This is a genomic window from Streptomyces sp. NPDC054863, from assembly GCF_053610825.1.
The window spans coordinates 1-48508 of record NZ_JBSGZD010000028.1; the positions used below are offsets into that span (position 1 = coordinate 1).

The 48508-nt window shown below is 71.3% G+C and carries 45 protein-coding genes and 1 tRNA gene; 28 read left to right on the plus strand and 18 right to left on the minus strand.

What is annotated here, in order from left to right:
• Positions 1–61 precede the first annotated feature (61 nt).
• The 7 genes from rho to ACWGIG_RS08335 all read right to left on the minus strand — a co-directional run bounded on the left by rho (position 62) and on the right by ACWGIG_RS08335 (position 9241).
• The gene (rho, locus tag ACWGIG_RS08305) at positions 62–2203 is read right to left on the minus strand and encodes a transcription termination factor Rho (RefSeq protein WP_453320738.1); all 2142 of its coding nucleotides are present in this window, start codon (positions 2201–2203) and stop codon (positions 62–64) included.
• 402 nt (positions 2204–2605) lie between these two features.
• On the minus strand, positions 2606–3538 hold the full coding sequence (thrB, locus tag ACWGIG_RS08310) for a homoserine kinase (protein WP_453320739.1): 933 nt from the start codon (positions 3536–3538) through the stop codon (positions 2606–2608).
• A gap of 272 nt (positions 3539–3810) precedes the next feature.
• Positions 3811–4881 (minus strand): threonine synthase, encoded by a 1071-nt coding sequence (gene thrC, locus ACWGIG_RS08315; protein ID WP_453320740.1) that lies wholly within the window; start codon positions 4879–4881, stop codon positions 3811–3813.
• 6 nt (positions 4882–4887) lie between these two features.
• Positions 4888–6177: a homoserine dehydrogenase gene (locus ACWGIG_RS08320; RefSeq protein WP_453320782.1), complete on the minus strand. Its 1290-nt coding sequence runs from the start codon at positions 6175–6177 to the stop codon at positions 4888–4890.
• Between the two features lie 99 nt (positions 6178–6276).
• On the minus strand, positions 6277–7668 hold the full coding sequence (gene lysA, locus ACWGIG_RS08325) for a diaminopimelate decarboxylase (RefSeq protein ID WP_453320741.1): 1392 nt from the start codon (positions 7666–7668) through the stop codon (positions 6277–6279).
• Between the two features lie 27 nt (positions 7669–7695).
• The gene (gene nrtL / locus ACWGIG_RS08330; protein WP_453320742.1) at positions 7696–8556 is read right to left on the minus strand and encodes an ArgS-related anticodon-binding protein NrtL; all 861 of its coding nucleotides are present in this window, start codon (positions 8554–8556) and stop codon (positions 7696–7698) included.
• Positions 8557–8743: 187 nt separating this feature from the next.
• Entirely contained in the window at positions 8744–9241 is a 498-nt protein-coding gene (locus ACWGIG_RS08335) for a response regulator (RefSeq protein ID WP_453320743.1), read from the minus strand.
• A gap of 122 nt (positions 9242–9363) precedes the next feature.
• Here ACWGIG_RS08335 and ACWGIG_RS08340 point away from each other — a divergent pair.
• The 3 genes from ACWGIG_RS08340 to ACWGIG_RS08350 all read left to right on the plus strand — a co-directional run bounded on the left by ACWGIG_RS08340 (position 9364) and on the right by ACWGIG_RS08350 (position 13242).
• A tRNA-Arg gene (locus ACWGIG_RS08340) sits at positions 9364–9435 on the plus strand.
• Between the two features lie 148 nt (positions 9436–9583).
• Positions 9584–11446, plus strand: coding sequence for an ABC transporter ATP-binding protein (locus ACWGIG_RS08345; RefSeq protein WP_453320744.1), 1863 nt, complete (start codon positions 9584–9586; stop codon positions 11444–11446).
• Complete coding sequence (locus ACWGIG_RS08350; protein WP_453320745.1) at positions 11443–13242, plus strand: ABC transporter ATP-binding protein; 1800 nt, start codon at positions 11443–11445, stop codon at positions 13240–13242. The genes ACWGIG_RS08345 and ACWGIG_RS08350 overlap by 4 nt, the downstream gene beginning before the upstream one ends.
• Here ACWGIG_RS08350 and ACWGIG_RS08355 read toward each other — a convergent pair.
• On the minus strand, positions 13239–14063 hold the full coding sequence (locus ACWGIG_RS08355; RefSeq protein ID WP_453320746.1) for a metallophosphoesterase family protein: 825 nt from the start codon (positions 14061–14063) through the stop codon (positions 13239–13241). The two genes, ACWGIG_RS08350 and ACWGIG_RS08355, sit on opposite strands and share 4 nt — an antisense overlap.
• Before the next feature lie 179 nt (positions 14064–14242).
• Positions 14243–15253, minus strand: a complete 1011-nt coding sequence (ku, locus tag ACWGIG_RS08360; protein WP_453320747.1) for a non-homologous end joining protein Ku — start codon at positions 15251–15253, stop codon at positions 14243–14245.
• A gap of 33 nt (positions 15254–15286) precedes the next feature.
• Here ku and ligD point away from each other — a divergent pair, with 33 nt between their 5' ends.
• A complete protein-coding gene (gene ligD, locus ACWGIG_RS08365) occupies positions 15287–16189 on the plus strand; it encodes a non-homologous end-joining DNA ligase (protein WP_453320748.1) in 903 nt (300 codons plus the stop codon).
• Positions 16190–16394: 205 nt separating this feature from the next.
• On the opposite strand, the gene ACWGIG_RS08370 is transcribed toward ligD, so the two are convergent.
• On the minus strand, positions 16395–17177 hold the full coding sequence (locus ACWGIG_RS08370) for a nuclease-related domain-containing protein (RefSeq protein ID WP_453320749.1): 783 nt from the start codon (positions 17175–17177) through the stop codon (positions 16395–16397).
• 309 nt (positions 17178–17486) lie between these two features.
• Between ACWGIG_RS08370 and ACWGIG_RS08375 the strand changes: the two genes are divergently transcribed.
• The 8 genes from ACWGIG_RS08375 (at position 17487) to ACWGIG_RS08410 (ending at position 25769) form a co-directional block, all read left to right on the plus strand.
• A complete protein-coding gene (locus tag ACWGIG_RS08375; RefSeq protein WP_453320750.1) occupies positions 17487–17831 on the plus strand; it encodes a zinc-ribbon domain-containing protein in 345 nt (114 codons plus the stop codon).
• A gap of 79 nt (positions 17832–17910) precedes the next feature.
• Entirely contained in the window at positions 17911–18597 is a 687-nt protein-coding gene (locus ACWGIG_RS08380) for a class F sortase (protein WP_453320751.1), read from the plus strand.
• Between the two features lie 205 nt (positions 18598–18802).
• Positions 18803–19738 (plus strand): hypothetical protein, encoded by a 936-nt coding sequence (locus tag ACWGIG_RS08385; protein ID WP_453320752.1) that lies wholly within the window; start codon positions 18803–18805, stop codon positions 19736–19738.
• Positions 19735–21027, plus strand: coding sequence for an ATP-binding protein (locus ACWGIG_RS08390; protein WP_453320753.1), 1293 nt, complete (start codon positions 19735–19737; stop codon positions 21025–21027). The genes ACWGIG_RS08385 and ACWGIG_RS08390 overlap by 4 nt, the downstream gene beginning before the upstream one ends.
• 97 nt (positions 21028–21124) lie before the next feature.
• On the plus strand, positions 21125–21538 hold the full coding sequence (locus tag ACWGIG_RS08395; protein WP_453320754.1) for an SH3 domain-containing protein: 414 nt from the start codon (positions 21125–21127) through the stop codon (positions 21536–21538).
• Between the two features lie 85 nt (positions 21539–21623).
• On the plus strand, positions 21624–23159 hold the full coding sequence (locus ACWGIG_RS08400; RefSeq protein WP_453320755.1) for an FtsW/RodA/SpoVE family cell cycle protein: 1536 nt from the start codon (positions 21624–21626) through the stop codon (positions 23157–23159).
• Positions 23156–24613 (plus strand): penicillin-binding transpeptidase domain-containing protein, encoded by a 1458-nt coding sequence (locus ACWGIG_RS08405; protein ID WP_453320756.1) that lies wholly within the window; start codon positions 23156–23158, stop codon positions 24611–24613. The genes ACWGIG_RS08400 and ACWGIG_RS08405 overlap by 4 nt, the downstream gene beginning before the upstream one ends.
• A gap of 85 nt (positions 24614–24698) precedes the next feature.
• Positions 24699–25769 carry an amidase family protein gene (locus ACWGIG_RS08410; RefSeq protein ID WP_453320757.1) on the plus strand — a complete coding sequence of 357 codons (1071 nt, stop codon included), beginning with the start codon at positions 24699–24701 and terminating at the stop codon, positions 25767–25769.
• A 134-nt stretch (positions 25770–25903) separates the two neighbouring features.
• On the opposite strand, the gene ACWGIG_RS08415 is transcribed toward ACWGIG_RS08410, so the two are convergent.
• Entirely contained in the window at positions 25904–26857 is a 954-nt protein-coding gene (locus ACWGIG_RS08415; protein WP_453320758.1) for an ADP-ribosylglycohydrolase family protein, read from the minus strand.
• A 120-nt stretch (positions 26858–26977) separates the two neighbouring features.
• Here ACWGIG_RS08415 and ACWGIG_RS08420 point away from each other — a divergent pair, with 120 nt between their 5' ends.
• On the plus strand, positions 26978–27859 hold the full coding sequence (locus ACWGIG_RS08420) for an alpha/beta fold hydrolase (RefSeq protein ID WP_453320759.1): 882 nt from the start codon (positions 26978–26980) through the stop codon (positions 27857–27859).
• Positions 27860–27879: 20 nt separating this feature from the next.
• On the opposite strand, the gene ACWGIG_RS08425 is transcribed toward ACWGIG_RS08420, so the two are convergent.
• Positions 27880–29013, minus strand: coding sequence for a ferritin-like domain-containing protein (locus ACWGIG_RS08425; RefSeq protein WP_453320760.1), 1134 nt, complete (start codon positions 29011–29013; stop codon positions 27880–27882).
• Positions 29014–29182: 169 nt separating this feature from the next.
• On the opposite strand from ACWGIG_RS08425, the gene ACWGIG_RS08430 reads away from it, so the two are divergent.
• Positions 29183–30145: an AurF N-oxygenase family protein gene (locus ACWGIG_RS08430; RefSeq protein WP_453320761.1), complete on the plus strand. Its 963-nt coding sequence runs from the start codon at positions 29183–29185 to the stop codon at positions 30143–30145.
• 112 nt (positions 30146–30257) lie between these two features.
• Here ACWGIG_RS08430 and ACWGIG_RS08435 read toward each other — a convergent pair whose 3' ends face one another.
• Positions 30258–31478: a L,D-transpeptidase gene (locus ACWGIG_RS08435; RefSeq protein ID WP_453320762.1), complete on the minus strand. Its 1221-nt coding sequence runs from the start codon at positions 31476–31478 to the stop codon at positions 30258–30260.
• Between the two features lie 245 nt (positions 31479–31723).
• Between ACWGIG_RS08435 and ACWGIG_RS08440 the strand changes: the two genes are divergently transcribed.
• The 5 genes from ACWGIG_RS08440 to ACWGIG_RS08460 are packed head-to-tail and all read left to right on the plus strand — an operon-like array spanning position 31724 to position 37415.
• Positions 31724–32947, plus strand: coding sequence for a lipid II:glycine glycyltransferase FemX (locus tag ACWGIG_RS08440; protein ID WP_453320763.1), 1224 nt, complete (start codon positions 31724–31726; stop codon positions 32945–32947).
• On the plus strand, positions 32872–34620 hold the full coding sequence (gene murJ, locus ACWGIG_RS08445; RefSeq protein ID WP_453320764.1) for a murein biosynthesis integral membrane protein MurJ: 1749 nt from the start codon (positions 32872–32874) through the stop codon (positions 34618–34620). Before ACWGIG_RS08440 ends, murJ begins: the two co-directional genes overlap by 76 nt.
• 22 nt (positions 34621–34642) lie before the next feature.
• Positions 34643–35326 (plus strand): response regulator, encoded by a 684-nt coding sequence (locus ACWGIG_RS08450; RefSeq protein WP_453320765.1) that lies wholly within the window; start codon positions 34643–34645, stop codon positions 35324–35326.
• The gene (locus ACWGIG_RS08455) at positions 35323–36822 is read left to right on the plus strand and encodes an ATP-binding protein (protein WP_453320766.1); all 1500 of its coding nucleotides are present in this window, start codon (positions 35323–35325) and stop codon (positions 36820–36822) included. Before ACWGIG_RS08450 ends, ACWGIG_RS08455 begins: the two co-directional genes overlap by 4 nt.
• Positions 36819–37415 carry a hypothetical protein gene (locus ACWGIG_RS08460; protein WP_453320767.1) on the plus strand — a complete coding sequence of 199 codons (597 nt, stop codon included), beginning with the start codon at positions 36819–36821 and terminating at the stop codon, positions 37413–37415. Before ACWGIG_RS08455 ends, ACWGIG_RS08460 begins: the two co-directional genes overlap by 4 nt.
• Before the next feature lie 127 nt (positions 37416–37542).
• Here ACWGIG_RS08460 and ACWGIG_RS08465 read toward each other — a convergent pair whose 3' ends face one another.
• Complete coding sequence (locus ACWGIG_RS08465; RefSeq protein ID WP_453320768.1) at positions 37543–38220, minus strand: DUF4232 domain-containing protein; 678 nt, start codon at positions 38218–38220, stop codon at positions 37543–37545.
• A 284-nt stretch (positions 38221–38504) separates the two neighbouring features.
• Between ACWGIG_RS08465 and ACWGIG_RS08470 the strand changes: the two genes are divergently transcribed.
• The 9 genes from ACWGIG_RS08470 (at position 38505) to ACWGIG_RS08510 (ending at position 45174) form a co-directional block, all read left to right on the plus strand.
• Complete coding sequence (locus ACWGIG_RS08470) at positions 38505–39233, plus strand: TetR/AcrR family transcriptional regulator (RefSeq protein WP_453320769.1); 729 nt, start codon at positions 38505–38507, stop codon at positions 39231–39233.
• A gap of 167 nt (positions 39234–39400) precedes the next feature.
• Entirely contained in the window at positions 39401–39799 is a 399-nt protein-coding gene (locus ACWGIG_RS08475; protein WP_453320770.1) for a WXG100 family type VII secretion target, read from the plus strand.
• A gap of 14 nt (positions 39800–39813) precedes the next feature.
• The gene (locus tag ACWGIG_RS08480) at positions 39814–40119 is read left to right on the plus strand and encodes a WXG100 family type VII secretion target (protein WP_453320771.1); all 306 of its coding nucleotides are present in this window, start codon (positions 39814–39816) and stop codon (positions 40117–40119) included.
• On the plus strand, positions 40119–41858 hold the full coding sequence (locus ACWGIG_RS08485; RefSeq protein ID WP_453320772.1) for an RNase A-like domain-containing protein: 1740 nt from the start codon (positions 40119–40121) through the stop codon (positions 41856–41858). Before ACWGIG_RS08480 ends, ACWGIG_RS08485 begins: the two co-directional genes overlap by 1 nt.
• A gap of 20 nt (positions 41859–41878) precedes the next feature.
• Positions 41879–42448, plus strand: coding sequence for a hypothetical protein (locus ACWGIG_RS08490; RefSeq protein WP_453320773.1), 570 nt, complete (start codon positions 41879–41881; stop codon positions 42446–42448).
• Positions 42449–42504: 56 nt separating this feature from the next.
• A complete protein-coding gene (locus ACWGIG_RS08495) occupies positions 42505–42804 on the plus strand; it encodes an RNase A-like domain-containing protein (RefSeq protein ID WP_453320774.1) in 300 nt (99 codons plus the stop codon).
• Between the two features lie 13 nt (positions 42805–42817).
• Positions 42818–43510, plus strand: a complete 693-nt coding sequence (locus tag ACWGIG_RS08500; protein WP_453320775.1) for a contact-dependent growth inhibition system immunity protein — start codon at positions 42818–42820, stop codon at positions 43508–43510.
• Positions 43511–43541: 31 nt separating this feature from the next.
• A complete protein-coding gene (locus tag ACWGIG_RS08505) occupies positions 43542–43850 on the plus strand; it encodes a hypothetical protein (RefSeq protein WP_453320776.1) in 309 nt (102 codons plus the stop codon).
• A gap of 100 nt (positions 43851–43950) precedes the next feature.
• A complete protein-coding gene (locus ACWGIG_RS08510) occupies positions 43951–45174 on the plus strand; it encodes an NlpC/P60 family protein (protein WP_453320777.1) in 1224 nt (407 codons plus the stop codon).
• 70 nt (positions 45175–45244) lie between these two features.
• Here ACWGIG_RS08510 and ACWGIG_RS08515 read toward each other — a convergent pair whose 3' ends face one another.
• The 4 genes from ACWGIG_RS08515 to ACWGIG_RS08530 all read right to left on the minus strand — a co-directional run bounded on the left by ACWGIG_RS08515 (position 45245) and on the right by ACWGIG_RS08530 (position 48093).
• Entirely contained in the window at positions 45245–46483 is a 1239-nt protein-coding gene (locus ACWGIG_RS08515) for a styrene monooxygenase/indole monooxygenase family protein (RefSeq protein ID WP_453320778.1), read from the minus strand.
• A 62-nt stretch (positions 46484–46545) separates the two neighbouring features.
• Positions 46546–47187 (minus strand): GTP-binding protein, encoded by a 642-nt coding sequence (locus ACWGIG_RS08520; protein WP_453320779.1) that lies wholly within the window; start codon positions 47185–47187, stop codon positions 46546–46548.
• Positions 47168–47617, minus strand: coding sequence for a DUF742 domain-containing protein (locus ACWGIG_RS08525; protein ID WP_453320780.1), 450 nt, complete (start codon positions 47615–47617; stop codon positions 47168–47170). The genes ACWGIG_RS08520 and ACWGIG_RS08525 overlap by 20 nt, the downstream gene beginning before the upstream one ends.
• The gene (locus ACWGIG_RS08530) at positions 47614–48093 is read right to left on the minus strand and encodes a roadblock/LC7 domain-containing protein (protein WP_453320781.1); all 480 of its coding nucleotides are present in this window, start codon (positions 48091–48093) and stop codon (positions 47614–47616) included. The genes ACWGIG_RS08525 and ACWGIG_RS08530 overlap by 4 nt, the downstream gene beginning before the upstream one ends.
• Positions 48094–48508 lie beyond the last annotated feature (415 nt).

Here is a 48508-nt window from a genome sequence, read left to right on the forward strand (position 1 = left end):
GACACGTCATCGCGTCGGCCCCCGGGCCCGTACAAAAAACCGCTCAAACCCAGCGGAGCGCCTAGTCGCCGCCGTTGCCGGACGGCGTCGTCTTGGCGATCTGCATCAGGAACTCGGCGTTCGACTTCGTCTGCTTCATCTTGTCGAGCAGCAGCTCGATGGCCTGCTGCGAGTCGAGTGCGTGCAGCACCCGGCGCAGCTTCCAGACGATCGCCAGCTCTTCGGCGTTGAGCAGGATCTCTTCCTTGCGGGTGGAGGACGCGTCGACGTCCACCGCCGGGAAGATGCGCTTGTCGGAGAGCTTCCGGTCGAGCTTGAGCTCCATGTTGCCGGTGCCCTTGAACTCCTCGAAGATCACCTCGTCCATGCGCGAGCCGGTGTCGACCAGCGCGGTGGCCAGGATGGTCAGCGAGCCGCCGTCCTCGATGTTGCGCGCCGCACCGAAGAAGCGCTTCGGCGGGTAGAGCGCGGTCGAGTCGACACCGCCGGAGAGGATGCGACCGGAGGCCGGGGCCGCCAGGTTGTACGCACGGCCCAGACGGGTGATCGAGTCGAGCAGGACGACCACGTCGTGACCCAGCTCGACGAGACGCTTGGCGCGCTCGATGGCCAGCTCGGCGACGGTGGTGTGGTCCTCGGCGGGGCGGTCGAAGGTCGAGGAGATGACCTCGCCCTTCACCGACCGCTGCATGTCGGTGACCTCTTCCGGACGCTCGTCGACCAGGACGACCATCAGGTGGCACTCGGGGTTGTTGATGGTGATCGCGTTGGCGATGGCCTGCATGATCATGGTCTTGCCGGTCTTCGGCGGGGCCACGATCAGACCGCGCTGGCCCTTGCCGATCGGCGCGACGAGGTCGATGATCCGGGTCGTCAGGACGCCCGGGTCGGTCTCCAGACGCATCCGGTCCTGCGGGTACAGCGGGGTGAGCTTCTGGAACTCGGGACGGCCCCGGCCGCTCTCCGGCGCCATGCCGTTGACGGAGTCCATGCGCACCAGCGCGTTGAACTTCTCGCGGCGCTCGCCGTCCTTGGGCTGGCGGACCGCACCGGTGGTGTGGTCGCCCTTGCGCAGGCCGTTCTTGCGGACCTGGGCCAGCGAGACGTACACGTCGTTCGGGCCCGGCAGGTAGCCGGAGGTCCGGATGAACGCGTAGTTGTCGAGGATGTCCAGGATGCCCGCGACGGGGATCAGGACGTCGTCGTCGTTGACCTGCGGCGGGGCGTCGCTGCCGAACTCGTCGCGGCCACGGCGGCCACGGCGGTCCCGGTAGCGGCCACGACGGCCGCGGCGGCCACCCTCGAAGTCGTCGTCGTCCTGGGGACCGTTGTCACGGTCGCGGTCGCGGTCGCGTCCCTGGCTGCCCTGGCTGTTGCCGCCCTGGCTGCCCTGGCTGCTCTGACCACCCTGGCCGCCGCTCTGGCCGCCCTGGTTGCCGCCGCCCTGGCGCTGCTGGCGGCCCTGGTCGTCGCCGCCCTTGCCACCGCGGTCCCGGTCGCGACGGCTCTGCCGGTCGCCGCGGTCCTGACGGTCACCACGGCCCTGACGGTCACCGCGCTGACCGCGCTCGCGGCGGCCCTCGGCGTTGTCCGCGCTCTCTGCGGAGCGGTCGGTCTTGGTGTCCGTCTTGGTGTCGGCCTGCGCCTCGGCCTTGACCTCGGTCTTGACGTCACCCTTGGGCTCGGACTTCTGGCGGTCCGTCACCTCGCCTGCGGCGGTGGCCTGTTCGGGGCTGCCGGCCGCGGCGGTGGCGCGGCGACGGCGGCGCTCGCCGGTGGGCTGGTCGTCGCTGGCAGGCTGACCGGGAATGTCGATCTGCTGCTGAGCGACGGCCTTCTCGGCCTTCTTCTCGACCGGAGCCGCAGCTTCCGGAGCAGCTGCCTCAGTGGCCGTACGCGCCTTGGAAGTGGCGCGGCGCTTCGGCTTGGTCTCGGCGTCGCCCGAGTCGGCGCTCTTGGCCGGGGCTGAGCCGCCGGCCTGCGTCTCCTTGATGACCTCGATCAGCTGGCCCTTGCGCATCCGCGCAGTGCCCTTGATCCCGAGGCCGGACGCGACCTGCTGCAGCTCGGCCAGGACCATGCCGTCCAGGCCGGTGCCGGAGCGGCGGCGCCGTGGGGCGCTGCCGGTGGCAGCACCTGCGTCGGACGCATTGTCGACAGTCTTGTCGGCAGTCACGCCCATCAGATCGGTGGTGTCGCTCACGAAGGGTCCTTCCCTGGAGCGGACGTCGGCCTGTCTGGCTCGGCGACCGGTTGTGCTGTGCCGGCGGTCCCATATGGAGAACCGTGCCGGGGCGGTGGCCCGCCGGATGTGGCGGAGAGATAAACGTGCGTGGGGTTCCGACCCGAAGTCCCCAGTTGCCCCCTCTGGGAAGAACGCGGGGTGTCGTGCCGGTTCCGGAGCGTGCTCAAAACTGCTCAGGCAGGCTGCTCAGGCAGTTTGGGGAGGCTCCCGGAAGAAGATGGTCCCGAAGGGGACACGGTGCACCGCGCCGCAAGGGCGTCGGATGCAGACTTGAGATTAACACTACCGGCTCCAACAAACATTCCCCCTCTCGTCCACCGGCAATCACTACCGGCAATCACTCGCGGTCGGGCGGTGGCCCTATCCGACCGCGTCCTGCGGTGCGAGCGGAAGGACGCTCGCACCTGCGGCGTCCATGGGGAGCCGCTCCGCGGCCCACCCTTCGCCCGCCATCCGTACGACCTTGTCGGCCGCGGTCTCCTCGGTCAGTGCGAGGACCGTGGGGCCCGCACCGGAGATGACCGCAGGGACGCCGTGCGCACGCAGCCGGTTGACGAGTGCGACGCTCTCGGGCATCGCGGGAGTGCGGTAGTCCTGGTGCAGACGGTCCTCGGTGGCGGCCAGCAGGTACTCGGGGCGCCTGGTCAGGGCCTCGACGAGCAGTGCGGCACGACCCGCGTTCACGGCTGCGTCCACATGGGGGACCGTACGGGGAAGCAGGCCGCGGGCGGCCTCGGTGAGAACCGGAACAGAGGGGACGAAGACCACCGGAACGACCCCGTCCGCGGGGTCCATCCGCAGGGCCCGGGCGGCGCCGGAGTCCATCCAGGCGAGCGTGAAGCCGCCGAAGAGGCAGGCGGCGACGTTGTCGGGGTGGCCCTCGATCTCGGTGGCGAGTTCGAGCAGGGCCTCGTCGTCCAGCTTGGCGTCGCCGCCTATGGTCACCGCGCGGGCGGCCATGATGCCGGCGCAGATCGCGGCGGACGAGGAGCCGAGGCCGCGGCCGTGCGGGATGCGGTTGGCGCAGACGATCTCCAGGCCGCGCGGCTGTCCGCCGAGGACGTCGAAGGCGGTGCGCAGGGACCGTACGAGCAGGTGGCGCTCGTCGCGGGGCAGCGTGTCGGCACCCTCGCCCGCGATGTCGATCTGCAGGCCGGAGTCGGCGACGCGGACCACCACGTCGTCGTACAGCCCCAGCGACAGACCGAAGGCATCGAAGCCGGGGCCCAGGTTGGCGCTGGTGGCGGGGGTGCGCACGCGCACGGCGGCGGCTCGGAACGCGGGACCGGCCATCGCTCGACGATCTCCTTGTGTGGCAGGGGGCTGAGGGACCCGGACGGCAACAACAACGCGGCATATGCGGCGGGTCGGGTTCGGTACAGCCTATCGAAGGAAGGTTCCCTGAGGACATAGGGCGCACAGCAGGCGCACGATGCGTGTCGCTTCGGCGCCGTGCATCGGCGGATGCGGCTGCCCCGCCGGGGGCGCGTTGAATCTGCGGGTCCGTTGTGGCTGGTCGCGCAGTTCCCCGCGCCCCTGACGGGGCGTCCCGAAGGTGCGTTCTGCTACGCGAGGCCGAGCTTTTCGGCGGCGGTGGCGGCGTCGACCGGGACCGTGACGGGCTGGGGCGCGCCGGCCACCGCCCAGTCGGGGTCCTTGAGGCCGTTGCCGGTGACCGTGCAGACGATCCGCTGGCCCTTGTCGACCTTGCCCTCTTCGGCGGCCTTCAGCAGACCTGCGACCGATGCGGCCGAGGCGGGCTCCACGAAGACGCCCTCCTGGGAGGCCAACAGGCGGTAGGCGGACAGGATTTGACGGTCCGTCACCTCGTCGATGCGGCCGCCCGACTCGTCGCGCGCGGCGAGCGCGAAGTCCCAGGACGCCGGGTTGCCGATGCGGATCGCGGTGGCGACCGTGGAGGGGTCCTTGACGATCTCGCCGCGGACGATCGGCGCGGATCCCGAGGCCTGGTAGCCCCACATGCGCGGCGTACGGGTGGCCAGCTTGTCGGCCGCGTACTCCTTGTAGCCCTTCCAGTACGCGGTGATGTTGCCCGCGTTGCCGACCGGGAGGACATGGAGGTCGGGGGCGTCGCCGAGCGCGTCGACGATCTCGAAGGCGGCGGTCTTCTGGCCCTCGATGCGTACCGGGTTGACCGAATTGACCAGCGCCACCGGGTAGTTGTCCGAGAGCGAGCGGGCCAGGGTCAGGCAGTCGTCGAAGTTTCCGTCGACCTGGAGGATCTTGGCGCCGTGCACGAGCGCCTGGCCCATCTTGCCGAGCGCGATCTTGCCCTGCGGGACGAGGACGGCGCAGACCATCTGGGCCCGTACGGCATAGGCGGCGGCGGACGCGGACGTATTGCCGGTGGAGGCGCAGATGACGGCCTTCGCACCCTCCTCCTTGGCCCGCGTGATCGCCATGGTCATGCCACGGTCCTTGAAGGACCCCGTCGGGTTGGCGCCCTCGACCTTGAGGTACACCTCGCAGCCCGTGCGCTCGGAGAGGACCTGCGCGCGGACGAGCGGCGTGCCGCCCTCGCCGAGCGAGACGACCGGCGTCGTGGCCGTCACAGGGAGCCGGTCCCGGTACTCCTCGATGATGCCCCGCCACTGGTGGGTGCCCTTGATGGTCATGGGTCCTTACTCCCCTTCAACACGCATGATGCTGGCGACACCTCTGACGGTGTCGAGCTTGCGCAGCGCTTCGACGGTCCCGGAGAGGGCGGCGTCGGGCGCGCGGTGGGTGACGACGACGAGGGAGGCCTCGCCGTCCTTCCCCGACTGGCGGACGGTGTCGATCGACACGTCGTGTTCGGCGAAGACCGTCGCGACCTGGGCGAGTACGCCCGGCTTGTCGGCCACGTCGAGGCTGATGTGGTACCGGGTGACGACCTCGCCCATCGGGCTGACGGGCAGGCGCGTGTACGCGGACTCGCCCGGCCCCGTGGACCCGCCCAGCTTGTTGCGGCAGACGGCCACGAGGTCGCCGAGCACGGCGGACGCGGTGGGCGCGCCGCCCGCGCCGGGCCCGTAGAACATGAGCTGACCGGCGGCTTCCGCTTCCACGAAGACCGCGTTGTACGCCTCGCGGACGGAGGCCAGCGGGTGGGTCAGCGGGATCATGGCCGGGTGCACGCGCGCGGTGACCGACCGACCGTCGGCGGCGCGCTCGCAGATGGCGAGGAGCTTGACGGTGCAGCCCATCCGCTTTGCGGAAGCGATGTCCGAGGCGGTGACCTCGGTGAGGCCCTCGCGGTGCACGTCGCCGATCTTGACCCGCGTGTGGAAGGCGATTCCGGCGAGGATGGCGGCCTTGGCCGCGGCGTCGAAGCCCTCGACGTCGGCGGTCGGGTCGGCCTCGGCGTACCCGAGGGCGGTGGCCTCGTCGAGTGCCTCGGAGTAGCCGGCTCCGGACGAGTCCATCTTGTCGAGGATGAAGTTCGTCGTGCCGTTGACGATGCCGAGCACCCGGTTGACCTTGTCGCCCGCGAGGGACTCGCGCAGCGGCCGTACGAGCGGAATCGCGCCCGCGACGGCGGCCTCGTAGTAGAGGTCCCGGCCGTGCTTCTCGGCGGCGGCGTGCAGCGCGGCGCCGTCCTCGGCCAGCAGCGCCTTGTTCGCCGAGACGACGGACGCGCCGTGCTCGAAAGCGGTGGTGATCAGGGCGCGGGCGGGCTCGATGCCGCCGATGACCTCGATGACGACGTCGATGTCGCCCCGTTTCACCAGGGCGGTGGCGTCGGTGGTGATGAGCGCGGGGTCGATGCCCGCGCGCACCTTGGAGGGCTGGCGGACGGCCACACCGACGAGCTCGACCGGAGCGCCGATGCGCGCCGTGAGGTCGTCGGCGTGAGTCGTCATGATGCGCGCCACCTCTGAGCCGACCACACCACAGCCCAGCAGCGCCACCTTCAGCGGACGCGTACGCATCATCCGACCTCACTCCTCATACTTCTTACGGTGTTGACCAGTCTCACCCACCGGACGGGGGTTTTTATCCTCCGTCCAGTGGATGAGACAAGGATTCCACTAGCCGACATCGAGCCGCAGGAGATCTTCCTCGGTCTCGCGCCGGACGATCACCCGCGCCGCGCCGTCCGTGACGGCGACGACGGGCGGGCGCAGTGCGTGGTTGTAGTTGCTCGCCATGGAGCGGCAGTACGCCCCGGTGGCGGGCACGGCGAGCAGGTCGCCGGGCGCGGTGTCCGCGGGCAGGAAGGCGTCCCGCACCACGATGTCACCGCTCTCGCAGTGCTTGCCGACGACTCGCACCAGCATGGGCTCCGCGTCGGAACGGCGCGAGACGAGGGCGACGCTGTACTCGGCGTCGTAGAGCGCGGTGCGGATGTTGTCCGACATGCCGCCGTCGACGCTGACGTACGTACGCAGCCCCTCCAGGGGCTTGACCGTGCCCACCTCGTACAGCGTGAAGGCGGTCGGGCCGACGATGGCGCGCCCCGGCTCGACGGAGATGCGGGGCGTCCTCAGCTTTGCCGATTCGCATTCGCGAGTGACGATCTCGGTGAGCGCCTTGGCGATGTCGTGCGGCTCGCGGGGGTCGTCCTCGGAGGTGTACGCGATGCCGAGCCCGCCGCCGAGGTCGATCTCCGGCAGTTCCACCCCGTGCTCGTCGCGCACTTCCGCCAGCAGCTGCACGACGCGCCGCGCGGACACTTCGAAGCCCGCCATGTCGAAGATCTGCGACCCGATGTGGGAGTGGATCCCGATCAGTTCGAGGCCGTCCAGCTTGAGCGCCCGCCGCACGGCTTCGGCGGCCTGTCCCCCGGCCAGCGCGATGCCGAACTTCTGGTCCTCGTGGGCGGTGGCGATGAACTCGTGCGTGTGTGCCTCGACGCCGACCGTGACGCGGATCTGCACGCGCTGGCGCCTGCCGAGGCCCTGCGCGATGTGCGCGACGCGGACGATCTCCTGGAAGGAGTCGAGCACGATCCGCCCGACCCCGGCCTCGACGGCGCGGGTGATCTCCTCCACGGTCTTGTTGTTGCCGTGGAAGGCGATGCGCTCGGCGGGCATCCCCGCGTCGAGGGCGGTGGTCAGCTCCCCGCCGGAGCAGACGTCCAGATTCAGCCCCTCCTCCTTCAGCCAGCGCACGATCGCGCGCGAGAGGAAGGCCTTGCCCGCGTAGAAGACGTCCGCGTCGCTGCCGAACGCACCGGCCCAGGCCCGGCACCGCGCGCGGAAGTCCGCCTCGTCGAGGAAGTAGGCGGGCGTCCCGAACTCCTCGGCCAGGCGGGTGACTTCGAGGCCGCCGACGGTGACGACACCGTCCGCGTTGCGCGTGACGGTCCGCGCCCAGACCTTCTCGTCGAGGGCGTTGAGGTCGTCGGCCGGGGCGGTGTAGTGCCCCTCGGGGAAGACGTCGCCGTGGCGGGGGCCGGCGGGGTGGGCGGAACGGCTCATGCTTCTTCTCTCATCTCTTCACGCACGTCACAGGTGGTCCGGTGCACTGATGCCGAGCTGGGACAGGCCGCCGGCCAGCACCGCTCCGGTGGCTTCGGCGACTGCCAGCCGGGAGCGGTGGGCGGCCGAGGGTTTCTCGTCGCCGAGCGGCAGGACGTTCGCCGTGTCGTGGAAGCGGAGGAAGGCGTCGGCGACGGCGACGAGGTGCCGGGCGAGACGCTCGGGCGCGCCGAGACGGACGGCGGCGTCCAGCTCGACGGGGTAGCCGCCGAGGAGGGCGAGGAGTTCCGGGGCGCCGGTGACTGTCTCGTGCGCGGCCTCGTAGGCGGCCTCGTGCGCGGCCTCGTAGGCGGAGGAGAAGCCGAGGTCGGCGGCGTTGCGGTGGAGTGCGCGGGTCCGGGAGTGTGCGTACCGCACCCGGAAGAGGGGGTTCCGCTCGTGCTGGGCGAGCAGCTCGGCGTCGGGCGCCGGCAGCAGGAGCGCCCAGACGGCGGCGTCGTGGCCGAGCCGGGCACGGACGTCGGGGGCGGGTACGGGGGCGGCGAGCGCGTCGCTGCGTACGACACCGCGGTCGAGCAGCTCCCGTACGGCCTCCTCCCCCGCACTCGCGTCGAGCGTGAAGTTCAGGAACCCGGGCCCGGTGACCTCGACGGCGGCGAGACCGGGGGTGTCGGCCAGCCGCTCACGGAGAATCTCGGCGACCTCGCGGGGCGGCCGGTGCGCGGCGCGGGCGAGCCGCAGCGCCACGTTGCTGGCGTAGTCCCCGGTACCGCCGGGTCGGGTGCGCTCGACGGCGGCCCGCTCGGGCACCGGAGCGGGCAGCACATCCTCCTCGACGGCACGGCGCACGGCGCGCAGCACGGTACGGGAGAGCTCTGCGGGGGTCACGGGGCAAGCCTAGGCGAGGTGGGGGTACCTCCCGCGAACGGGTTTCAGCATCTGGGCAGGGCGCTGCGGGGTGCCACGGGGCCGTCACGGAGCCGGGGGCGTTCACGGGACCGGGGCCGTCACCGAGCCAGGGCGTTCACGGGACCGGGCCGTCACAAAGCCGGGGGCGTCGCAGGGCCGGGCTCCGTCACGGGGTCGGGGGCATCCCGTGCGCGGGCCGCCCGTATCCGGCGGGATACCTGCCGTCGGAGGACGGCGGTTCCTCCTGACCCGCCAGCCGCCGTACGAGCCGGACCAGTTCGGCGGGTTCGAAGGGCTTGGAGAGGAAGGCGTCCACCCCGGCGGCCAGGCCGCTCTCGACCTCGTACTGCGTACAGGCACTGACGATGGCCACCGGAAGGTGGCAGGTGCGGGGGTCGTCGCGGAGGCGGGCGGCGGCGGTGAGCCCGTCGAGCCGGGGCATCACCACGTCCAGAGTGATCACGTCCGGGCAGACCTGGTGCACGATCTCCAGGCATTCGGCACCGTCGGAGGCGGTCACGACCTCGAAGCCCTCCAGTTCGAGATTGACCTTGATCAGCTGCCGGATGACCTTGTTGTCGTCGACGACAAGGACCCGGCCGAACACGCCCGGCACTCTTCGAGAGTAGGCCGGACTCCCGCACCGCGTACGGGTTTTACCCACTTCCGCCCCGTGCGGGGGAAGCGCTTGCGGGAGGCTGACGTGCGGAACGCGCAGATATCTGTTCACAGGCACCTGCCACTAGCTGGTAAGGTTCACCACGTCGCCGACACACCGTGCGACACGCCCCCGTAGCTCAGGGGATAGAGCATCGGCCTCCGGAGCCGGGTGCGCAGGTTCGAATCCTGCCGGGGGCACTTCAGTCCGGACAGCGTGATCGGCGCAGCGTTCGGGCGAAGTGCCAAGTACAAAGGGTCGGACTCAGTTTCACTGGGTCCGGCCCTTTGTCGTTGTCCGCCGCTGCTCGCGAGTGAGTTTCGCATCGAAGCGACATGGGGGAACGGAATGACCGAAGGATCGGGCCTGGGCACGTACGCGCACCGGGTCCCTCATGCCGATCCGGGGACGCCGGACCACCGCGGCCCGGCGCGGTATCTGTGGTGGCTGGTCAGGATGCAGCGCAGGCGGGTCGCCCTCGGAGCGCTGTGGGGCAGCTCGTGGATGTGTGCGCTCATCCTGCCGCCGTACCTCATGTCCAAGGCCATCGACAGCGGCCTCAGGGCGGGCGACCGGGGGCAGTTGGTCCTCTGGGTCTCGGTCGTCCTCGCGGTCGGCGCGGCCGTCGCCGTCCTCGGCATCCTGCGGCACCGCACCATGACGCTCATACGGGTCGACGCGGCGTACCGCACGGTGCAGGTCGTCGTCCGGCACGTCACGCATCTGGGGGCGGCGCTGCCCGGCAAGGTGTCGGCGGGCGAGCTGGCCCATCTGCAGGCGGGGGACATCGGCCGGATCGCCCAGACGCTGACCGTCACGGGGCCCGGGGTGGGCGCGGTCATCGCCTACGCCGCGACCGCAGTGCTGCTGTTCCGCATGTCCGCTCTGCTGGCGCTCGTGGTCCTGCTGGGCGTCCCGCTGCTGGCCATGGCCATCGGCCCGCTGCTGGGGAAGCTGCACGGCGCGGAGGGGGCCTACCGGGAGAAGCAGGGCGAGCTCACCGCCCAGGCGGTGGACGTGGTGACCGGGCTGAGCGTGCTGAACGGCATCGGCGGGAAGCCGATGTTCGCCCGCCGCTACCGGGAGCGGTCCCAGGCCCTGGTGACCGACGGCTACCGCGTCGCCTCCCTCACCAGCTGGGTGCAGTCCCTCGGGGCCTGCCTGCCGGTGGTCTTCCTCGCCCTGGTCACCTGGATCGCCGCACGGATGGCTGCCGGTGGCACCATCACGGTCGGTGAACTGGTGGCCGTCTACGGGTACGTGGCCGCGCTCCTGGGCCCCGTGACGTTCCTCATCGAAGGTGCCGACGACCTTCCGCGCGGGCTCGTCTCCGCGCGCAGGGTGACCTCCATCCTGGCGATGACGCCCGACGTCGAGGACGGCGGAACGCCGGTGCCCGTACCCGGCGGCCCTGCCGACCTGCACGATCCGGTCTCCGGGCTGGTTCTTCCGGCGGGCCGGACGTCGGCTCTGGTGAGCGCCAGGTTCGACGAGGCGCGTGCGGTGGTCGACCGGCTGGGCCGCTACACGGACTCCGACGTCACCTGGGGCGGCGTCCCGCTGGCCGGTCCGGAGCTCGCCGAGGTGCGCCGCCACCTCCTCGTCGCCGACAACGACGCGTACCTCTTCGGCGGTTCGGTCCGCGCCGCCGTCTCCGTACGGGACCTCCATAGCGACGAGGACGTCGAGCGTGCGCTACGGGCCGCGGTGGCCGAGGACATCGTCGAGTCACTGCCGGACGGGCTCGAATCCCGGCTGGACAACCGGGCCCTCAACCTGTCGGGCGGCCAGCGGCAGCGGCTGAGGCTCGTGCGGGCGCTGCTCGCCGATCCCGAGGTCCTGCTCCTGGTCGAGCCGACGTCGGCCCTGGACGCCCACACCGAGGCCACCGTCGCGTCGCGGGTCAACGCCGCTCGCGAGGGGCGCACCACCCTCGTCGTCAGTACGTCGCCGCTGCTGCTCGGGCACGCGAGCCAGGTGTCGTACCTGGTGGACGGGCGCGTCGTCGCGACGGGCACGCACGGGGAGCTGCTCGCGGGGCAGCCCGGCTACCGGGCCCTGGTGTTCCGCGGCGCGGACGAGGACGAACCGGCGCCGGTCGGCGAAGGCGGAACGGTCGGCGAGAGCGCGTCGGTCGGCGAAAGCGAACCGTCCGGCGAAAGCGCGCCGTCCGTCCAGGCGTCCGGTGTCCAGGAAGGGATCAGCCGATGAGCGGCTCGCAAGAGATACCGCGGCTTCCGGTGGCCGACGGCCCTGCCGTGCGCCGGGCCGGCTGGGGGCTGCTCAGGGACGACGGCCCGGCCATGGTCAGGATCGTCGCCCTGACCTGTCTGGCCTCGCTGGCGGGCCTCGCGAGCCCGTGGCTGCTGGGGAAGATCGTCACCGGGGTCGAGCAGGGCGGCATCACTGCCTCCCGGGTCGACCGGCTGGCCCTGGCCGTACTCGCCTTCGCCGTGGCCCAGTTGGTGCTGACCCGGTACGCCCGCTACCACTCCCACCGGTTCGGCGAGCGCGCCCTGGCCCGGCTGCGCGAGGAGGTCGTCGACCGGACCCTCGCCCTGCCTGCCCGGGTGGTCGAGCAGGTCGGCACCGGTGATCTGGTGACCCGCTCGTCCGTGGACGTCGCCACCGTGGCCTCGACGCTGCGCAACGTGGCACCGGACGTGTTCCTCGCCATGGTGCAGGTGCTGTTCATCTTCGTCGCGGTCTTCGTGCTGCATCCGCTGCTGGGGCTGTGCGCGCTCGTGGGCATGCCGTTGGTCTGGTGGGCCGGCCGCTGGTACCTCGCCAGGTCCAGGGACGCCTATCTCGCCGAGGGCGCCGCCGCTTCCGACGTCGCCGAGGCGCTGAACGCCACGGCGCAGGGTGCCCGCACCGTCGAGGCGTTCGGCCTGCGCAGGAGCCGGGTGCTGCACACGGACCGGACCATCGACACGACGTACCGCGCGAGACGGCGCACCCTGTTCCTGCGCACCGTGCTGTTCCCCGTCACCGGATTCGCGAACTCGCTGCCCATGGCGCTGGTCCTCCTGGTGGGCGGGCTCGCCTACCTCGACGGTGCGGTCGGCCTGGGGGTGGTGGTGGCGGGCAGCCTCTACATGTGGCAGCTGGTCGACCCGCTCGACCGCGCGCTCAGCTGGATGGAGCAACTCCAGCTCAGCGGGGCATCCTTCGCCCGGATCAAGGGCATCGGCCTGGTCGCCGACGAGACCACGCCGGACGTGCGGCAGCCCGCCGACGACCGCATCGAGGTTTCCGGGGTGCGGTACGCGTACTCCGGCACGCACGGCGTGCTGGACGGCACGGTGGACGACACGCCGCACGACGTACTGCACGACGTCGATCTGACGGTGCGGCCCGGTGAGCGGCTGGCGGTGGTCGGTACTTCGGGCGCGGGCAAGTCCACCCTCGGCAAGCTGATGTCGGGTGTGGGGGCTCCGCGCACCGGGTCGATCGAGGTGGGCGGAGTGTCGGTCGCGGCCCTGGCAGCGGCGGGCGCGCTGGGCAACCGCATCATCCTGATCACCCAGGAGCACCACGTGTTCCTGGGGACCCTCCGGGAGAACCTCGCGATGGCGGCGCCGGACGCCGCCGACGGCGCCATGCTCGCCGCGCTCGCCATGGTGGAGGCGGACTGGGCCCAGGAGCTTCCGGACGGGCTCGACACCCGTCTCGGTGCGGGCGGCGTTCAGCTCGACGCCGCCCAGGCTCAGCAACTCACCCTGGCGCGCGTGCAGTTGGCCGACCCCCATACGCTGATCCTCGACGAGGCGACCGCGCTGCTCGACCCCACGACGGCCCGGCACGCCGAGCGCGCGATGGCCGCCGTGCGCGCCGATCGTACGGTGATCGCCATCGCGCACCGTCTGCAGACCGCGCACGACGCCGACCGGGTCGCCGTCATGGCGGACGGCCGCATCGTCGAGCTCGGCACCCATGACGAACTGGTCGCGGCGCAGGGGCCGTACGCGGCTCTCTGGCGGTCCTGGAACGGCCAGGACCGCTAGCCGGACAGGATGCGTACGGGCTGGCCCGGCGCAGCGGCACGGGGTTTCCATTCACGCGGATATCCCAGGGACACCTCGTAATGGGGCACCCCGTCCTGTCGGATCAATCGCGGAATGTGCAGATGCCCGTAGACCACGGCGGCGGCACGGAATCTCCGTGGCCAGTCCTCGGTGGCCTCGGTGCCGCACCACAGGGCGAATTCCGGATAGTGCAATACCCGGGTGGGTTCGCGTATCAGCGGAAAATGATTGATGAGAACAGTGGGCAAATGCTCCGGAACGGCGGCAAGGCGGGCTTCGGTCTCCGCCAGCCTCGCCCGGCACCACGCCTCGCGGCTCGGATAGGGGTCGGGGTGCAGCAGATACTCGTCCGTGCAGATCACACCGGCCTCGACGGCCCGCTCCAGCGCCTCTTCCCGCGTGCCGACCCCCGGCATCCGGAAGGTGTAGTCGTACAGCAGGAAGAGGGGGGCGATCACGACCGGACCGTCCGCGCCGTGCCAGACCGGGTACGGGTCCTCGGGCGTGACGACTCCCAAGTCCCGGCACATGTCCACGAGATGCCGGTAGCGCGCTTCGCCCCGCAGTGAAACGGGGTCGCCGGGACGGGTCCACAATTCGTGGTTCCCGGGAACCCACACGACCTTCGCGAAGCGGTCGCCGAGGCGGCGCAGCGCCCATTCGACGTCCGCGAAGTCGTCGCCGACGTCGCCCGCCAGCAGGAGCCAGTCGCCGTCCGTGACGGGGCGCAGCCGCTCGACCATTTCCTTGTTGTCGGCATAGCGGACATGCAAATCGCTAATGGCCAGAAGGTTTTCCATCCGGGACTATCACGATCCCTTCGAGTGAAAGGATCCTTGCCCGCAGGGTGGGGCGAGTCAATGTTATGTACGTCACGTCGAATTGAGTGGTGGTCAGGTGGGCGCCGGATGCGGTCGGGCGGGGTGCTCGCTCCGGTCAGGGCGGTGTCGGCTCCGGTAAGGCGGGGTGCCCGTTCCGGTCAGGCGGAGGTCCGCTTCCTGGCGGGCGCCTTCTTGGCCGGGGCCTTCTTCGTGGTGGTCGCCGTCTTCTTGGCGGCGGTCGTCTTCTTGGCAGCGGCCGTCTTCTTCGTTTTCGTGGCGGTCGCCGTCTTCTGGGCCGTGGCCGCCTTCTTGGCCGGTGCCGTCTTCTTGCGGGACTTGAGCTCCGTGACCTTCGCGGGCGGCTTCCCGGAGTCCGCGGACTCGCCGCGGGAGCTCTTGGCGGCCCGGACGCTGTTCTCCAGGGCCGCCATCAGGTCGATGACCTGGGCATCGCCGCCGGTCCGCTCCGTATCGGCGGGCGAAAGGGCGCCGCCGTTCTCGGACTTGGCCGCGATGAGTTCCTCCACGGCCTCGCGGTAGTCGTCGTGCAGGGTGTCGAGGTCGACCTCGCCGAGGGTGTCCATCAGGGCGTCGGCCAGGTCGAGTTCGGCGTCGCGGACGGTGACGTTGCCCTCCGGGGCGATGCCTTCCGGCCGGCGGATCTCGTCGGGCCAGAGCAGGCCGTGCATGGCGATGACGTCGTCGACGACGCGGAGCATGCCGAGCCGTTCGCGGCCTCGCAGGGCGAATTTGGCGATGGCCACCTTGCGGCTGCGGGCGAGCGCTTCCCGCAGGAGGGTGTACGGCTTGGCGGCCGGGACTCCGTTGGCGGAGAGGTAGTACGCCTGGTCCATCTGGAGGGGGTCGATGGAGGCGAGCGGGACGAACGCGACGATCTCGATCGTGCGGGCGGTGGGCAGCGGGAGCGCCGCCAGGTCGTCGTCCGTGATGGGGATGATCGAGCCGTCGGCGTCCTCGTACCCCTTGCCGATCTCGGCGGACCGGACCTCCTGCTCGTCCAGCTCGCACACCTTGCGGTAGCGGATCCGGCCGCCGTCGGCGGTGTGGATCTGGCGGAACGAGATGGCGTGGTTCTCGGTCGCGTTGAAGAGCTTGATGGGGATGCTGACCAGCCCGAAGGAGATGGCTCCGTTCCAGATCGACCTCATGCCTGTGATCCCTTTCGGTGGGATTCTTATGCTATGTCGCCCATGACGGAGGTGGAGGGTCGACGGCTGGCCCTCAGCAATCTGGAGAAGGTGCTCTACCCGGCCACCGGGACGACCAAGGGGGAGGTGCTGCATTACGTCGCCACGACGGCCGGGGCACTGCTGCCGCACGTGCACGACCGGCCGATGTCCTTCCTGCGCTTTCCGGACGGGGTGGGGGGCGAGAGGTTCTTCGCGAAGAACCCGCCGCCGGGGAAACCCGCCTGGGTGAAGACGGTGGAGGTGCCCCGGTCGGAGGGGGTGACGGCGCGGCAGGTGGTCGTGGCGGATCTGTCGACGTTGATGTGGGCGGCGAACCTGGTGGTGGAATTCCATGTTCCGCAGTGGCGGGCGGAGAGTCCCGGGGTGGCCGACCGGATGGTCTTCGACCTGGACCCCGGGGAACCGGCGACGGTGGCGGAGTGCTGCGAGGTGGCGCTGTGGCTGCGGGACCGGTTGGGGGCGGACGGCCTCGGGGCGTGGGTGAAGACCTCGGGGTCCAAGGGGCTGCATGTGCTGGTGCCGGTGGAGCCGACGGCTTCGGACCAGGTCAGCGCGTATGCGAAGGCGCTCGCGAAGGAGGCGGAGGCGGAGCTTCCGGGGTTGGTGGTGCATCGGATGGCCCGGGCGTTGCGCAAGGGGCGGGTGTTTGTGGACTTCAGTCAGAACTCGGCCTCGAAGACCACGGCCGCGCCGTACACCCTCCGAGCGAGGAGCGAGCCGACCGTCTCGACGCCAGTGACGTGGGAGGAGGTCGAGGACGGGCGGGCCGATGCCGGTTCGCTGGTCTTCCGGGCGGCGGACATCGGCGCACGGCTGGAGCGGTACGGGGACCTGCTGGGGCCCCTGCTCAACCCGAACCGGGCGCGGGGGCTGCCGCGAGGGGCGGGGGCGTAGGGCGGGGCCGTCGGCGTCGGGGCGTGGGGCGGGGCCGTCGGCGTCGGGCTGGGCCGTCGCGGTCGGGGGCGGAGAGCGGGGCCGTCGCGGTCGGGGGCGGAGAGCGGGGCCGTCCGCGTAGGGCTGGGCCGTCGCGGTCGGGGGCGGAGGACGGGGCCGTCGCGGTCGTGCGCGCGGGGCGGAGACGGGCTTCAGGGCGCGCCCGTCACACCCGTAGCCAGGTGTGGCGGTCGCGGGCGGAGGCGTACAGGGACTCGATGTCGGCCGGTTTGAGTACGCCGCCGATGCGGGCCAGGGCCGCGCCCGTCTCGCCGTCACGCAGGATGTGTACGTCGCCCGGGGGCGGGCCGCCTTCGACGCGGGTCGCCCCGACGACGGCGAGCACCGGGCGCACGGCCGCGGCGAGGGCGAGGGCCGCCCGTTCGGCGTCGTGGGTGGCGCGGCGCAGGTGCGGGGCGGCGGCGGGGGCTCCGGGGTGGAAGCGGCGGTTGCGGGCGGGGACGGTGTGCACGGCGAGGATGCCGGCGGGGCCGATCAGGAGATGGTCGAGGTGGGCCCGGCCGGGCAGCGGCACGCAGTGCAGGACCCGCCAGCCCACACCCTCCAGAGCGTCCAGCTCCTCGCCGATGCGCTGGAGCGCGGCGAGGGTCTCGCGGCGCGGGTCGGAGCGGAAGCGCCGGGCGGGCCGGGCCTCGTCCAGGGCCGTGTGCAGGTGCTCGCCGGGGCGGTTGGGGGCCAGGTCGTCGTCCGGGTGGAGGGCGAGGCGCACCAGGTCGGCGGAGGTGGGAACGGGCGGCGGACCGATGGTGAGGGGGCCGGTGACGTACGGCGCGAGGGCGGTCAGGACCTCCTCGCGGCGCCCTTCCGCCAGCAGGCTGACGCGGCCGGTGTCCCGGTCGTACCAGGCGATGCTCCGGCCGGTGGCGAGACTGACGTACAGTCGCGCGCCGCCGTGGCCGGAGGCCGGTGTGACTCGCAGTGGCTTCATCGTCCATCACCCCCTGCCATGGGAACAGGCGAGGGGCCTCCGGGGCAACAACTGGGCGTATACGGGTGGGAGTTGACCGGTAGTCGGCCGAGGGGCGGGGGCCCGGCGGCGAGGAGTGACCGGGCCGGGGAGACAGGAGTGACCGGGGCGGGAGGGAGGAGCCCCCGGGCGGGGAGGGAGCGGAGACAGCGGGTCGGGAGAAGTGGCGGGAACCCGTCGGGGGCGCCGGACGTTGCATCGGTACGGCCGGGGCTGGACCGGTCGCGGGGGCGGGCGCCGGGCCCGTTGCCCGGGGATCGGGGGCACGCGATGATCATTTTTGGCACCAAGGGGTACGTGTACCAGTTGGCGATGCTGATGCTGCTGTGCGGGCAGTGCGGCAATCCGGCGGCGCACACGCTGCGCAAGCGGGTCACGAAGTTCACGCTGTTCTTCGTCCCGTTGTTCCCCGTCTCGTCGAAGTACGTCACGCAGTGCACGTTCTGCGGGGCCGAGCGGCGGGTGGAGCGGGCGGAGGCGGAGCGGCTCCAGGCGCAGGGCGGGGACCCTGCGTTCGGACAGGGCCCGGGGCAGGGGCCCTGGCAGGGACAGGGCCCGGGGCAGGGGTCCAGTGGGATACCGCAGCAGCAGAATCCGTACCAGCAGGGGCTCTGACCTGCGGTGATGCTGGCCGTCGGGTGGCTGTTACACGAACGATGAACCTCTGCAATAGCGGACATTTAGGATTCATCGCATGAGTGCGACGAGTACGACGACCCAGCCCGGGGCGGCCAAGCCCGGCAAGCAGCAGCCCCGCACGGCCAGGCTCGTGGCCGCGTCCGCTCTCGCCCTCGCCCTCGGCGGCGGGCTCGTCGCCTGCGGAGGCAGCTCCTCCACCGCACCGGCCCCGGACGTGAACGTCAAGAACGTCGCAGCCCAACCCGCGGACCAGGGCCGACCGAAGGGCGGGACCGGGGCGGTGACCCCCCTCAAGGCATCCAGGCCGACCGGGCTGACCATCCCCTCGGCAGACGTGCGGACCACCAGCATGCTCGACCTCGGCCTGGACCAGAACCAGGAGCTGGAGGTCCCGTCGGTCGCCGACGCCGAGAAGCCCGGCTGGTACACCGGCGCGGTCACCCCCGGCGAGAAGGGCGCCTCGATCCTGGTCGCGCACTACGACACCGCCAAAGGGCCGGCCCTGCTGCGCAACGTCGCCAGGATGAAGGTCGGCGACGCGATCGAGGTGAGCCGGGCGGACGGCAGCACCTCCAGGTTCAAGATCCGCGAAGTTCAGCAAGTGGACAAAAAGGACTTCCCTACGAATAAGGTCTATGGAAAGACCGACCGTCCGGAACTGCGCCTCATCACGTGTGGGGGCCCGATCCGCGAGGGCCACCGTTCTGACAACATCATCTTCTTCGCCGACCTCATGAAGTAGGGGTGGGCAGGGAGGGGAGTTCTTGTTCCTCCGCCGACCCGATCGACGCGATCGGCCCGATGGGCGGTCCGCCGGACAGCCTGATGGGCGCTCCGACGGGCGGTCCGACGGACGCGGGGCCCCGGTCCGAGGACCGGCGCCGCCGCCCCCCGTCCCGACCCGCACGCTGCCGGTCCGTGCGGCCCGCGCCGCCGCACTGGTGGCCTTGGCGTCGGGCGCCGTTTCGGGCTGCGTCCAGGCGGGCGAGCTGAAGAGCGAGGGACCCACGCGCGCGGCCGTCGGGCCGGTGCGGCTGTGGCCGACGCTGCCACCGGCGAAGGCTCCGGCCGAGGACCTCGGGATGGCCGAGACGGAGACCGCCCAGGGCATCAAGGTGCCGGGCGGCAATGTGCACAAGGTCGATCCGGTCGCGGTGGTACGGGCCGAGGTGGCCGCGCACCCCGATACGTACAGCGGGCCCAGCGGGCTCTACGCGGAGACGGTGGCCAAGCTCGGCACCTGTGGCAAGAAGCCCGGGAACTGCCCGGTGCTGCCGCCGTACTACCGCGACCTGACGGGCGACGGCCGCGACGAGCTGATCCTCGGCATCACCATGCCGGAGGGCCAACTGGCGATCCGCGCCTATCTCGCCGAGAAGGGCGGGCTGACCCGGATCATGGGCACGTCGGACGCGGTGATCAGCGTGGCGTTCGCGGGCCGGGACCTGGTGCTGCGGGTGCCGTCCGGGATCACGGGCTACGAGTACCGGACCTCCTGGACCTGGGACGCGCGCCAGCACGCGATGCTGCCCACCCAGGACCAGATCGTGCACACGACACGGAGCCCGCACCCCCAGCGCTCGGGCCCGAACCACCACACGGGCCCGGGGACGGGGCCTGGCACGGGCCCGGGCACAGGACCCGGCACGGGCGCAGGTACGGGACCCGGCACGAACACGGGACCGGGCACGGGACCCGGCACAGGCGCAGGTACGGGACCCGGCACAGACACAGGGCCTGGCACGGGCGCCGGCACGGGGCGCGGATCCGGCACGGGCGCAGGACCTGGCACCGGGCCCGGCACCGGCGCGGGGCCCGGCACCGGCACGGGATCCGGTGCAGCCGCCCTCCCCGCCCCCTCCCCCACCCGGCGCGTCACATGAAGCGCGTCCGGCTGCGGTTTCCCGCCTGGACCGCCTCGCTCACCTGGAAGGCCCTCGCCTTCCTCACCGTGATGTGCTGCACCCTCGCCTTCTTCCTCGGCGCCCTGGTTCATGTGTCCGTGACCCACCAGACCGTCGAGCAGGCCCGCGAGAAGGCTCTGGACAAGCTGGACCGGGCCGCCGAGGCGTACGAGGCGGGCGACGCGCTGCCGCCCGGCACCGGGGTCGACCTCCCGGGGCTGCCCGGCTCCCTGCACGCCCTCGTCCGCGACGGCCAGCAGGGCACCGTCGTGGAGAACGACCTGGAGGGCCACCCCCGGATGTGGGCCGCCCGCGCCGCCGACGGCCGCACCCTGGGCGTCGCGCTGGACTACGGCCCCAGCGTGGAGACCATCACCGGCCTGGACCGGGCCATCCTCGGCTCCTCCGTACTGGCCATCGGCGCCACCCTGCTGGTCGGTGCCTTCGCCGTCACCCGTGTCACCCGCCGCCTGCACCAGACCGCCCGGGTCGCCCGCCGGATCGACGCGGGCAACCTCGACGCCCGGGTGAACGACCCCCGCAACCAGGACCCCGGCCGCCACCAGGACGAGGTGTCCACCGTCTCCGGCGCCCTCGACACCATGGCCTCCACCCTCCAGGGCAAGCTCCTCAGCGAGCAGCGCTTCACCGCCGACGTCGCCCACGAGCTGCGTACCCCGCTGACCGGGCTGACCGCCGCAGCCGGGCTGCTGCCGCCGGGCCGGCCGTCCGAGATGGTGCAGGAGCGGGTGGACGCGATGCGGCGGCTGACCGAGGACCTCCTGGAGATCTCCCGGCTGGACTCGGGCAGCGAACAGGTCGAGCTGGACCTCCACCAGCTGGGCCCACTGGCCGAGCGCGCCGTGCGCGGGACGGGCGCCGCCACCGAAGTACGGATCGTGCGGAGCGTGGGCGTGGAGACCGACAGACGCCGTCTCGAACGGGTGCTGGGCAATCTCGTCGCCAACGCGCACAAGCACGGCCGGACCCCGGTGGTGCTGACCGTCGAAGGTCCGGTCATCACGGTGCGTGACCACGGCTCCGGTTTTCCCGCCTATCTGGTGGAGCACGGGCCGCAGCGGTTCCGCACCGAGGCCGGTGGCAGCAAGGGCGGGCACGGCCTCGGCCTGACCATCGCGGCGGGCCAGGCGGAGGTGATCGGGGCCCGGTTGACGTTCACGAACGCACCGGACGGCGGGGCGCTCGCCACGCTCGTACTGCCGAAATCTCCCGCCCTGGACAATCCCCCACAAAGCAACACAAAGTGACACTTTGCGATCACTAAGTGTCGATTTTAGGGTGAAGCAAGCGAGTTGAGGGCCGCATCCCGCAACGGGACACGGCCACTCCTCCCTAGGAGGCAACATGCCCACCCCCAAGAAGCTGGCCCTGTACGTCGCCGCAGGTGCGCTGACCGCGGCCCTCGCACCCACCCCCGCCCTGGCCCTGCCCCTCACCGAGCAGCGGCCGGTCGCCGACCAGCAGCCGGTCACCGAGCAGCGGCCGGTCGCCGACCAGCGGCCCGCCGCCGAGCACCCCCGGCACACCGAGGGCCGGGTCACCGCGAGGCACGGCCTGAAGCTCCGCGACAAGCCCACCCGCAGCAGCCGCATCATCCGTATCGAGCCCTACGGCGCCACGGTCCACATCTTCTGCAGGACCACCGGCGACCACGTCGAGGGCAACGACCACTGGTATCTGCTCACGGACGGCACATGGGCCTGGGGATCCGCCCGGTACATCGTGCCGAGGGACGGGCACAGCCCCCGCTGGTGCTAGGTGCGCCGGGGGGGCAGGTGTGACGTCCCTGCCCCCTGATGACATATGCCGACATTCAGTACAAACGCTTGCTACGTTGCCGAGCATGACGGACGCGCCCCCACCCGATCTCCGCCTCCCCAAGCGCCGCGGCGTAGAGCTCTCGCTCCTCGTCGGCGCCGTCCTCATCGCCGTGCTCGGTTACTGCGCCACCGGCCTCGGCAAGACCGGCACCGCACCGCCCGACGCCCTGAGCTACGGGGCGGGCCTCGGCGTCCTCGCGCTGCTCGCCCACTTCGCGGTCCGCTTCCGCGCCCCGTACGCCGATCCGCTCCTCCTCCCGATCGCCGTACTCCTCAACGGCATCGGTCTGGTCCTGATCTACCGCCTGGACCTCGAAACACCGCAGGACCAGGCCGCGTTCACCCAGCTGACCTGGTCCACGCTCGGTGTCGGCCTCTTCATCGCGGTGGTCGTGCTCCTCCGCGACCACCGGGTCCTGGCGCGGTACGCGTACCTCTCGTGCGCCGCCGCCCTCGTCCTGATGGCCGTGCCGATCTTCTTTCCGGCGATCAACGGGGCCAAGATCTGGATCCGGGTCGGCGGACTCTCCTTCCAGCCGGGCGAGTTCGCGAAGATCCTGCTCGCCGTGTTCTTCGCCGCGTACCTGGCCGCCAACCGCAACGCCCTCGCATACACCGGCCGCACGCTCTTCTTCAAGCGCCTCCAGCTCCCGACCGGCCGGGTCCTGGGCCCGATCGTCACGATCTGGCTGCTGAGCGTAGGCGTGCTGGTGCTGGAGCGGGACCTGGGCACGTCCCTGCTCTTCTTCGGCCTCTTCGTGATCATGCTGTACGTGGCGACCGGGCGGACCGGCTGGATCGCGGTGGGACTGCTGCTCGCCGCGGTCGGGGCGTACGCCGTCGGCTCGATCGAACCGCACGTGCACAGCCGGGTCACCGACTGGCTGGACCCCTTCGCCTCCATCGAGGCGGGCCAGGGCCCCGGCCAACTCGCCCAGTCCCTCTTCGCGTTCGCGGCGGGCGGCATGCTCGGGACGGGGCTGGGCCTCGGCCATTCCATCCTCATCGGGTTCGCCGCCAAGTCCGACTTCATCCTGGCGACGGCGGGCGAGGAGCTCGGCCTGTCCGGGCTCACCGCGCTCTTCCTGCTGTACGCGCTGCTGGTCGCCCGCGGCTACCGGGCGGGCCTCTCGCTGCGCGACCCGTTCGGCCGGCTGCTCGCCATCGGTCTCGCGTCGATCGTCGCGCTCCAGGTGTTCGTGATCGCGGGCGGTGTGATGGGGCTGATCCCGCTGACCGGCATGGCGATGCCGTTCCTGGCGCAGGGCGGCTCGTCCGTCGTCACCAACTGGATCATCGTGGCGCTGCTGATCCGGGTCAGCGACTCGGCCCGCAGACCGCAGCCGACGGCCGCGGACACGGGGCAGATCGCGGCGGTGGCGGTCGACGACGACCCCTGCGAACACGGCGACGCACAGAGGAAGTGGAAGCAGAACTGGAAGGAGAGGCTGAAGGAGAACCCGCAGGAGAGCGCGGAGGAGAGCCGGCCTGAGAGTCCGCCGGAGAGCCTGACGGAACAGCTGATCCCGACGGAACAGCTGGAGGAGAAGAAGCCGTGATCCGCTACATCCGCCGGGCCGCCGCCTGCTGTCTGCTCCTGCTGGCCGCCCTCCTCCTGAACGCCGCCCGCATCCAGGTCTTCCAGGCCGAATCCCTCGACGACAATCCCGCCAACCGCCGCAAGAACATCGTCCGTTACGACCAGGCGCGCGGGAACATCCTCGTCGACGGGAAGCCGGTCACCGGCTCCAAGGACACCGGCGAGCAGCTCCGCTGGGAACGCACCTACACCCAGGGCCCGTTGTACGCACCGGTCACCGGCTACGCCTCGCAGACGTACGGCACCGCCTTCATCGAGGCCGCCGAGGACGACATCCTCTCCGGCACCGACCCGATGCTCGCCCCGCTCCCCTTCTGGGGGGAGATCACCCGCAAGCAGCAGCCCGGCGGGCAGGTGGCCACGACCATCCGGGCGGCGGCCCAGCAGGCCGCGTACCGGGGTCTGGGCGGGCGGCGCGGCGCGGTCGCGGCGATCGAGCCGGCGACCGGGCGGATCCTCGCGCTGGTCAGCAGCCCTTCGTACGATCCGGGGCAGCTGTCGGGGACGGGCCCCGCGGTCGCCGACACCTGGTCGGGCCTCAATTCCGCGACCGGCCAGCCGATGCTGAACCGGGCGATCCGGCAGACGTACCCGCCGGGCTCCACGTTCAAGATCGTGACGGCTGCGGCGGCGCTGGACGCCGGGGTGGTGACGGACATCGACGCCCCGACGGACACCCCCGACCCGTACGTCCTGCCGGGCACGCGCACCTCGCTCCCCAACGAGGCGAGCGGCTGCGAGAACGCGTCGCTGGCGGAGGCGATCCGGGTGTCGTGCAACACGGTGATGGCCCACCTCGGGGTCGAGGTCGGGCTGCCCGGGATGCTGGACACGGCGGGGCGCTTCGGCTTCAACGACAAGGGGATCCGGATCCCGTCGCCGGTGTCGGCGAGCAACTTCGACAAGAAGATGAGCGCCGACCAGCTGGCACTGTCCTCGATCGGCCAGTTCGACACGAGGGCGACGCCGTTGCAGATGGCGATGGTCGCGGCGGCGGTGGCGAACGGCGGCGACCTCAACAGGCCGCGCCTGGTGGAGAGTACGGCGACGCGGGCGGGCAGCGTCGTCTCGCAGACGGCCACCCGCTCCTACCAGCAGGCGATGAATCCTGCGACGGCGATGCAGCTCCAGAAGATGATGGTCGACGTCGTCGAGAACGGCACGGGCGGCAATGCGGCGATCCCGGGCGTGACGGTCGGCGGCAAGACGGGCACGGCACAGCACGGGGTGGGCAACTCCGGTATCCCGTACGCCTGGTTCATCTCCTGGGCGCAGAAGCCGGACGCCGGGCAGGCGGGGGTGGCGGTCGCGGTGGTGGTGGAGGACTCGCAGGCGCGCCGCGGGGACATCACGGGCGGCGGGCTCGCGGCGCCGATCGCCAGGTCGGTGATGCAGGCGGTGCTGGCAGACTGATCCACAGGGGCACTCGCGCGGTGGGCCTCACGCGCCGGGGGCTCGCGCGGGGTCCCCCACGGAGGTTCTCAGACGGAGGTTCCGGATGGATGTGCAGCAGTCGCTGGCGCGGATCGCGGAGCTCGATCCGCACCTCTGCGCGTTCCTGGAGGTGTGGGAGGACGCGTCGCCGGTGTCCGCGGACCGGGAACTCCCCCTGTACGGAACGCCCTTCGCGGTGAAGGGGCCTTCGGGGGTACGTTCCTACGCCGCGCGGCGGCTGATCGCGGCGGGGGCGGTTCCGGTGGGCTCCACGGCGGTGCCGGGCCCGGGAACGTACTGGCAGACCTGGGGCCGGGGCGCGCACGGACCGACCCTCAACCCGTACCGCGCCGACCGCACCCCGGGCGGGTCGTCCGCAGGCTCGGCGGTGGCCGTCGCCGCGGGAATGGTGCCGCTGGCCACCGGGAGCGACGGGGCGGGTTCGGTACGGATCCCGGCGGCCTGGTGCGGGGTGTTCGGTCTGCGCACCACCCGGGGCCTGCTGCCGTCACCGGACCGCACGGGGCTGGCGACGGCGGGGGTCATCGGCCGGTCGGCGGCGGAGCTGGAGGCGTATCTGGGGTGCGTGGTGGACGGGTACACGCCCGCGCCGGAGGCGGCGGACCTGCCGACGAGCGCGGTGTGGTCCACCGACCTGGGCTTCGCGGCGGGACCTGACCTCGACCCGGAGGTGGTGGCGGTGGCACGGCGCGCGGCGGAACGCATACTGACGCTGGAGGACGCACCGGAGGGCTTCGCCCTGCTGGACCCGAAGCAGGAGTGGTTCGCGATACGGGGCGGCTCCCGGCCGGGAGCGGTGGCGGCCGAGAACACGGCCCGCCTCGATCAACTCTTCGCCACGACCCGGCTGTTGGCGACACCGGCCACCCCCTTCCCGCCGCACGGTCACGAAGGTCCTGGCGGACGCTTCTCGACGGCGCTGACGTGGGCGTTCAATGTGAGCGGCCATCCGGCGGTGAGCATTCCGGCGGGATTCACGGCGGACGGGTGCCCGGTGGGGCTGCAGCTCGTCGCGGAATTCGGGTCGGAGGCGCTGCTGGCGCGGGTGGCGGCCGGCGTGCCGCCATGGCCGACACCTCGTTCGAGCGGGCGCAATTCACCTTCTCGGCCGTGAAGCACCGACCTCGTAGGTCCCGTGCCCGACAGGGTGGATGCGACTTCGGTTGCCGCGCCCCGGTGACGAAGCCCCGCACCGGGGAGACCCCGGTGGCTACCGCGACCGCGGCTGCTCCGCGTCGACGCACCTCCTCACCCCAGCCCCTCCCTCCTCTCCAGCCACTCCCCCGGCATCCCGCCCACGCCCACCCGCGCCCCCACGACCCCGCCCGTGATCGCGCAGGTCGTGTCGACGTCGCCGAAGCCCTCGGCCGTGGCCCAGAGGGCGTCCTCCAGGTCGTCCGGATGACGGGTCGCGGTCCACAGCGCGAAGGGGACCGTGTCGTCGGCACGGACGCGCGAGCCGTTGCCGAGGAGGTCGGCGGCATTCCGGGGCGGGGTGCTGAAGGGGAGGTCCGCGGCCCTCAGCAAGCCGTCCCGCACGGCTCCCGGCGGGGTGCGGTCCGCGACCGCCGGGAGCGAGAGTTCGCCCCGTACCGAGAGCGCTGCGGCGACTGCCACGGCGACGGCGCCTGCGATGCCTTGCGGGTGCGCGTGCGTGACCTCTGCCGACAACTCGGCCTGCGCTGCGGCCAGTGCGAGATCGTACGAGAACCAGGCGCCGAGCGGCGCCACCCGCATCGCCGCCCCGTTGCCGAGGCTGCCGCTGCCTTCGAAGAGGGCGGGGGCGAGGGTGCGCCAGTCGGCGGGGTGGGCGAGGAGCTCGGGGAGGAGGACGTGCATGCCGTGGCCGTAGCCGCGGCCCTGGTCGGCGTCGAAGGCGAGCGCGAAGCAGGTGGCGAGGCGGTCCTGGTCGACGTGGCCGTGTTCGGTGAGGACGCGGTGCAGGGCGAGGGCCATCGCGGTGTCGTCGGTCCAGCGCCAGAGCGGGCCCGACGGCACGCGGCGGGTGCGGACGTCCGTGTACGCGTCGTCGGGCACGAGGCCCTCGCGGAAGCGGAAGAGGGGGAACCAGCGTTCGCCGAAGGCGTCACCGAGGGCGAGGGCTTCGAGGCTGTTGCGGGCGGCGCGGCGGTGGGCGGCGGGTGCGGTCGGGTCGCGGTCGGCGCTGCGGTCCCCGTCGGTGTCGCGGTCGGTGTCTGCCATGGGCACCATCGTGCCCTGGGCACCGAAGGGCGTACATCCATTATGGGCCGGGGAGCGGGCGGATTCCGTCGTCCCCGCGGACGATCTTCAACGCCCTTTCCCGGTCCTACCGTTGACGCCATGAGCAGCGCACCCCTCCACGTCCACGACCACGGCGGCGAAGGCCCCGCCCTCCTCCTCCTGCACGGCGCGGGCCGCTCGCGCGCCGACTGGGACGACGTCGTCCCGCACCTCCTCCCCCACCACCGCGTCCTCGCCGCCGATCTGCCGGGACACGGCCGCTCACCGGCTCCGGCCGGCTCCGGGTGGTCCTTCGAGGCGACGGCCCGGGCGCTGGACGCGACTCTCGCCGCCCACGACGCGATCCCGGTCGGGCACTCGCTCGGCGGCATGGTCGCCGTGCACCTCGCCGCCACCCGCCCCGGCGCCGTGCGGGCCGCCGTCGACCTCGACGGGTTCTGGCGGGGGCCGCTGGGGCGTTACGAGTCCTCCGCCCGGCTCGACGAGGCCGTACGGGCGGCTGCGGGCGGTGTCATGCCGCCCGACCACATCTCCCAACAGGGTGGGTACGCACGCCGGTTCGGGATCCCGCCCGAGCGGGCCGAGCGCACGACGCGCGCTGCCGCGCGCGAGCTCCCCGACGGCCGGTGGCAGACGCTGCCCGAGCGGGACACCGCGCTCGCGATGTACGACGCGATGGACGCGCTCGACCTCTTCACGCTCTTGCGCGAGGTCGAGTGCCCGCTGCTGCTCGTGCGCGGGGAACGCGCACAGCCGGCGAGCCCGCCCGGCATGGAATGGCTCGACGCCTTCTGGAGCGAGTTCGGGGAGGCGCTGACCACCGACCTCGCCGCCCTGTGCGCGGACCGGCCGGACACCGTCACCGTCGAGGGCATCGACGCGACGCACGCACTGCTCCTGGAGGAGCCGGAGGCGGTCGCGGCGCTGGTGAGGGGCTTCGTATCAGGGGTCGATGCGCGGGGGCGCCGGCCGCGCCTCTGACTGCGGAGGCCCACCCCCTACTACGCCCCCTCCTCCGCTCCCTCCGCGATCGCGTCCCGCACCTCGGCCACCCGCTCCTGTTCCTCCGCCGCGAAGCGTTCGCGGTCGAGCTGTTCGGCGATCTCCTCGTCCTGGGTCATCAGCAGGTCCAGGTTGGAATTGCCCAGCTCGAAGACGCCCATGTCGACGTACGCCTTCTGGAGGCGCTCGCCCCACAGCCCGATGTCCTTGACGCAGGGGACGATCCGGCTGAAGAGCAACTTGCGGAAGAGGTGCAGGAATTCGCTCTGCTCACTCAGCTCCTGCGCCTCCTGCTTGGGGATGCCGAAGTTTTCGAGGACCTCGACGCCGCGCAGGCGGTCGCGCATCAGGTAGCAGCCCTCGATGACGAACTCCTCGCGCTCCTTCAGCTCGGCGTCGGAGAGCTGCTGGTAGTAGTCGCGCAGGGCCATGCGGCCGAAGGCGACGTGGCGGGCCTCGTCCTGCATGACGTACGCGAGGATCTGCTTGGGCAGCGGCTTGTTCGTCGTGTCGCGGATCATGCCGAAGGCGGCGAGGGCGAGGCCTTCGATGAGGACCTGCATGCCGAGGTAGGGCATGTCCCAGCGGGAGTCGCGGAGGGTGTCGCCCAACAGCCCCTGGAGGCTGTCGTTGACGGGGTAGAGCATGCCGATCTTCTCGTGCAGGAAGCGGCTGTAGATCTCGGCGTGGCGGGCCTCGTCCATGGTCTGGGTCGCGGAGTAGAACTTCGCGTCGAGGTCGGGGGCGGACTCGACGATGCGGGCGGCGCACACCATCGCACCCTGCTCGCCGTGCAGGAACTGGCTGAACTGCCAGGCGGTGTAGTGCCGCCGCAGATCACCCTTGTCCCGTTCCGTCATGCGGTCCCAGTAGCGGGTGCCGTACAGGCTCATGGACTCGTCGGGGGTGCCGAGGGGGTCCTGCGGGTCGACTTCGAGGGACCAGTCGATGCGGGTGGCGCCGTCCCACTGCTTGTCCTTGCCCTTCTGGTAGAGGGCGAGGAGACGCTCGCGGCCCGAGCCCCCCTTCTGGCCGACAAACATGGCCTCCCAGCTGAAACGGGCCTGGCCGGTGGCGGGCACCTGCCAGGCCGGGCCCCCCGGGCTCTTCGTGTAGAGCTCGTGTGTCGACATACGCGACCCCTTCGCCTCTCCAACGGCCGGATTCGTGACGGTAGTTCGCAGGCTCACACGCGGGTAGACGAACGGTCAACAAGTCCCGCGCAAGGGATTGACGCCCTTGCTGACAAGGAGTCTCATAAGAAGTGACCCCCGGTAACCCCAACCACGAGGTGCTCCGACCATGACGACCGCCCCGTCCAGGACAGCAGTCGAGCCGACCGAGACCGACTTCACCGCCCTCCGTGACGCCCTTGGGATGCTCAAGGACCGGGAGCAGGTCGCCGAGCGCCTCCTGGAGTCGTCCGCCAAGCACTCCTTCGACCCCGACAAGGAACTCGACTGGGACGCCCCGGCCGACGAGGGCAAGTGGTACTGGCCGCCGGAGCTGGTGTCCCTCTACGACACCCCGCTGTGGAAGAAGATGTCCGAGGACCGGCGGATGGACCTGGCACGCCACGAAGCCGCGGCCATCGCCTCCCTCGGCATCTGGTTCGAGATCATCCTGATGCAGCTGCTGATCCGCCACATCTACGACAAGTCCGTGACCAGCAACCACGTGCGTTACGCGCTCACCGAGATCGCGGACGAGTGCCGGCACTCGATGATGTTCGCCCGGATGATCGAGAAGGGCGGCGCGCCCAACTACCCCGTACCGCGCGTCTATCACAACCTGGCGCGCGTCCTGAAGACCGTCTCGACGACCCCGGGCTCCTTCGCCGCCACCCTCCTCGGCGAGGAGATCCTCGACTGGATGCAGCGGCTGACCTTCCCGGACGAGCGCGTCCAGACACTGGTACGGGGCGTGACGCGCATCCACGTCATCGAGGAGGCACGCCATGTCCGATACGCGCGCGAGGAGTTGCGCCGCCAGATGGTGACGGCCCCGCGCTGGGAGCAGGAGTTCACCCGGCTGAGCTGCGGGGAGGCGGCCCGGGTCTTCTCCACCTGCTTCATCAACCCGAAGGTGTACGAGAACGTGGGCCTGGACCGGCGCGAGGCGATCGCCCAGGTGAAGGCGAGCGGCCACCGCACGGAGGTCATGCAGAACGGCGCGCGGCGCCTGACCGACTTCCTCGACGACATCGGCGTCCTGCGCGGCGCGGGCCGCAAGCTGTGGGTGAGCTCGGGACTGCTGGCGCGCTGAGGGCGCCGCCGGGGGCGGGTGACGGGCCTGCCGCTCCCGGTACCCTGCCGCTCCCGGTGCCCCGCCGCTCCCGGTACCCCGCCTCGGCGGAGATCGCCCTCTCCCCCGCCCCTCAGCCCAGCGCGCTCAGTCGTTGCCAGGCCGTCCACGGCAGGTTCCACTGGCCGAAGCCGTTGGCCGGGGCGACGACTCCCTTGGTGTCCTTGCCGGTGATCTCGAAGGGGTCGCCCGGCCTCACCTGGCCGTAGAACCACGCCGCGTCGGTGCTGCTCATTCCTATGCAGCCCGAACTCTGGTTGGCGTTGCCGAAGTAGCGGGCGTTCCAGGGGGCCGCGTGTGCGTACATGCCCGACCAGGTGAGGCGCATGGAGTGGTCGACCATCCTGTCGTAGGTGTTGCCGAGGCCGACCGTCTCGGAGTTCATGTTGATGGTGCCTTCCTTGGCCATGAGGACGGCAGTCCCGCGCCAGGAACGCTTGTCGCCGCCGGGTGTGCCGCCCGAGACCGGGATGCGGCGGACGGGCTTGCCGTCGCGCAGGAGCGTGAGGTGGTGGCCGTCGAGGTCCACCTTGGCGATCTGCTGCGCGCCGATGGTGAAGGTGGTGGTGTAGTCGCGTACGAACCAGCCACCCGCGTCGCCCGATTCCGTGCCGTTCAGGTCGGCGTTCACGGTGACCTTGGTGTGGGGTTTCCAGTATTCCTTGGGGCGCCAGTCCACCCGGTCCTTTCCCGACCAGTCGCGCATCCAGCCCCAGGAACCCTCGGTGGGGTTCGAGGTGGTGACCTTCAGCTGTCTCTCGACCTCGGCCCGGTTCCTGACGGGGCGGTCGAAGACCAGCGAGATCGGCTGGGCCACGCCGACGGTGGTGCCGGTGCCGGGGCGCCAGTCGACCTTGTTGACCCTGGTGGCGGGGACGGTGGTGAAGGTGGTCCGGCTCGTGGCTGCGGTACCGCCTTGCGTCCGGGTCGCCGCCGTGACCCTGTACGCCGTGCCGGGTGCGGCTTTGCGCGCGGAGGTCCAGGTGCGGCCGTCGGCCGCCACCTTTCCGGTGAGTTCCCGGCCCTTGGCGTCGGTGACGGTCACCGAGGTGAGACGTCCGCCCGTCGCGGTGACCTTCACCGGCTCCCCGGCCGCGGCCCGCCGGCCGGTGGGAGTGACCTTCACGCTGACGGGGCGGTCGTCGTTCTTCGCCGCCGCGCCCGCGGCTGCCGCGCCCGCGTCCGCCGTGGCCGGAGCGGGGCCCGTGGAGCAGGCGGCCACGAGCGGTGCGAGCAGGACCGCGGCGACGGCGGTACGTATCGGGGGGTGGGCGCGGACACGTGTGCGGTGCAACAGGACCTCCGTGGCGAGGAAGAGGGAAAGGGGAGGGTGGGAAGGGCCGGCGAGGTGGGTACCGGCGGCCGGTGTGGTGACTGTAGGGCCGGATAAGGCCAGGTCAGCGGCGACGGAGCTATATGACGGCGACTGGTGAGGAACGGTCATGGTCCGGTCACATTCGTCGCGCGGGACGGTCACGGGCGGCTGTGAGCATCTCGTCCGACCCCGGAGAAGTCCGGGGAGGAGGAGAGGCCCCGACCGTGTCAGCACTGCTCGTACCGACCCAACCCCCTGACGAGGAGGGCGGCCTGGCCCTCGGGCTGGGTGGCATCTCCGCCGAGGCCTACCGTGCCTTCCTCGCCTCCCGCGACGGTGCGGCGCTCGGCGCCGCCTTCCTGCAGTGCCCCTCCTGGGCCGACGTCAAGGAGGGCTGGCGCTCCCAGCTGCTCGGCTGGGGTCCCGATCCGCAGGCCGGCCGGCTGACGGGGGTGGCGCTGGTGCTGCTGCGTCAACTCCCGGGCACCCGCAAGTACTTCGCGTACCTTCCCGAAGGCCCCGTCGCCGACTGGGCGGACCCGGACGTCGACCGCTGGCTCGGTCCGCTGCTTGAACACCTGCGCGGCGCGGGCGCCTTCGCCGTCCGCATCGGCCCCTCGCCCGGCTACCGACGCTGGGACGCGGCCCTGCTGAAGTCGGTCAGCCACCCGGGCAGGCGCCTGGGCGACGTCCTCGCCAGCCGGGTCGACCCGCTCGGCACCGCCGTGGCCGAACGGCTGCGCGCCCGCGGCTGGCAGCGCTGCGGCGACGGCGGTTCGGGAGGCGGCGGGGACGGTGGGCAGGGCGCGGACGGCGGGGACGCCCAGCCGCGCCACGTCTTCCACGTGCCGCTCGCCGGGCGCAGCCCCGAGGACCTGTGGGCCGGGCTCAACCAGGAGTGGCGGCGCAATGTGCGGCGCGCCAGGAAGGAGGGCGTGGAGGTGGTGGTGGGCAGCGCCGCCGACCTGCCCGAGTTCTACCGGCTGCTGCGCATCACCGAGGAGCGCGACGGATTCCGGCTCGGCCGCTCGCTCGCGTACTACGAGCGCCAGTACGCGGCGCTCAACGCCGAGGAGCCGGGCCGGATGAAGCTCTACCTGGCCCGCCACCGCGGGGAGGTCCTCGCCGCCCACACCATGATCACGGTGGGCCGCAGAGCCTGGTACCAGACCGGCGCCTCCGCCGACCACCGCCGGGAAGTGCGGCCGTCCAACGCCCTCCAGTGGCGCATGCTGCTGGACGCCCACGCCCTGGGCGCCGACGTCTACGACATGCGGGGGGTACCCTCCACCCTTGACCCCGGCGAACGTGCGTACGGACTGCTGCGGTGGAAGCTCGGCACCGGAGGACAGGTCGTCGAGACATTGGGGGAATGGGAGAGACCGTTGGGCGGCACCGCCAACCAGACGCTTTACCGCGCCTTCCAGGCGTACCTGAACCGCCGGTGAGGCCGCCGGTGAAGCACACGGCCACGGCGCCGGACGGGGGATCCGGTACGGAGAACCAGCCCGGAGCCGTCCCCGACAGCGCCCCCAGAACGGCCTCCGCCGCGCGCAGCAGTGCCGTCATGGCCGCGGGCTCCCTGGTGTCCCGGGCAACCGGTTTCGTACGCTCCGCCGTGGTCGCCGCCGCGATCGGCACCATCGGACCCGTCGCGGACGGCTACGCGGTCGGCAACGCGCTGCCCACCATCGTCTACATGCTGCTGCTCGGCGGCGCGCTGAACGCCGTCTTCGTGCCCGAGCTGGTCAGGGCGGCGAAGGAGCACGCGGACGGCGGGTCCGCGTACACCGACCGGCTCATCACGCTCTGCGTCCTGGCCCTGCTGGTGCTCACCGCGACCGCGGTGTGGGCGGCGCCCGCGATCATCGGCGTCTACACCGACTACAGCGGCCAACAGGCGTCCATGACGATCGCCTTCGCCCGCTACTGCCTGCCGCAGATCTTCTTCCTCGGCGTGTTCACCCTGCTGGGGCAGGTGCTCAACGCGCGTGGCCGGTTCGGCGCCATGATGTGGGCCCCGGTCCTCAACAACGTCGTCGTCATCGGCGTGTTCGGCCTGTATCTGGTCCTGGGCCTGGGCGGCGGGGGCACGCTCACCGCGTCCGAGACCGCGCTGCTCGGCTGGGGCACCACCGCCGGGATCGCCGTCCAGGCACTCGCCCTCCTGCCCGCACTGCGCGCGGCCCGCTTCCGCTGGCGGCCCCGGTTCGACTGGCGGGGCAGCGGACTGACCCGCCCCCTGCGGGCGGCCGGGTGGCTGGTGCTGCTGGTCCTGGCCAACCAGGCCGCGTACTGGGTCACGACCCGGCTGGCCACCACGGCGGGCCTCGAAGGGGGCCCGGGGTACGGCGCGTACAACAACGCCTACGTCCTGTGGGTCGTCCCGCACGGCATCATCACGGTCTCCCTGCTGACCGCGCTGCTGCCCCGGATGAGCGCGGCGGCGGCCGACCGGGACACCGCGGCCCTGCGGCGGGACGTCTCGTACGCGCTGCGCTCCTCGGCCGCCGCGGTCGTCCCCGCGGCCTGTGTGCTGTTCGCCCTCGCCCACCCGGTGATGGCCCTTGTCTTCGGCCACGGGCGGACGAGCGCGAGCGACACGGCAGCGATGGCCGGGATCCTGATGGCGTTCGCGCCGGGACTGGTCGCCATGTCGGGCCAGTACGTGCTCTCCCGCACCTTCTACGCGCTCGGCGACACCCGTACGCCCTTCCTGCTCAACCTGGTGATCGTCGCTCTCAACGCGGGCCTGTCCGTGGCCGCCGCCCACCTGCTGCCGGCCCGCTGGGCGGTGACGGGGATGGCGGCGGCGTACTCACTGGCGCTGTTCGGGGGCTGGGTGGTGACGGGCCGGGTGCTGAGCCGTCGCCTCGGCGTGGCCCGGCCGTGGCGTTCGTCCGCCGTCGTGGCGCACGCGCGGCTGCTGGTCGCCGCCGTCCTCGCCACCGCGCTGGGCCACTTCGCGGCGTCCGGGGCGGAGCGGGCGGGCGCCCTGGCCTCGGCCGCCGCCGGAACGGCCGTCATCGTGCTCGCCTTCGTGCTGCTCGCCCGGCCGCTGCGGCTGACCGAACTCGACGCGCTGATCTCCGGCCTGCGCCGGCGAGCGGCCCGGCGCTGAATCACCACCGAGGAGACTGCTGATGCCCCGCGTACTGCTCATCGAGGACGACCCCGCCGTGCGGGAAGGCGTCGAACTCGGTCTGCGCCGCCGCGGCCACGACGTACGGTCGGCCGCCACCGGCGAGGCAGGACTCGCCGCGCTGGGGGATTTCCGCCCCGATCTGCTGCTGCTCGACCTGATGCTGCCCGGGATGAACGGCGTACAGGTCTGCCGGCGCGTCCGCGAGGACAGCCAGCTGCCCATCATCATGCTCACCGCACGCGGCGACGACTTCGACATGATCGTGGGCCTGGAGGCCGGCGCCGACGACTACATCGTCAAGCCCGCCCGCCCCGACGTGATCGAGGCGCGCATCCGTGCCGTACTGCGCCGCATCGAGGTCACCGGCACCGAACGGCCGGCCGTCGAGGTCCACGGCGACCTCACCCTCGACCGGGCCGGACTGACCGTCACCAAGGCCGGCCTGCGCCTGGCGCTGGCCCCCTCCGAGCTGAAGCTCCTGCTCCACCTCTCCGCCGCCCCGGACCGGGTCTTCAGCCGTCAGCAACTGCTGGAGCACGTGTGGGAGCACAGCTACCACGCCGACGCACGCCTGGTCGACGCGTGCGTCCGCCGTCTGCGCAACAAGATCGAGGACGACTCCGGCACCCCCCGGTACGTGCAGACCCTGCGCGGCTTCGGCTACCGCTTCGGGCCCCTGTGAGCGGGACGCCTCTCACCGACCGGGTGCCCCCTGCCGCCCGGGGCCGGCGGGCGTGGGCCTTCGGTCTGCGCACCCGCCTGGTTCTGGCGTTCTTGCTGGTCGCGGCCGTCGGCTCCGGTACCACCGCCGCGCTGACCTACCGGGAGGCCCGCAACGCCCTGCTGAAGACCACCCAGGACACGGCCGTCTCGTCGTTCCGCGACCACGTCCAGCAGACCAGCTTCGGCCTGCCCGTGCAGGCCGAGGGCATCGAGGAAATCCTGCGCGACCTCGCCCGCAGGGGCAAGCCGCGCCCGTGGGTCGTCTTCGCCGAATACGGCTCGATCCGTGCCTCGTCCGGCACCAGCCCCGTCTCCACCGTCATCACCCCGCAGCTGCGGCGGGCCGCGCTGGCCGACCCCCGCGGCAGCTTCGAACGGGTCGTCAAGGACGGTGTCCCGTATCTGACCATCGCCATGCCCACGGTCTTCCGGACCGGCCCGCGGGGCGAGCTGCCCACCGGTCTCGTCCTGTACGCCGTCATGCGGATGAGCGAGGAGCAGATCAACGTCGACGCACTCCTGACCGCCGCCCGCGACGGGGCCCTGCCGGGACTCGCCGTCGCCCTGCTGCCCGGCCTGCTCGCCGCCCGCAGCGTGCTGCGTCCGGTACGGGAACTGCGCCAGGCCGCCCGGAGCATGGGCAGCGGCAGGCTCGACACCCGCATCCGGGTACGGGGCAGCGACGAACTGGCGGACCTCGCCCACACCTTCAACGAGTCCGCGGGCAGCCTTGAGCACTCCGTACGGGAACTGCGCCTGGCCGAGGAACGCGCCCGCCGGTTCGCGTCCGACGTCTCGCACGAGCTGCGCACCCCGCTCGCCGGGATGCTCGCGGTCACCGAGGTCCTCGACGAGGACGCGGGCCGGCTCGACAGCGACACCGCCCGGGCGGTGCGGCTGATCAGCGCGGAGACCGGAAAGCTCGCCGTCCTCGTCGAGGACCTGATCGAGATCTCGCGCTTCGACGCACGCGCGGCCGAGCTGAACACCGACGAGGTCGACGCGGCCGAGGCCATCCGCAAGACGCTGGACAACCGGCGCTGGACGGACGGCCGGGTCCACGCCGAACTGCCCGACGGGATCCGGGCGCGGCTCGACCCGCGCCGCTTCGACATCGTCGTCGCCAACCTCGTCGGCAACGCGCTGCGGCACGGCGCGGTGCCCGTCACCGTACGGCTGCGCAGCGGAACGGGCTCCGACGGGACGCCCGTACTGGTCACCGAGGTCGCCGACAGCGGCCCCGGCATCCGGCCCGAGGTGCTTCCGCACATCTTCGACCGCTTCTACAAGGCCGACGCGGCGCGCACCCGCTCGGCGGGCAGCGGTCTGGGACTGGCGATCACTCTGGAGAACGTCAGGCTGCACGGAGGGACGGTCCGCGCGGGGAACCGGCCCCGGGGAGGTGCCGTCTTCACCGTCGAAATACCGCTGCGCACGGAAGGGGACGACGAGTGAGGCAGGCGCACCTGCGCCGCCGGGTGCTCGCTGCCTGGCCGGTGACCGCCCTGCTGCTCGCCGGATGCGGCATCCAGGAGACCGACGTCATCGAGGCGGGCGGCCCCGGCCGGGTGCAGAACTTCGTCGATCCCGACGGCGACGCACTGCTGTTCTTCCGGCTGCCGCACGGCGAACTGACCCCCGTGCCCCGCCGATTCAGACCCGAGGGCATTTTCAGCGACGAGTACGGGCAGCCCCGCAGGACGGAGACTCGGCGCATGTCGACGGAAGAGGCGATCTCCGCGCTGCTCAGCGGCCCGGGGAAGGCCGAGAAGGCCGCCGGGCTCAGCACTGCCCTGCCCAGGGTCACGGCCGGCGGCGTCCGGGTCCGGCTCTCCGGGGGCGGCTCCACCCAGGGCTCCGGGGCCGGCGAAGTCCTGGTGAGCCTTCCCCTCGCCGTCGACCGGCTGGACGCGACGGCCGTGCGCCAGTTGATCTGCACCGCCGCCTACAGCAAGGACCGCGAGGGCCGGGCCACCGTGCGCGTGACGGGCCGGGACGGCGGGTCGGCGTCCGGCACCTGCGGCCTGGACCCTCAGCACGACGAGTAGACGAGGGGGCAGGAGGGGAACGGCGGTGAAGGGGCAGGACCGCACCGCCCACCCCGTGCGGGTCGGCCGCCCTGGCCGGCACCACTCCGTCCGGGTCGGCCGCCTGGCCGGGACCACCCCGAGCGGGTCAGCCGCCCTGGCCGGCACTGCCCATCGGGCCGATCTTCACCTGGGAGCCGGAGCCGTCCGTGACGGGCAGCGTGCCGCTGCCCGGCCAGGCGAGGGTGACCGACTTCGTCTCGTCCGGCGGGGTCACGACCAGGCCCGTGATGCGGACGCCGGAGCCGCCCGACTTGTTGACCGGGTAGTGGATGCCGAAGTACGTCGACTCCCCGCTCTTGAGGATGTCCGCGACGACCGGCTCACCGCTGCGCTTCGCGGACAGCGAGCCCGAGTTGGTCTTCAGGTCGACGCCCGCGTACCCGGAGATCGCGCAGTCGCTGCCGCCGGTGTTCTTCAGTTCCACGGCGACGGTGTGGTCGGCGTCGCCCCCGACGGTGGCGTCCGCTGCCGTGATCTTCAGCCCGTCGGTGCGGCACTTCTCGACCTTGCCGCCCTCGGGGGAGCCGGACCCGGCGGTCGCGCCCTGTCCGCCGGAGCCCTTGCCGGCCGAGTCCTTCCCGGAGGAGTCCTTTCCGGCGTCCTGGCCCGCACCGCCCGAGCCCGAACCGCCGGTCGAGGAAGCCTCGGTGGGGGCGGACGACGGGGCGCTCTGTCCCGTGCCGTCCTCGTTGTTCTGGCAGGCCGTGAGCGAGAGACCCGCGGCGACGGCCAGGGCGGCGAAGGTGAGCTTGTGAGCGCGCATCGTTTCTTCCTCAGCATGGGGGGGCAGTGTCGGCCGCTCGGTACGGGTTGTCGGTACGGGCCGGTCCGAGCGAGCGTTTCTGATCACCAGGACCCGTCCGGCCCGGTGAATCGTTCCGCCCAACCACCCCCTCATACACCCCTGTTACATGCACCGATCGCTGGGACGGACCCGTAACACGGAGGATCTTGACCACGGCCGGTGACATGCTCTCCTCAACCGCCCCCTCCCGCCCCCGCCCGCGCCCGAGGGCAGCCGCCCACCGGACGATTACGCTGCGACGCATGACCACCGCCGCTCCCTCCCCCGCGTACCGCCGCCTCAGCGTGGAACAGCGTCGCGTTCAGCTCATCGGCGCGGCGCTGTCACTGTTCGCGCACCGGGCCCCCGAGGACGTGTCGCTCGACGACGTGGCGGAGGCGGCCGGGGTGTCCCGGCCGCTGGTCTACCGGTACTTCCCCGGCGGGAAGGTCCAGTTGTACGAGGTGGCGCTCGGGTCCGCCGCCGACGAGCTGAAGCTGTGCTTCGCCGAGCCGCAGACCGGGCCCCTCACCCAGCGGCTGGCCAGCGCCCTCGATCGCTACCTCGGTTTCGTGGACACGCACGATGCGGGGTTCAGCGCGCTGCTTCAGGGCGGGAGCGTCGTCGAGACGTCCCGGACCAGCGCCACCGTGGACGGGGTGCGGCGGGCCGCGGCCGAGCAGATCCTGCTGCATCTGGGCGTGCAGGACACCGCCGGGCCCCGGCTGCGGATGATGGTCCGGACGTGGATCTCGGCGGTCGAGGCCGCCTCCCTCATCTGGCTCGACGAGGGCAAGCAGCCGCCGCTGCCCGAGCTGCGGGACTGGATGGTCGACCACTTCATGGCCCTGCTCACCGCCACCTCCGCGACCGATCCGCAGACCGCGGACGTGACCCGGCAGGCCCTGGCCCTGGAGACCTCCGACGGGGCGGCGGGCGTGCTGGCACGGAGGATCGTCCCGGTGCTCGCGGAGGCGGCTCACCTGTTGTGATCCGGGATGTCCCAGGTATCTCGCGGTGGGCCCCGGGGTGTCCCGCGTGGGTCCCGGAAGTGATCCGGTGAACCGCGCGGCGCCCCGGAGGATCGTGTACCTGAAGCCGATTGTTAAGCTGCCTCGCTGATCGCCGGGACAGGGAAGTCCAGCCAGTGGGGGGTGTGATGAGCCGCGCCGATCTCGCCGCGAGCAACAAGAAGTTGACCGACCTGGCAGACGATCTCGAAGCCATGCAGGTGTACCTGAACAATCAGGTCAAGCGCATGGACGCCATCGTCGACGAAATCGAGGCGGGCTGGCGTGGGCCCACCGCCAGGACATACCGGAGCCTGCACCGCGGAGCCGCGAAGGACGCCGTACGCATCCGCGAAACGATGAAACAGATCGAAGCGGCCGTGCGCATGGCCAGGGACGGATTTACGACGCAGGAACTGGATCGCGTGCTGAGCTTCCAGAAGATCGAAGTCGCCACGGACATCGGCCGAGAGGTCGACGCGCTGTCCACGCCCAACCTGGATGCCGCCAAGCCCACGAAGCCGTCCAGCCGCCTCGGCGACCTCTGACCATCGGGGAACACATGCAGGACGACGAGCACATATCCGTCAGCTTCGCAACGCTCCACCTTCTGACCGAAAACCTGGAGGACATCCTCAAGGCCCTCAACGAGAGTCTTCACGTGCTCCAGGGCCGAGCGGAGAAGGTGGTTCTCTCCTGGAACGGCGAGGCGCGGGAAGCCTTCATCGACAAGCTCGACGAGTGGGACAGGTCCGCGCGCGACCTCCAGGCCACACAGAAGCTGCTCCACACGATGGCGACCACCGGGCACGCCAACTACGCGGCCGCGCACCAGGCGGTGCTCCGGGGCTGGGGCGGCGGATCCTGATGGGGACGCCGGCGACGCCCCCGCAGGGCGGCACCATCGACGTCAAGCCGTCCGACCTGTTCCGGGTATCGGGCGAGGTGGCGATGCAGCAGCCGATGATGAACCAAGGTGCCAAGAACCTGCTGAGAGATCTGCAGAAGTACCCCGACGCCGGCGGGTTCGGCACGGCACCCCAGGCATTCGCCAAGTCCTATCTCAAGGTCGGCAACAGATTCCTTGAGGTGTGGGCCAAGAGCGTCGTCAGCATCGGTGGGGCTGCCGTCGGCTTCACCTCGACCGCAAACAACTACGCCAAGGCCGAAGCGGCCAGCAATCCGTCCAAGAAGGGGCTGACACAGCCCCGGCCGCTGCCGCAGGTCATCGAAAAGCCGCCCCACTACGGCTCGGTGCCCGACCTGAAGTGGGGCGACGACGACGGCGGCGACGACTTCCTGCGCACTGTCCTGGAGTGGGTTCCGGGCCCGGTACGGGACGTGCTGCGTCCCGTGGTCAAGCACGCCTTCCGGATGGGCAGGGTCGCCGATGTCTACCCGTTCCCGCAGCAGCACTTCCTCAACTCGCTGTCCAAGGAATGGGTCTCCATGACCATGACGCTCACCATGGTGGAAGGCACGCTGACCGGCAACGTCAGCAGCATCACCCAGCAGAGCAACAGCGAGTGGTACGACGCCATGCGGCAGTTCTGCAGCTCCGTCTGGGGCACCACAGCATGGGGCAGGAGCCGGGCCGGCTACGAGTGGAAGCACGACAGCAGCGCTTCTCCGACCTCCTCGCACCCGGTGATGGCAGTGCTGTTCGACACCGCGAAGAAGATCGGCGATCTGCTCTACGCGTTCGCCGAGGCCGCGGTCTACATCAACCACGAGGTCCATGAGATCTACATGGACGCAGTACGGGACGCCATCCCCAAGATCGAGGTCGACCTCAAGGACGGCCTCGGCATGGACGACGTCAAGGGCCTCTTCAAGGGCTTGGCGAAGGGCATCGCGAAGGGCGCGTCCCAGCTCGGCCAAGGCATCGTCCTGAACATGGACACCGCCGCACTCAATGCGGTCGTCGAGACGTACAACGGCAAGGTCAACGCTCTGGTTCCCCAACTCGACGCCTTGCTGGCCCCGCTGGACGAGGCGTACCTCAGCGCGCCCACCTTCCAGGCCGAAGAGGCCCGCGCCCAGGCGTTCGGTGCCCGCTCGCTCAACGAGTTCAAGGACGAGCACCGGTGGACGAACCCCGAGGATGCCAAGAACGGTGTCTACAAAATGGACCTGGCGGGCTCCGAATGGCTCGACAACGGGCACACTCTCGACAAACACGTCGGCAAGACCGACGAACAGCTTGCCCAGCGTCTGCGTGACCAGGGAACTCAAGCCACCGCCACCTGGCCGCACGGAAAGCCGAGCATCGGCGGTTCGTCGACGTTCGAATCCGTACAGAAGGCCCAGGAACTCACCCAGTACAACATCAACAAGAATTCACAGGAAATTCAGGACTGGCTGAAAGGCCCGCCGCCCCCGACGAACAGCGACCGGCCGAAATCGTTCGACAGTACGGCGCCGAACGGTGAGATCAGCGGCCGGAGCGTCACCAAGCAACCCGATCCGAACGATCCCGGTACCGGATTCAAGGACCACGGCCTGAACGCCAAGGCCGTACCCGTCACGGGGATCAGAACCGTCCTTAAGTACGATGACTCACTGGACCCGCCTTTCGCCGTACTCACTTCCATGCCCACCGGATGACGGACGCAGCAGGAGCCGACATGACCTCGTCCCTGCAACAGGCCTGGGAAGCGGCAGCCCTGCGCCTGTTCGACGACAAGTACTCACTCGTTGCCGTGGGGCCCAGAACGCACGACGACTGGCGGATCGACGCCTTGGCCGTCATGGGCCGGGAGACGGCCGACCCGCGCGGCTGGGCTGTGCTCGACTGGGACTTCGAGGGCGACAGCCGCCGGATCGAGGTCGGCCCCTCGTTCCCCTTCGTGCTGCCCACCGCTGCACGCCTGGCCGAGTCGCTGTACGAGATCACCGGAGCGTCGGCCGCGGAGCTGCTGGTGGCCATGACCGACGACTGGTTCAAGGCCGAGGACATTCCAGGGTTCGCGGAAAGGAAGGGGGAACTGCTGGCGGACGCCGAAACCCTCCTTTCCCGATTTGAGCCGGCGGGCGCGTATTACACGACCGCCAGAAATGCAGAGGCCCCGAGCAAACCGGACTTCTTCACCGAAGTCACTGGAGGCGTCAATCTCACCATGCTCCTGATGGACCTCGGCCTCGTCGCCGTATCGGAATCCGAGATCGGTGTCTTCTGGTCCTTCAACGACTACTGATCCGAAAGGATCGGTGATTCAAGGTCGTTCATATCCGTCCGATGGAGACCCGCACCATGCGCACTCGCAGTTCCAGCTATCCCGACCGGGAAACGGCCCAGTGGGCGACCCAGCAGGTGGTGACCCGCAACGAGCAAGCCATCCACCGGTGGCTGGCCCAGGGCAGCAGGCAGCGGCTGACGGTCGAGGCGGCCTGGCCCTCGCGGCCCGGCCCGGTCGGCCGCGTGCTGCTGCAGGCCATGATGCTCGCCGGGCGCGAGCCCGTCGACGTACGGGCCGCCCGGGTGGTGCTGCGTCGCGAGCCGGCGAGCCCGCACGGCTTCGTCGTCCTCTCCACCGTCCCGTTCTACCTGTAGAGGCCGGCCCCAGATGCCCATGAATCCGCTCGAATTCGACCGCCGTTACGGCGAGTTGGACCAGGTGGTCAGCGCCTACGCCGGCCAGGAGGCCGACGACGCGCCGGACCGGCCGAGCGAGGCCCTGACGGCATACCTGCGCCACACGTGGCGCGTCCGCCCCTGGGCCCTGTCCGTCGCCGAACAGCAACTGCGCGACTACGCCCGAAATCCCCCGGGACGGCTTCGGCTGCGCCTCGGCGAGTTCTACCCGGTGCCCGATGTGGGGCTGCCCGAGTCCCACATCCAGGACTGGCTCTTCCTGCTCGCCGACCACATCAAGCACAGTGTCGAAGCCGGTGAGGTCCCGCCACCCTCCGCACCCCGAACCCACTGGGAGTGGCAGGCCCGCTTCCCCGAACTGGCCCAGTTCCTCGGCGGCTGGTTCTCCCAGGACATGCCCGACGAGTTCGGCGACCACGACGCGGCGGTGCGGGACTACGACACGACCACCGATCGCGGCCTGGTCGCCCGCCTCGTCGGCGAACTCCACGAGCTGCTCGCCCTCGGTCTCGACGAGGCCGACTACGCGCTCGGGACGGCAGAGCTGGGCATGGAGGTCGATCCTCCGCAGCCGTACTCGCCCAGCGGCTGGCTGGCCCTGGTCGCGAACTCGCTGGGCGGCTTCCGGCCGGACTACGGACCGCCGCCCAAAGACGCGTCCTGAAGGGCGCTGTGACACCTGTGACACTGGTGGAGTGAGAAGCGAGAAGACTCCCTTTGTCGGCGGGCCGCTGGACGGCAGGGCCCTGGACGTCCTGACCGGGCCGACCGGGAATCCGCCCAAGTGGTACGAGGTGCCGGTGCCGGACGCCGGGGGCGGGCCGCCGGCCGTGTACGCGTACGAGCGCAGGCCCGCCGGGTACAGCAAGCGGCTCGGGCTGCAGCGCGGCTGGAAGTACGTGTACGTGCCCGAGGGGCGGGAGCCGTGGAGCCCGAAGTGGCCGTGGTCGAAGTCCACGCGCCACGCCGGGGACGGGCCGTCTTCGACCGGTACGGGTGACTGAGCTGCGCCGCCCCGCCCATCCGGCGGGCTGACAGGGCGTCATGGGCGCACCATCGGGCTGAGCCGGGCGTCGTGCCCGGCCCGGTACCGGAGGTGATGGCGTGGCAGGACGGCTCAGGACCGCAGTGGTGATCGCGGCGGCGACGGTGTGGGCGGCGACCACGGCCACGGCGGGCAGCGCGCACGCCGTGCCCGATCCCGATGATCCGTTCGGCAGCACGGTCGGCGAGCCGGCTGACACGGTCGACGCGAGTGCGGGTGCCGGTGTCGGGAAGCTGCTCGCCGATCTCCAGAAGCTGTACCAGCAGACCGAGGAGGCCAGCGAGGCCTTCAACGCCACCGAGGAGAAGGTGAAGGCGCAGCGGGCCGAAACGGCGCGCGTGACAAGGGAGTTGGGCCGGGTCCGGAACGCCCTCGCGGAGGGCAGGCGGGCCGCCGGGCAGCTCGCCCGGGAGCAGTACAGGGGAAGCGGCGACCAGGCGTACTCCTCCTTCGTACGGCTGCTGACGTCGAGCGATCCCGAGCACGCGCTGATGCAGGGCCACACCCTGCGCCGGGCCGCCGCGGCCCGCGCCGTGAAGGTGGCGGGGCTGGAGAGGGGCGAGAAGGAGGCGGACCGGCTGGCGACCGCGGCGCGGGCCGCGCTGGACACCCAGCAGACCCTCGCCGCGAAGCAGAAGAAGGACCGGGACGCCGTGCAGGCCCGGCTGAAGCAGGTCGAGGCGGCACTGGCCGCGCTGACGGCCGACCAGCTGGCGGAACTCGCGGCGCTGGAGACCCGTTCGGTGGAGCGGGCGCAGCAGAAGCTGATCGGGTCGGGGGCCTTCGGGCCCGGTGGCGTACGGGCCTCGCGCGCGCCCTCGCGGGAGGGTGACCGGGCGCTGACGTACGCGACCCGGCAGCTCGGCAAGCCGTACGTGTGGGGTGCGGAGGGGCCGGGCTCCTTCGACTGCTCCGGGCTGACGCAGCAGGCCTGGGCCGCGGCCGGGCGGACCATTCCGCGCACCAGCCAGGAGCAGTGGCGCGAGCTGCCGCGCGTGCCGCTGTCGGCGCTGCGCCCCGGCGACCTGGTGATCTACTTCCCGAAGGCGACCCATGTGGCGATCTACCTGGGCAACGGGCGGGTCGTGCAGGCGCCGCGCCCCGGCGCCCATGTGAAGGTGTCGCCGCTCGCGTCGAACCCGGTCCTGGGCGCCGTCCGCCCCGACCCGGCGGCGACCTCGCTCACCTCCTACACCCCGCCGGACCTGCCGGCGGGGCGCACGGTGGACGGGAACGAGTCGGACGCGGGGTACGGGGCAGAGGACGCACCCGGAACGGACTAGGCCCGACCGGGACCAGGACCAGGACCAGGACCAGGACCAGGGGCCCGGGGCGGACCAGGCCCGGGGCGGACTAGGCCTGAGGGGCGACCGACGCCAGGTACGCGTTCGTCTTCTCGGGCTCGTAGAAGAAGTTCTCGAAGTCGGCCGGGTCGTTGAAGCCGTTCGCGAACCGCTTCGCCACCGGCGGGAGTTGACCGGCCGCGCCGATCAGGTTGAGGACGTGCTCGGGCGGGACCCCCAGCATGGCGTTGGTCCACTTGGTGACGTGCTGCGCGGTGTCCCAGTAGCGGTCGAAGGTGCGCTGCATCCACGCCTCGTCGAAGTCGCCCGCGCCGTGCGAGACGATCGATTCGAGGTACGAAGCGGCGCACTTGGAGGCCGAGTTGGAGCCCTGTCCGGTGATCGGGTCGTTGGCGACGACGACGTCCGCGACACCGAGGACGGCGCCCCCGCCGGGCAGGTGGCCGATCGGGTTGCGGACGGTGGGGGCGTACCGGCCGCTCAACGTGGCGCCCGCATCGGTGAGTTCGACGCGGGTGGCGCGCGCGTACTCCCAGGGAAGGAACTTCTCCATCAGTTCGAGGGTGAGGGAGAGGTGCTCGGAGGGGTCCTTGATGCCCTTGAACGCGTCGATGGGGCCGCCCGGGATGCCCTCCCAGAAGAGGATGTCGGCGCGGCCGGAGGTGGTGAGGGTCGGCATGACGAACAGCTCGCCGACGCCGGGGACCAGGTTGCAGCGGACCGCGTCGAAGTCGGGGTGCTCGGGGCGCGGGCCCATGCCGTGCACGTACGCGACGGCGAGCGCGCGCTGCGGGGCGTCGTACGGGGAGCGGGCGGCGTCGCGGCCGAAGAGCTGGACCAGCTCGCCCTTGCCCGCGCTGATCAGCACCAGGTCGTACGTACGGGAGAAGAAGTCCAGGTCGGAGACTGCCGCGCCGTGGATGACGAGCTGGCCGCCGCGCTGCGCGAAGGTGTCCATCCAGCCGGACATCTTCACGCGCTGGTCGACGGACTGGGCGTAGCCGTCCAGCTTGCCGACCCAGTCGACCGGGCGGGAGCCGTCCGGGGCGGCGACGGAGAGGCCGACGCCCTCGATGCGCGGGGCCTGGGACTCCCAGAAGTTGAGCCGGAGGTCGCGCTCGTGCTGGAGGGCGGTGTCGAACATGCACTGCGTCGACATGACCTTGCCGGCCCGGATCTCGTCGGACGTGCGGTTCGACATCAGGGTGACTTCGTAGCCCTTGGACTGCAGGCCCAGGGCGAGCTGGAGGCCGGACTGACCGGCTCCGACTATGAGGATCTTCCGCATGGGGTGGGTGGCTCTTTCAGTCAGCGAGGTTCGGTCGGCGCGGTTCAGTCAGCACGGTTCAGTCAGCGCGGTTCGGTCGGCGAAGGCTGGGCGGGGGTGGCGTCCAGGGCGTGGGCGACCATGTCGAGGAGGGTCTCGACGACCGAGACGCGACTGCGGGCGTCCATGATGACGACGGGGACGTGCGGAGGCACGGACAGTGCCTCGCGGACGTCCTCGCTCGCATAGCTCTCGGTGCCCTCGAAGTGGTTGACGGCCACGATGTACGGGAGGCCACAGCTCTCGAAGTAGTCGAGCGCCGGGAAGCAGTCGGTGAGGCGGCGGGTGTCGGCGAGGACGACCGCGCCTATCGCGCCGCGCACCAGGTCGTCCCACATGAACCAGAACCGCTGCTGGCCCGGCGTGCCGAACACGTACAGGACGAGGTCCTCGTCGAGCGTGATCCGGCCGAAGTCCATCGCGACGGTCGTCGTCGTCTTGTCCGGCGTCGCGGACAGGTCGTCGGTGTCCTCGCTGGCGGTGGTCATGACCGCTTCGGTCTTGAGCGGGGTGATCTCGGAGACCGAGCCGACGAAGGTGGTCTTGCCGACGCCGAAGCCGCCCGCGACCACGATCTTGGTGGCGGTGGGGGCCCGGGTGTGGTCCAACTGCCAGGCAGCGGGATCTTGTTCGGGAATGGTGGCCTCAGAGGCGACGGAGCCCATTGCGGACCCTTTCCAGCAGTGCGCGATCGGGGCGGCCGGCGCCGTGGCCGGTTCCGTACACGCGGATCTTTCCCTGGTCGGCCAGGTCGCTGAGCAGGACGCGGACCACGCCGAGCGGCATCTTCAGCAGGGCGGCCACCTCGGCGACCGTCCGCATCCGGCGGCACAGCTCGATGATGGCCTGCATCTCGGGGGCGACCCGGTTGCCGGGGGTGCGGCCGGTCAGCTCGGGGCGCTCCGGCGACGCTTCGATGGCGGGCGCCTTGAGGGCGGAGCTGTCGAGGGCCGCCACGAACGTCTCCACCAGGAGTACGTGCGTGAACCGCGTCCGGCCGCCGGTGAGGGAGTACGGGCGGACGCGGGCCGGGCGGCGGCCTTCGCCGCGTATCGGCAGGCGGGACGGGGCCGGCGGAGAGCTCTGCGGGATCAACTGGCACTCTCCATCGATTTGCGCAGCTCGCTGCGGAGTTCGGGGGTGAGGACGTGTCCCGCACGGCCCACGAAGAGCGCCATGTGGTAGGCGACGATGCCCATGTCGCAGTCGGGTGCGGCGTGCACGCCGAGCAGCGAGCCGTCGCTGATCGACATCACGAAGAGGCTGCCGTGCTCCATGGCGACCATCGTCTGCTTGACGCCGCCGCCCTCCATCAGCCGGGCGGCCCCGACGGTGAGGGAGCCGAGGCCGGAGACGATGGTGGCGAGGTCGGCGGTGGAGCCCTTGGGGCCGACCAGTGCCGGTGCGGTGCCCGGGAGCATGTGGTCCGGGTCCGAGGACAGCAGAAGCAGGCCGTCGGACGACACCACGGCGACCGAGACGAGGCCGGGCACCTCCTCGACCAGATTGCTCAACAGCCAGTGCAGATTGCGGGCTTCACTGCTCAGCCCGTAGGTGATCGGCGCGGTCAACTGTGTGCCTCCTCGACGGTGTCCCCCTCGGTGTCGGGCCGGTTGGTCCTGTCGGTCTTGGTCGTGGCGCCCGGTCCCCCGGTTGCCCCGTCTACCCCGTGATCCCCGTTGTTACCACTAGTTGCGATCTCTGCTTCGACGTCCCGCCTGCCGTTCTTCGCTCCCTGGTGGAATCCGCCCAGGCGGCGGCGGAGTGCGTCGGCGTCAACTCCGCCGGAGCGCTGCGGCGTGGCGTCGGACGCGGGCTTGACGACTTTGGGGGTGCGCTTGGGGAGGCCCTTGTCGGTGAGTCGCGGAGTGGTCGGCTCCGGCTCGGCCGGTGAGGTGGGCTCCGTGGTGGGCGCAGGCGTGGGCGCTTCTTCTCGTACGGGCGCTTGTGCGGCCTCCCGTACGGGCTCTGGGGCGGGGGCCGGAT

Bases quoted from the DNA above. Each gene is read 5' to 3' on its own strand.
- thrB (WP_453320739.1), bottom strand. From the start codon at position 3,538: ATGGCCGGTCCCGCGTTCCGAGCCGCCGCCGTGCGCGTGCGCACCCCC.
- thrC (WP_453320740.1), bottom strand. From the start codon at position 4,881: ATGACCATCAAGGGCACCCACCAGTGGCGGGGCATCATCGAGGAGTAC.
- ACWGIG_RS08320 (WP_453320782.1), bottom strand. From the start codon at position 6,177: ATGCGTACGCGTCCGCTGAAGGTGGCGCTGCTGGGCTGTGGTGTGGTC.
- lysA (WP_453320741.1), bottom strand. From the start codon at position 7,668: ATGAGCCGTTCCGCCCACCCCGCCGGCCCCCGCCACGGCGACGTCTTC.
- ACWGIG_RS08345 (WP_453320744.1), top strand. From the start codon at position 9,584: ATGACCGAAGGATCGGGCCTGGGCACGTACGCGCACCGGGTCCCTCAT.
- ACWGIG_RS08350 (WP_453320745.1), top strand. From the start codon at position 11,443: ATGAGCGGCTCGCAAGAGATACCGCGGCTTCCGGTGGCCGACGGCCCT.
- ACWGIG_RS08355 (WP_453320746.1), bottom strand. From the start codon at position 14,063: ATGGAAAACCTTCTGGCCATTAGCGATTTGCATGTCCGCTATGCCGAC.
- ku (WP_453320747.1), bottom strand. From the start codon at position 15,253: ATGAGGTCGATCTGGAACGGAGCCATCTCCTTCGGGCTGGTCAGCATC.
- ligD (WP_453320748.1), top strand. From the start codon at position 15,287: ATGTCGCCCATGACGGAGGTGGAGGGTCGACGGCTGGCCCTCAGCAAT.
- ACWGIG_RS08370 (WP_453320749.1), bottom strand. From the start codon at position 17,177: ATGAAGCCACTGCGAGTCACACCGGCCTCCGGCCACGGCGGCGCGCGA.
- ACWGIG_RS08375 (WP_453320750.1), top strand. From the start codon at position 17,487: ATGATCATTTTTGGCACCAAGGGGTACGTGTACCAGTTGGCGATGCTG.
- ACWGIG_RS08380 (WP_453320751.1), top strand. From the start codon at position 17,911: ATGAGTGCGACGAGTACGACGACCCAGCCCGGGGCGGCCAAGCCCGGC.
- ACWGIG_RS08390 (WP_453320753.1), top strand. From the start codon at position 19,735: ATGAAGCGCGTCCGGCTGCGGTTTCCCGCCTGGACCGCCTCGCTCACC.
- ACWGIG_RS08395 (WP_453320754.1), top strand. From the start codon at position 21,125: ATGCCCACCCCCAAGAAGCTGGCCCTGTACGTCGCCGCAGGTGCGCTG.
- ACWGIG_RS08400 (WP_453320755.1), top strand. From the start codon at position 21,624: ATGACGGACGCGCCCCCACCCGATCTCCGCCTCCCCAAGCGCCGCGGC.
- ACWGIG_RS08410 (WP_453320757.1), top strand. From the start codon at position 24,699: ATGGATGTGCAGCAGTCGCTGGCGCGGATCGCGGAGCTCGATCCGCAC.
- ACWGIG_RS08415 (WP_453320758.1), bottom strand. From the start codon at position 26,857: ATGGCAGACACCGACCGCGACACCGACGGGGACCGCAGCGCCGACCGC.
- ACWGIG_RS08420 (WP_453320759.1), top strand. From the start codon at position 26,978: ATGAGCAGCGCACCCCTCCACGTCCACGACCACGGCGGCGAAGGCCCC.
- ACWGIG_RS08425 (WP_453320760.1), bottom strand. From the start codon at position 29,013: ATGTCGACACACGAGCTCTACACGAAGAGCCCGGGGGGCCCGGCCTGG.
- ACWGIG_RS08430 (WP_453320761.1), top strand. From the start codon at position 29,183: ATGACGACCGCCCCGTCCAGGACAGCAGTCGAGCCGACCGAGACCGAC.
- murJ (WP_453320764.1), top strand. From the start codon at position 32,872: ATGGGAGAGACCGTTGGGCGGCACCGCCAACCAGACGCTTTACCGCGC.
- ACWGIG_RS08450 (WP_453320765.1), top strand. From the start codon at position 34,643: ATGCCCCGCGTACTGCTCATCGAGGACGACCCCGCCGTGCGGGAAGGC.
- ACWGIG_RS08465 (WP_453320768.1), bottom strand. From the start codon at position 38,220: ATGCGCGCTCACAAGCTCACCTTCGCCGCCCTGGCCGTCGCCGCGGGT.
- ACWGIG_RS08470 (WP_453320769.1), top strand. From the start codon at position 38,505: ATGACCACCGCCGCTCCCTCCCCCGCGTACCGCCGCCTCAGCGTGGAA.
- ACWGIG_RS08475 (WP_453320770.1), top strand. From the start codon at position 39,401: ATGAGCCGCGCCGATCTCGCCGCGAGCAACAAGAAGTTGACCGACCTG.
- ACWGIG_RS08480 (WP_453320771.1), top strand. From the start codon at position 39,814: ATGCAGGACGACGAGCACATATCCGTCAGCTTCGCAACGCTCCACCTT.
- ACWGIG_RS08485 (WP_453320772.1), top strand. From the start codon at position 40,119: ATGGGGACGCCGGCGACGCCCCCGCAGGGCGGCACCATCGACGTCAAG.
- ACWGIG_RS08490 (WP_453320773.1), top strand. From the start codon at position 41,879: ATGACCTCGTCCCTGCAACAGGCCTGGGAAGCGGCAGCCCTGCGCCTG.
- ACWGIG_RS08495 (WP_453320774.1), top strand. From the start codon at position 42,505: ATGCGCACTCGCAGTTCCAGCTATCCCGACCGGGAAACGGCCCAGTGG.
- ACWGIG_RS08500 (WP_453320775.1), top strand. From the start codon at position 42,818: ATGCCCATGAATCCGCTCGAATTCGACCGCCGTTACGGCGAGTTGGAC.
- ACWGIG_RS08515 (WP_453320778.1), bottom strand. From the start codon at position 46,483: ATGCGGAAGATCCTCATAGTCGGAGCCGGTCAGTCCGGCCTCCAGCTC.
- ACWGIG_RS08520 (WP_453320779.1), bottom strand. From the start codon at position 47,187: ATGGGCTCCGTCGCCTCTGAGGCCACCATTCCCGAACAAGATCCCGCT.